This window comes from Jatrophihabitans cynanchi, assembly GCF_027247405.1.
GTDB classification, from domain to species: Bacteria; Actinomycetota; Actinomycetes; order Mycobacteriales; family Jatrophihabitantaceae; genus Jatrophihabitans_B; species Jatrophihabitans_B cynanchi.
Map to the genome: position 1 here is coordinate 3,742,675 of NZ_CP097463.1, position 55,573 is coordinate 3,798,247.

Sequence of the window (55,573 nt, forward strand, 5' to 3'; positions counted from 1 at the left end):
GCGTGTACCGCGCGTAGTGCCGCTTGAGGATCTGGAACACGCAGCGCGGATCCTCGAGCGTCTCGTCGCGCCGCCAGGTGCCGCGCAGGGCGGGCCCGCCGGAGCCGTGCGAGTGCGAGTGGCCGGACGAGGCGACGCTCTCGCCGCCGCCGCTGATGTCCTCGAACTGCTCGTCTCGTTCGCCGGACGCGGCCGCGACCTCGCCGCCCTCGTACTGCCAGCTGTCCGAGTCGTAGACGCGGGACTCGGGATCCAGGCCCGAGAACAGCCCGTCCAGATCCTCGGTGTCGCGGAAGTCCTCGCTCACGATCGTCGCCGCGTTCGTGTAGTTGACGACGTACTCCCGGAAGAACTTGTCGTTGCTCAGTACGTAGTTGATCAGGCCGCCCAGCCAGGCGATGTCGGTGCCGGCGCGGATCGGCACGAAGACGTCGGCCAGGGCGCTGGTGCGCGAGAAGCGCGGGTCGATGTGGATGATCGTGGCGCCGCGGGCCTTGGCCTCCATCACCCACTGGAAGCCCACCGGGTGGGCCTCGGCGAAGTTGGAGCCCTCGATCACGATGCAGTCGGCGTGTTGCAGGTCCTGCAGGTAGGTGGTCGATCCGCCGCGTCCGAACGAGGTGCCCAGCGCGGCGACGGTGGAGCTGTGGCAGACCCGGGCCTGGTTCTCGACCTGGACGACGCCGAGTGCGGTCAGCAGCTTCTTGATCAGGTAGTTCTCCTCGTTGTCCAGCGTCGCGCCGCCCAGGCTGGCGATCCCGAGGGTGCGCCGGGTGCGCTTGCCGTCGGCCTCCCACTCCCACGTCTCGCGCCTGGTGCGCAGGATCCGGTCGGCGACCATGTCCATCGCGGTATCGAGGTCCAACCGCTCCCAGTCGGTGCCGTGCGGGCGGCGGTAGAGAACGTGCTGCTCGCGGGCGTCTCCCGTGGTGAGCTGCAGGCTGGCCGAACCCTTCGGACACAGCCGGCCGCGGCTGATCGGCGAATCCGGGTCGCCCTCGATCTGGATCACCTTCTGGTCCTTGACGTACACGTTCTGCGCACACCCGACGGCGCAGTACGGGCACACCGACTTGACCACCTTGTCGGCGGTGCTGGTGCGCGGGGCGAGGTTGTCGGTGACCTCGGACTTCGCGGCGGTGCGCAGGCCGAGGTGGTCCGGGCCGGTCAGTTGCCGCAGCACCGGCCAGCGCGGCGTCACTGGTCCTTCTCCTTCGCCCGGCGCAGCTGCGCATCGGCCCGGACGCGCGCCTTGATCCAGCTCTCGACCGCAGGGTGCGTGGTGGGGTTCTCGGCGCGCGGGTTCACCAGGTGTTGCGTCGGCTCGGTGTTGTCGCCGTGGCTGCCGTCCGCCGCATGGTGATGGTCCAGGAGATAGCGCAGGCCGGGTGGCAGCGCGCGGTTGGTCACGGCGTTCCTCCTTCAGCGGGTGTGCTCAGGACGACTTCGTCGAGCCGGACATCGCGTGCGACTCGGCGTCGAGCATCGGTTGCAGGTGCGGGTAGTGGTACTCGAACGCCGGGCGCTCGGAGTGGATGCGCGGAATCGAGGTGAAGTTGTGCCGTGGCGGTGGCGAGGTCGTCGCCCACTCCAGCGAGTTTCCGTACCCCCATGGGTCGTCCGCACGGGTCACCTCGCCGTAGCGGTAGGAGTGGTACACGTTCCACAGGAACGGCAGCATCGACGCTCCCAGCACGAACGCGCCGATGGTCGAGACGGTGTTCAGGGTGGTGAAGCCGTCCGTCGGCAGGTAGTCGGCGTAGCGCCGCGGCATGCCCTCGGCGCCCAACCAGTGCTGCACGAGGAACGTCAGGTGAAAGCCCAGGAACGTCAGCCAGAAGTGCACTTTGCCCAGCTTCTCGTCCAGGAACCTGCCGGTGAACTTCGGAAACCAGAAGTACACGCCGGAGAAGACCGCGAACACGATCGTGCCGAACAGCACGTAGTGGAAGTGCGCGACCACGAAGTAGGTGTCCGAGACGTGGAAGTCCAACGGCGGCGACGCCAGGATGACGCCGGACAGGCCGCCGAACAGGAAGGTGACCATGAAGCCGAGCGAGAAGAGCATCGGCGTCTCGAAGGTGACGGCACCGCGCCACATCGAGCCGATCCAGTTGAAGAACTTGATGCCGGTCGGGACCGCGATCAGGTACGACATGACGCTGAAGAAGGGCAGCAGCACCGCGCCGGTGGTGAACATGTGGTGCGCCCACACCGTCATGGAGAGCCCACCGATGCTGAACGTGGCCAGGATCATGCCCTTGTAGCCGAACAGGGGCTTGCGGCTGAACACCGGGATGACCTCGGTGACGATGCCGAAGAACGGCAGCGCGACGATGTAGACCTCGGGGTGGCCGAAGAACCAGAACAGGTGCTGCCACAGCAGCGCGCCGCCGTTGTTCGCCGTGAAGACCTGCGCGTTCAGATGCCGGTCCACCCACAGCACGGCCAGCGCGGCGGTCAGGATCGGGAACGCCAGCAGCACCAGGATGCTGGTCACCAGCATGTTCCAGGTGAAGATCGGCATGCGGAACATGGTCATGCCCGGCGCCCGCAGGCACACGATGGTGGTGATCATGTTGACGGCGGCCAGGATGGTCCCGAGACCGGACAGGATGAGCCCGATGATCCACAGGTCGCCGCCGACGCCCGGTGAGTTCCGCCAGTCGGTGAGCGGCGAGTAGGCGAACCACCCGAACGAGGCCGCGCCGCCGGGCGTGATGAAGCCGGAGATGACGGTCAGGCCGCCGAAGAGGAACAGCCAGTACGAGAAGGCGTTCAGGCGCGGGAACGCGACGTCGGGGGAGCCGATCTGCAGCGGCAGCAGGAAGTTCGCGAACGCGAACGCGATCGGGGTCGCGAACAGCAGCAGCATCACGGTGCCGTGGATCGTGAACAGTTGGTTGTACTGCTCGAGCGACAGGAACTGCATCCCCGGACGGGCCAACTCCGCCCGCATCAACATCGCCATGATCCCGGCCGCCAGGAAGAAGCCGAACGCCGTGACCAGGTACATCCGGGCGATGATCTTGTGGTCGGTGGTCCGCATGATGCTCAGGAACCACTCGGCCTTGCTGCTGCGCTGCACCGCCGGCCGCACGAAGGTCGGCGCGGGCGGTTCGGTGATCTCCGGACGGCGCAGATCGGTCATGGCGTGCGCACTGGCATCGAGGACGGCTCCCTGACGTTCATCGGACCGGTCATGTGGCGTGTACCCGGTTCTCGCGGATCCCAACGCACCCGGCGGTTGCGGCGACCAACGCCGCCGCGGGCAGCGTCAGCCCCCAGGCCTGCCAGTGATGGAACAGGTACGCGGCCAGGCAGGCGGTGCCGAAGTAGCTGACGACGACCGCGGCCTGCAGCCGATGCCGTTGCTCGGCTTCCGGATCGATCTCGGGATCGTTGTCGCTGCGCCGGCGGAGCCGCGCTGAACCTCGTCTACCCACTTCGCGTAATCCCTATCGTGACGCGATATGAGCCAGGAGCCGGCTGAGAATCCTGTCGAGGCGTTTGCCACGGCCGACCAGGGGGAACGAAGCCCAACGAGGCCGACACGAAAGAACCGCCATGACGATGTCCAAGGACGAGCGCAGAGTGCTCGCAGAGTTCGAGGCAGAGTTGAGCACGCCCGAGGGTCGTTGGGCGTCGGGCCGGGCAGCGGCACGGCGAATGGGCCGCGGGACGGCACGGGTGCGCGGGGTGCTGCGGGGCAAGGTCGCTGCGCTTGCCGTCATCGTCGTCGCCGCGGCGGCCTGTGCTCCCACCATCGTGTACGCGCCGGGCCCGGCCGCCTCGAGCATCACCGCCGCTCTCGGGGCGATCGCCGGGTGCCTGGCCACCGTGCTGTGGTGTTCCAGGCGGCGGCCCGCTCGCCCGCCCCGGTGATGCGGGCGGGGAGTTAGCGCAGGACGTTCACCTCGGCGACGAGGGGGCGATGGTCGGACAACGGGAGTTCCGGTGCCTGTGCCGCGATGACGTCGCCCAGCGGGCCACGCAGCAGGATGTGGTCGAGCTGACGGGTCGGCGCGTGACTGGGAAACGTGGGGAACCGCGCGAGCGGACGGTAGCCGGTGAGTCGCCGCGGCACATCTGAGCGTCCGCACGGCGCCGACGAAGCGATCCAGGTCGACCAGGCCGTCGACCGGTGATCGACCGTGCAGGATGTTGAAGTTGGCCAGGCGCACGTCGCTAGCTCCTTCCCACGTACGGTCGGCTGTACTCCCAGGACCTGTGAGGTGACCGTGACCGTTTCCGAGCCGGGGCGGGCTGGGTGTTCCGAGCACCAATGCGGCTTACTGTTCCGTGCCGAGCGGCACGGGGTAGCCGGCGAGCTGGGCTGATCCGACGGGAAGGCTGTCATCGTGGATGCACTGGGCGAGTACCGCCGCAAGCGGGATCCCAAGTCGACCGACGAGCCGATGCCGCGCACGAAGGGCAAGCAGGGCGGCAACAGCTTCGTCGTCCAGGAGCATCACGCCAGCTCGCTGCACTGGGACTTCCGGCTCGAGCGCGACGGCGTGCTGGTGTCCTGGGCCGTGCCGAAGGGGTTGCCGCCTGACCCGAAGGTGAACCACCTCGCGGTGCACGTGGAGGACCATCCGCTGGAGTACGCGACGTTCGAGGGCACGATCGGCGCGGGCCAGTACGGTGCCGGCGCCGTGAGCATCTGGGACCGCGGCAGCTACGACACCGAGAAGTGGACCGACCGCGAGGTCAAGGTCGTGCTGCACGGCGAGCGGGTGCAGGGCCGGTTCGTGCTGTTTCGGACTCGCGGCAAGAATTGGATGATGCACCGGATGGACGCGCCCGCGACGCCTGACTGGCAGGCGCTGCCGACGCAGCTGACGCCGATGCTGGCCACGCCCGGATCGTTGCCGCCCAGCAGCACGGGCTGGGCGTTCGAGATGAAGTGGGACGGGGTGCGCGCCCTGGCCCGTGTGGACGGCGGCCGGATCGCGCTGATCTCCCGCAACGACAAGGACATGACGGTCAGCTACCCGGAGCTGCGCGCGCTCGGCGAGCAGCTGGGCAGCACCCAGGTGCTGCTCGACGGCGAGATCGTCAGCTTCGACGCCGCCGGCCGGCCCAGCTTCGCCCAGCTGCAACGGCGCATGCACGTGGCGTCGGCGTCGGCCGCCGCGCGGCTAGCGCGCACCGATCCGGTCGTGCTGCTGATCTTCGACCTGCTGCACCTGGACGGGCGTTCGCTGCTGGACGTCCCGTACCGCGAGCGGCGCGAGTTGCTGGCTGGCCTGGACCTCAGCGGCGATTCCTGGCAGACGCCGCCGGCCTTCGACGGATCGGGGTCCGCGGCGATGCAGGCGAGCAAGGCCAACGGGCTCGAGGGCGTGGTCGCCAAGCGGCTCGAATCGCGGTACACGCCGGGCAAGCGTTCGCGCGACTGGGTGAAGGTGAAGAACTTCCGCACTCAGGAGGTCGTGATCGGCGGCTGGACGCAGGGCAAGGGCCGCCGCGCGGGCAGCATCGGCGCACTGCTGCTCGGACTGCCGGATCACGGCGGGCTGCGCTACATCGGACAGGTCGGCACCGGGTTCACCGAGCAGATGCTCGACGACCTCGCCGGGCGGTTGCGCCGCATCGAACGCAAGACGTCGCCGTTCGCCCCGGACGTCCCGCGTGCCGATGCCAAGGACGCGACCTGGGTCAGCCCGAAGCTGGTCGGCGAGGTCGCGTACGCCGAGTGGACGGGCACCGAGCGGTTGCGGCACCCGTCCTGGCGCGGCCTGCGCCCGGACAAGGCGCCGGGCGACGTGGTGCGCGAGGACTGACCCGTCACGGGTGCATGACGACCTTGACCATGCCGTCCTGCTTCTGGAACTCCTCGTACGTCCCTGGCGCGGCCCGCGGCGAACCGGTCACGTGCTCCTCGGGATTCGGGCTCCGGCGAAGGCCGCGATCGCGGCCCGGTTGAAGGCCTCGAGGTCGTCCGGCTTGCGACTGGTGACCAGGGTGTAGCCGCCGGCCGGACAGGTGAACGACTCCTCGTCGCGCCATTCACCGCCGGCGTTACGGATGTCGGTCTGCAGGCTGGGCCAGCTGGTGAGCGTCTTGCCCTTGACGACGTCGGCCTCGACGAGCGTCCACGGGCCGTGGCAGATCGCGGCGATCGGCTTGCCCGCCTCGGCGAACGCCTTCACGAACGCGACCGCGTCCTGGTCCATCCGCAGCTTGTCGGGGTTGGCGACGCCGCCGGGGAGCAGCAGCGCGTCGAAGTCCTCGGCCGACGCCTCGCCCACACGCAGATCCGGATCGAAGGTGCCGCCCTTGTCGATGTCGCCGTTGACGGCCCGCACCTCCTCGCTCGCGGGCGCGACCAGGATCGGTTTGGCACCCGCGTCCTCGATCGCCTGCCACGGGCTGGTCAGCTCGACCTCTTCCACGCCGGCGTTGGCGACCAGGAAGGCGATCTGCTTTCCGCTCAGTTCGTTGGCCATCGCGTGTCTCCTCGTTGTGTGCGGCTCAGCTGCCGACCGGGTTGTTGCGCAATGCCCGCGGTTCGTGCGGCCGGCGCACCTGGATGCGTCCGCCGGTGACCCTGACCTGCAGCGTGGGTTGTGGCCGGGTAGCCGGCCCGCGCTGCACCGACCCGTCCGACGCGAACCGGCTGCCGTGCAACGGGCAGGTGATGCAGCCGTCGCGTACCTCGCCCTCGTGCAGCGCGCCGCCGCGGTGCGTGCACCGGTCGGCCATCGCGATGATGCCGCCGGTGCTCACGCCGTTGGTGGTGTCGGTGCTGGCGCCGTTCGTGGTGCGCAGCAGCAGCACCGGGACGCCGCCGACCTCGGCGCAGATCGGCGCGCCCTCGGTGAGGTCGGACTCGTCGGCAGCGTCCGTCCATTCCGAGGGCAGCTGCTGGAACGCGGTGGTGTCGACGCCGACACCGAGCGCGAACGCCAGGTGCCCGCCGAGCCAGCCCGCACCGCTGGTCAACACCAGCCCGGCGAGGGAGAGCAGGACGCCCTTCGCGTGCCGCCCGTGTCGACGCGCAATCCAGCTGGCGCCGTACGCGATCAGCGCGGCATGGTTCAGCGCCGCGTGGACCAGCCCGACGCGGCGCTCGGCGTCGGCGGTGCTCAGCCAGTCGTTCACCCCGGTGACGGCGGCGGGCACTGCCGTGGCGATGCCGAGCGCAACGAGCCGGCGCGCGGCCGTGCGGTCACCACCGGTGAGATCCAGGTACGAGGCAGCGGTCCAGGAGCCGATCGGCAGGGCCACCAGAACCGGGTGCAGCGGGTGACCGAGCGGCACGCCGGAGGCGATGTCCCGTGTCGCGCCGCCGGGTAGCACCCTGTCGGCCAGCTGCCTGATCCGGGCCGCGGGGCCGTCCAGGGCGGCGGCGTTCTCGATCAGGCCGGCGACCTCGTCGGCCAGGCGGGCAGCCCTGGCGGCCGCCGTGCTGTGGACCATGCACGGTGGCTACCCGCTTCGGCTACGGGATAACACGGCACGCATCGGGTAGGCGAGCAGTCGAGAACGTGCCGTCGAGCGAAGTGAGGAGCACATGGCGAGCAGCGGACCGATCGGCTGGGCACGGCAGCAAGCGGACGCCTATCGCGCCGGCGCTGACCGGCCGCTCGGCGGCTACCTGGCGCTGCTCGGCGGCTACGCGAGCGGGCTGGGCGCCACGACGCTCGCCGGCCGGTTGTCCGGGCGCCGGTTGCCCGATCGGGTCGGGCTGCTGGACCTCGGACTGCTCGGCGTGGCGACGCACCGGCTCAGCCGGACGATCGCCAAGGACCCGATCACCAGCCCGGTGCGCGCACCGTTCACCAAGTACGACGGCACGAGTGCCGCGGGCGAGTTGGCCGAACAGGTCCGAGGTCAGGGCCTGCAGCACTCGATCGGTGAGCTGATCGCCTGCCCGATGTGCCTGGCGCAGTGGGTGGCCACCGCGCTGAGCGCGGGTCTGGTGTTCGCGCCGCGGCAGACCCGGCTGGCGATGGCCCGCTCAGCGCCGTCGCGTCGGCGGACTTCCTGCAGTACGTGTACGCCCTGCTGCAGCAGAAGGTCGAGGGTTAGCAGACCATCCGGCGGGGGAAGGCACCCGCCAGGACGATACGAGGGGACGGACGTGACGCACGTGTCGCAGAAGTACGAGCGGCTGCCCGCGCCGGGGCAGCCGGCGGACACCCGCGCCGGCGGCCCCGACGGTGGCGTCGGCCCCGACGCCTCGGTGGGGCAACTGACCGCCCAACTCGGCAGCCAACTCTCGCGATTGGTCCGCGACGAATTGGCCCTTGCCCAGCTGGAGGCGAAGCAGCGCGGCAAGAAGCTCGGGGTGGGCGCCGGGCTGCTGGCGGGCGCCGGGGTGCTCGGCTTCTTCGGTGCGTGCGCCGGCGTCACGGCGGCGATCGTCGCGCTGGCGATGGAACTCCGTCCGTGGGCGGCAGCGATAGCCGTCATGATCGCGCTGTTCCTGCTTGCCGGGCTGCTCGCGTTACCGGCACTGCTGCTGGTCAAGTCCCGCAAGCCGGCTGTGCCCGCCGATACGCTCGAGAGTGTCAAGGACGACGTCTCGGCGATCAGGGCGGCGATACGCAGATGAGCGATGCCGACGCCATCAAGGCGGACATCGAACTGACCCGCGCCGAGCTGGCGCGCACGGTCGACGCGCTGCACACAAAGCTGGACGTGAAGGCGCAGGCCAAGACCCAGCTCGACGCCGCCGTTGCGAAGGCGCACGTGTGGGTCGAGGAGAACCGCACCGCGCTGATTGCCGCCGGCGGTGTGCTGCTGGTCCTGCTCGTCTTCAGGCGGGGTCGCCACTCAGGCCATCAGGCGGCATAAGGGCCGCAGTCGGCTGGCGGAGAGCGCTACGTCCTTGAATCGCTACGTCCTGGAATACCGAGGGAAGCGCGGTCGAAGTCAGGGTCGCAGACCGATGTGCGTTCCGAACGACAACGTCGCGAACTCCGCCTCGCGCCGGCTCCCGGTGTGCCCGAGCGGCTCCTCGAACAGGCCCTGCAGTTGCTCCTGATCCGAGTTGAGGTCCGAGGTGCGTCCTGGGTGGACATGATCTTGCGGCATACCTTGTGGCTACCCGGTGCGCAGTGCGGGGAACCGCTGCGTGTTAGGCGGCCGCGACGCAGGGGAAAGCGTCCGCCGTGGCCGACGACCAGATGATGCAGCGTGCTCGCGAGACTGCAGGCGATCCGATCGGATCGCTCGCGTTGGCGGCCGAGCTCGGCACCAGCCTGCCGACACCCGGGCGCGGCCAGACGTGGCGGCGATGGCAACTGCTCGCCGCCGTCGCTGCCGTCGACCTGACCGTCGCCCGGGTCCTGGAGGCGCACTCCGACGCGCTGGCGATCCTGGCGGAGGCGGGCGAGCAGCCGCCCACCGGAACCTGGGGGGTGTTCGCGGCCGAAGCGCCCGACGTGCGCCTGGAGGCGACACGCTCCGGAACCGAGGTCACGCTGCACGGCACCAAGCCGTGGTGCTCGCTGGCCGGACAGCTGGACCACGCGCTCGTCACCGCGCACGTCGGCGGTGACCGTGGGCTGTTCGCGGTCGACCTGCGGCAGCCGGGCGTGCACGCCGAGCCGCCGGACGGCTGGGTGTCGCGCGGCCTGGCCGGCGTACCCAGCGGGCCGGTCCGCTTCGACGCGGTGCGCGCGAGGCCGGTCGGCGAGCCCGGTTGGTACCTGCGACGGCCCGGTTTCGCGTGGGGCGGAATCGGCGTCGCGGCCTGCTGGCTCGGCGCGACGCGGGCACTGGTCGAGACGCTGCGCACCGGCGTGGGCCGCCGTGACTCGGAGCTGGACGCCTTGCACGTGGGCGCGCTCGACGTCGCGTTGTTCGCCGCGACCACCTGCCTGCGCGAGGCGGCTGACCGGGTCGATGCCGGCACCTGCGCCGGCCGCTCCGCAGAGGTGCTGGCGCTGCGGGTGCGCTCGCTGATCGCCGCCGCTGCCGAGCAGGCGATCACCCGGGTGGGCCATGCGCTCGGTCCGGCTCCGCTGACCTTCGACGAGGAGCATGCCCGGCGGGTCGCCGACCTGCAGGTGTACGTCCGGCAGCATCACGCCGAGCGCGACCTCGCCGCGTTGGGCCGGTTCGTGGTCGCGGCCGGCGACGCGTGAGGTTCGACCACCGGGTCACCGGCACCGACGCCGGCGCCTGGTCGCTCTGGCGCCGCAATCTGGCCGCGACCGACCTGCCCGCGCTGCCGCTGCTCGTGCTCGTCGCGCATCCGGACGACGAAACCCTCGGTGCAGGCGGGCTGATCGCCACCGCCGCGGCGGCCGGCGCCGTCGTCCACGTGCTGATCGCCTCTGACGGCGAAGCCTCGCACCCGCAATCGGCCACGCGCACTGGTGCGCAGCTGGCCGCGATCCGCCGCACCGAGGCCGAGGCGGCGCTACGCCGGCTCGCCCCGTCCGCCGTCGCGACCTTTCTCGCTCTTCCGGACGGGCGGCTGGCAGAGCAAGAGAGCGCGCTGGCCGGCGCGGTCCGCGACCACCTGCTCGGCCCGTGCCTGCTCGTGTCGACCTGGGCGGGTGACGGGCACCCCGACCACGCGGCATGTGCGCGCGCCGCGGCTGCCGCCTGCGCCGGCCGGAGCGATGTCGTGCACTGGCAGTTCCCCATCTGGGCCTGGCACTGGGCCGACCCGGCTGCCGCCCCGGGCCGGGCATTCGCCGAGCAACGCTGCGTGCGCCTCGATCTCGACCCGGCGGCTCGGGCCGCCAAGACTCGCGCCATCGCGTGCTATCCGAGCCAGCACGAACCGCTGTCCGACCTGCCCGGCGACGAGGCGATCCTGCCGCAGGACGTGCTCGCGCACTTCCGGCACGACAACGAGGTCTTCATCGCCCCCGCGCCCGCCACGACCGACAGCTACTTCGACCAGCTGTACGCGAGCAACGTCGATCCGTGGGGGCTGACAACCCGCTTCTACGAGCGGCGCAAGCGCGAACTGCTCCTCGCCGCGCTGCCGCGCGAACGGTTCGCCGCCGCCTTCGAACCCGGCTGCGCCACCGGCCTGCTGACGCTGCCGCTCGCCGAGCGCTGCGACACGCTGCTCGCCTGCGACGTCGCCGACCGGGCGCTGCAGGAGTGCACCGCGCGAGTACGTCACCTGCCACACGTCCAGGTCGAACGCCGCCGCATCCCCGAACAGTGGCCGAGCGGACGATTCGACCTGATCGTGATCAGCGAGGTCGGCTACTACGTGACCGACCCGCGCGAACTGGCCACCGCGGCGCGGCAGGCGTTGACCGGCGACGGCGTGCTGATCGCCTGCCACTGGCGGCACGAGGCAGCAGATCATCCGCACACCGCCGCACAGGTGCACGACGCGCTCGGCGCCACACTGGTCCGCACCGTCCAGCACGTCGAGGAGGACTTCCTGCTCGACGTCTGGTCGCGACGCGGCGACTCGGTCGCCCGCGCAGAAGGGATCGTGTCGTGATCACGACCGAAGGGATCGTGTCGTGATCACGACCGAAGGGATCGTGTCGTGATCACGACGGTGGGCGTAGTCGTCCCCGCGGCCGACGAACAGGACCTGATCGGCGGGTGCCTGCGGGCGCTGGATCGGGCGCGTGAACACCTGGTGCGGCGCCGGCCGCTGGTGAGCACGCGCGTCGTCGTCGTGCTGGACGCCTGCCGGGACGACACCGCCGGCGTGGTCGGCCGCCATCCGGGCACCGAGTCACTCGCGCTCAGCTCACGGTGCGTCGGGGTGGCGCGTGCTGCCGGCGTCGCGCATCTGCTGCGCACCGCCGCGGCGCGCTCGGGCGATGTCTGGCTGGCCAGCACCGACGCCGACTCGCAGGTGCCGGTCGATTGGCTCAGCGGCATGCTCGAGCTTGCCGAGCGCGGCGCGCAGCTCGTGCTCGGCACCGTGTTGCCGGGACCGGAGTTGCAGCCCGCGCAGGCACGCACCTGGCTGTCCCAGCACGTGCTGCGCGAGGACCACCCGCACATCCACGGTGCGAACCTCGGTATCCGTGCGGACGCCTACGGCGCCCTCGGCGGCTGGCCCGCGCTCACGACCGGCGAGGACGTCGCGCTGGTGCGCCGCGCGGTGTCCACCGGGCACCTGCAGATCGTGCGCACCGCGGCGTACCCGGTCCGCACCAGCGCGCGTCCGACCGGGCGCGCGCCGCGTGGCTTCTCCAGCTACCTGCGCGACCTCGAGCGGCAACGGGCCGCCGTCTGAGGGCCGAATCACTCGCGCGCAAACGGGTAGGCAACGGGCATGACTCGTTTCGGATACACGCTGATGTGTGAGCACACCGGTCCCCGCGAACTGGCCCGCGACGCCGTCCACGCCGAGCGGTCTGGCTTCGACTTCGCGGTCATCAGCGACCACTACTTCCCCTGGTTGGACAGCCAGGGGCACTCGCCGAACGCCTGGGTCTCGCTCGGCGCGATCGCGCACGCGACCGACAGCGTCGAGCTGATGAGCTACGTGACCTGCCCGACCATGCGGTATCACCCGGCAGTGGTGGCACAGCAGGCGGCGAGCGTCGGGGTGCTCAGCGACGGACGGTTCACGCTGGGCCTCGGTGCGGGTGAGAACCTGAACGAGCACGTGGTCGGTCGCGCCTGGCCGCCGGTCAATGTCCGGCACGAGATGCTGGACGAGGCCGTGCAGATCATCCGGGCGCTGTTTCGCGGCGACTACGTGAACTTCGCCGGAAAGCACTTCCGGGTCGACTCGGCCAAGCTGTGGGACGTGTCCGAACCGCCACCGCCCATCGGGGTCGCGGTGTCCGGCGCGCAGTCGGCCGAGCTCGCCGGCCGGCTCGCCGACGTGATGATCGCGGTCGAGCCGGACGCCGCACTGGGCAAGCGGTTCGACGCTGCGGGCGGTGCCGGCAAGCGGCGCGTCGGCCAGGTCCCGATCAGCTGGGATCCCTCGCGCGATGCCGCGATCGAGCGGGCACATGACCAGTTCCGCTGGTTCGGCGGCGGATGGAAGGTCAACGCCGAACTGCCCGGCGTCGCGGCGTTCGCGGCGGCCAGCCAGTTCGTCACCAAGGACGACGTCGCCGCCTCGATCTCGTGTGGGCCGGACGTCGCCGCGCACGTCAGGGCGGTGCAGCAGTACGTGGCCGCCGGCTTTACCGACGTCGCCGTCGTGCAGATCGGCGGCGACACCCAGCCGGGGTTCCTCGACTGGGCCGAGCGGGAGTTCCTCCCGGCACTGCAGGACATCTGAGGTGAGTCCGAGCCGAAGACGGACCGGACCGCGAAGGCCCAGGGTGCGCACGCTCGAGCAGATCCTCGCCCTGTACGAGGACGCCGAGCGGTGCGCGAGCGCAGCCGGGTTGCGTTACGTCAGCACCGACGAGCCCGGGATCACCCGGATCCGGTGCGGGCGCGGCTTTCGCTACCGCCGCCCGGACGGCAGTGCGCTGAACGTTGCCGAGCGCCGTGCGATCGAGCAGCTGGCCATCCCGCCGGCATGGCGCCAGGTGTGGATCTGTACCGCCACCGACGGTCACCTGCGCGCGGTGGGGGAGGACGAGCGCGGTCGTCGCCAGTACCTGTATCACGACGACTGGCGCAGCTTCCGGGACGAGTTGAACTTCTACCGGCTGATCGACTTCGGTCGCCGGCTCGGCCCGGTGCGTGCCGCCGTAGCCGCCCAGCTGCGCCGGCGCACCCTGGACCGGGACCAGGTTCTGGCGGCCATGCTGCGGATCATCGACCTGGGCGGCCTGCGCGTCGGCACCCAGGAGTACGCGGACGAGAACGACAGCTACGGACTCAGCACGCTGCTCAACCGGCACGCGAAGGTGACCGGCGGGCGCGTCGAGTTCTGCTTTCCGGCCAAGTCGGGACGCGACGCCACCGTCACGATCCGGGACGCTGCAGTCGCCCGCGTGGTGCGGCAGCTAGCCGGCAGGAGCTCGCGCCCGCTGTTCACCGTGACCGGTACCGCGATCACGGCAGACGAGGTGAACGAGCGGCTCGCCGAACTCGCTGCCGCACGGCTCACTGCCAAGGACTTTCGCACCTGGCACGGCACCCGGATCGCGTTTTCCCTGCTGCGTAAGGAAGATGGTCCGCCCGACCGGGAACGAGCGATCCTGGCTGCGCTCGACGCCGCATCCGCGTTCCTCGGCAACACCAGGGCGGTGGCCCGGGCGCACTACGTCCACCCGCACGTGCTGCGCGCCTACGCCGAGGGTGAGCTGGCCGCCTTGATCGCAGCGCGGCGGCCGATCCGAACCGCGCAGCTCGACGCGGACGAGCGCGCGCTCGTGCCGCTGCTGCAGACCCTGCTGACGAAGCTCAGGGGGCCGGCGGGCTGATCTGCACGCCGTGGGCGCGCGCGATCAGCGTTGCCTCGCTGCTGCCGAACCCGGCATCGCCGGCGCGGCCGGCCAGCGTGCTGCTCACGACCGAGAACAGGTCGGCCCAGGTCTGCCATTCGCACTCGTGGCGCAGCATCGACGTCGCGTCGCCCTCGCCCCCGGCGACATGGTCGAGCAGGTAGCGACGGCTCTGGTCCAGGCGCGACCACAGTACGCGACCGTACTCACGGCAGCGCTGCAACTCGGCCTCACTGCGCCGCAACTGCTCGCGTAGTTGGCCCTCGTCCGCATGCGTCCAGTCCGTTCGGCCGTCCAGCGCGGCATCGAGCAGCTCCGGCATCCGAAACTCCAACGAAAGGCCTCCCCTTCGGTCCTCGTGGGTCCCCGTGTCGGGACGGCTACCCAGCACAGGCTGGGAGTAAACAATGCGCCGGAACGATCGCGTTCGCTGTGAACCCGTGCGGTATATGCCTGCCGGGCTTTCGCGATCCCGGCGCGCATGGTTAGCTATCGGTGGTTGGACAGACAGCCGCCCGCAGTTCGCTCGGGAGTAGTGCGTCGGTCCGGCCGGGCTATCGTGTGGCCGGCTTACCCGCTCCCGTGATGCATGAGGGAGCCGTTCGCCATGACAGACCGTGCCACTACCAGTTCCGCCCGTTCCGGGCGGCTGGACCCCGAACTCCGCCAGCTCGTACGGGAACTGCTCCTGCAGTTGCAGGACCTGCCCCAGGACGACCCGCGCCGCGTGGCCGTGCGTGATCGCCTGGTCGAGCTCAACATCCCGCTGGTGCGTTACCTCGCCCGGCGCTTCCCGGCGTCCAAGGAGCCGCTGGACGACCTTGTCCAGGTCGGCATGATCGGCCTGCTCAAGGCGATCGACCGGTTCGATCCGGAGCGTGGCCTGGAGTTCTCCACCTACGCCGTCCCCACCATCCTCGGTGAAATTAAGCGTTACTTCCGCGACTCGACCTGGGCGATCCACGTTCCCCGCGGTACCCGCGATCTGCACAGCGCAATCGTCTCCGCCCGGGCCGAACTGACGCAGGAGTTGGGCCGCTCGCTCACCCTGGCCGACCTCGCCGAGCGGGTGCACGCCACCGAGCAGGAGGTGTTGGAGGCGCTTGACGCCGGCCAGACCTACACCAGCAGTTCGCTCGATGCGATGTCCGATGTCATCGGTGAGGGACGCGACGCGGCGTTCGGCTTCGAGGACGGCCGGCTGCGGCAGGTCGAGTGGCGGGCGGACCTGCGCCCGGCAATCGCCAACCTGCCCGAGGCCCAGCGCGAGGTCCTGATGCTTCGCTTCGTCTACGACCAGTCGCAGACCCAGATCGCCAAGGCGATGGGCGTTTCCCAGATGCAGGTGTCCCGGCTGCTGTCGCGCTCGATGCGGCACCTGCGCAGTGAACTCGGCACGCCGGCCGCGGCACCGGTCGACGCAGCGCGCGCACCGGTCGACGCACCGCGCGCACCGGTCGCCCGGCGCGGGAGGAGCCGGGCGCTGACGCACGCCTGAACGGCGCCTGCGAGGTCGCTGCGCTCCGTCGCAGGACTGGCTAAGCTCTGCCTGTAGTCGGTCGGCTGAACCACAGTGCGACGGGCTCACGAGTGGGTCCGGAGTCGACTTACGTGAGCAGTGGCGCTGGCAGCGGCGGAAAGGGTGCCCGGGCGGTGCGGGTCGAGGAGCTCTTCGAGGGGTCGGGCACGCGCGAGGTACTTCGCGCCGTCGACTGGTCGCGGACGAGCCTCGGCCCGGTGAGCGACTGGCCCGAGGAACTCGTGCAGGCGATCGGGCTGATGCTCCCGTCGCGCATGCCGATGGCGATCTGGTGGGGGCCCGATCTCGTCCAGATCTACAACGACGCGTTCGCCCGAGTCGTCGGCGACAAGCATCCGGGTGGCCTGGTGCAGCCCGCCGCCGAGTGCTGGGCAGAGGTGTGGGACGACCTGTCGCCGCTCGTCGACAGCGTGATCGACGGCGGTGAGTCGACGTTCGCCGAGAACATGCTGCTGCTGCTGGACCGGCACGGCTACCTCGAGGAGACGTACTGGACGTTCTCGTACAGCCCGATCAGTCAGGACGGCCGGACCCAGGGCATGCTGATCGTGGCCACGGATTCGACCCGCCAGCTGGTCGGTGACCGCCGGTTGGAGACCGTGCGCCAGATCGGCGCGGTCTCTGCAGCGACGAGCGGTGACGTCGAGGGCACCTGCCGGGCGGCCATCGACGTGCTCGCCGGCAACCGGCAGGCAGTGCCGTTCGCGGCGACCTACCTGCTCGAGCCGGAGAGCGACCGGGTGCGCATGATCGCGTCCTACGGCATCGGCGAGGGGACCGAACTGACGCCGGGACAGACCTTCCCGCTGGCCGCGAGCCCGGCCATCGCCACCGCGGTGTCCTCGGGAGCGCGCAGCCTGGTCACCGGACTGCGCGACTCGAGCCCGCCGGGGGCGCTCGCGACCAGCCCGTTGGGGGAGGCGATCCCGGACGCGGCCGTCGTAATCCCGATCAACATCGGCGGCCGGAGCCACGTTGCCGCCGTCGCCGTACTCGGGGTGAACCCGTACCGCGCAGTCGATGACATCTACCTGACGTTCTTCCAACTCGCCGGCCGGCAGTTGCGCGTGGCGCTGACCGATGCCGCGACGGTCGACCTGGAACGGCGCCGCGCGATCGAGCTCGAGGAGATCGACGAGGACAAGACCCGCTTCTACCAGAACGTCAGCCACGAGTTCCGCACGCCGCTCACCCTGATCCTCGGCCCGGTTCGTGCCGCGCTCGAGGACCCCGCGCTGGTCCTGCCCGAGCGGCACCGGCAGGGGCTGGAGTCGGTGGCGCGCGCCGGCATGCGGCTGCGCAAGCTGGTGGAGAGCCTGCTGGAGTTCGCCCGGGTCGAGGCCAGCGAGGCCAAACTGGAGCCCGAGCCCACCGACCTCGCCGAGCTGACCGCCGACCTGGCCAGCATGTTCCGCTCGGTGATCGAGCACGCCGGGCTGAGTTTCGAGGTCGACGTCCGGTCGTTCCACGACGTGGTCGAGGTCGACCGTGAGATGTGGGCGAAGATCGTGCTCAACCTGCTCTCCAACGCGGTCAAGTTCACCCAGCGCGGCTGCATCCGGGTGCAGCTGCGCGCGGAGGGCGACACGATCCGGCTCTCCGTCCAGGACACCGGTATCGGCATCCCGGCCGGCCAGCTGAACAAGGTGTTCGATCGGTTCACCCAGGTCTCCAGCCGGTCCGGGCGCAGCGCCGAAGGCTCAGGCATCGGGCTGGCCCTGGTGGCGTCGCTGGCCACGGCTCACGGCGGGACCGCCGGGGTCGAGAGCGTGGTCGGGGTGGGGTCGACGTTCAGTGTCGTGATTCCGCTGGTGCGCTCGGCCGATCCCGGCCTTGCCCGGGCCGCACGGGCAGGGACCGACCCCGCACTCGAGGCATACAGCGTCGAGGCGTCCGGCTGGCTGCGCGCCTCGACCTCCGCCGAGGCAGTCGACGCAGCGGGGGAGCGGCATCTGCTGCTGGTCGAGGACAACGCCGACATGCGCAGCTACCTCGAGGCGGTGCTCGCCGCGGACGGCTGGACGGTGCAGTCGGTGGGTGACGTCGACGCCGCACTCGCGGCGGACCCGGTACCGGACATCGTGGTCAGCGACGTGATGCTGCCCGGTCGCAGCGGGCTGGACCTGTTACGCATGCTGCGTGCCGACACCAGGCTGCGCCGGATCCCGGTCATCTTGCTGTCGGCCCGCTCCGGGCCCGATGCGGCGACCGAGGGCCTCGAGCTCGGTGCGGACGACTACGTGGTCAAGCCGTTCGACCCGGGGGAGCTGCTCGCCCGGCTGCGGGTGCATCACGAACTGGCCAAGCTGCGCGATTACGAGGTGAGCCGGGCGGAGGGCAAGGCAGCCAACCTGGGCCGGGCGCTGGCCAGCAATCGGCGGATCGGGATCGCGATCGGGGTGTTGATCACCCGCGAGCTGGTCACGGCCGAGGAGGCGTTCGACCGGCTGCGTGAGACGAGCCAGCGGCTGAACCGCAAGCTGTACGACGTTGCCGACGAGGTCGTCCTGACCGGCATGTTGCCGACCGAGTGAGCTCGGTCGGATAATTTGTTCGAACGGACGGTGTTGGTGGTTTGACCCCGCCGACCGGCGGGTAGGTAGCGGTCAGCGTGCGCGCGCTGAACCGACAGCGACGCTCGCGGCAGCTGGTACGGCGGGGAGCGATGCCCGATGTCCAATGCGTTGATCGATCCGACGGCGCGGGCGGGCGGCGACAGCGCCGGCCGCTTCGACGTGGTCACCACCACGTACGACCGGTTCCGGGCCGCGCTTCGCGTGCGAGGTGGGCTGGACGCGACCAGCGCACCGGTTCTGGCCGAGGTCATTGCCGGGCACCTGCGAGCGGGCCGGCGATTCGTGCGGGTGGACGTGCTCGGCGCCCGCGTCTGCGATCCGGGTGCCGCGATGATGCTGCTCGAGGCGCATCGCACCCTGCTGGCCGCGCGCGGCACCTTGATCCTTACCGGGGTCACCCGGGCGCTTCACCGCGCGCTCGAACTGGCGGGCCTGGCCCAGGACCTGTTCATCGTCCCCGCCTGTGCGCACGAGCAGGTCAACAGCCAGCACCGCGACGAGGTCGGTTCGCCCAGCTTCGGCGGCACCCCGTCGGCATAGCGGCGAGGAGCCGCGCGGTCGGCATATCCGTTTGTGCGCTCGGGCGAAGCGGGTAGGCGTCCGGACGGGGGGCCGCGTGGGTCCGGCCCCGGGGAGACGAGGCGGCGATGTCAACAGCCACGGAGAGTCACAACGTCCTGGAACTGCTCGACCGGCGGCAACCGTCGAGCTTCTACTGGTCGCTGACCCTGCTCGCCACGCTCGGCGGGTTCCTGTTCGGCTACGACACGGCGAACATCGGCGCGGCCCTGAACCTGCTGCCGTACAAGCTCGGCGACTTCGCCACCGGCTACCTGGTGGCGGGTGCGTCTCTCGGCGCGGCTGCCGGTGCGATCTGCGCCGGGCCGATCGCCGACCGGTTCGGGCGCAAGTCGCTGCTGATCGTCGACGCCTTCATCTACGCCGTCGGCGCGCTGCTGTCTGCGTTCACGCCGGACGTCGGCGTGTTGCTGTTCGCCCGGACGCTGATCGGGGTGGCGATCGGTGCCGACTCGGCGATCGCGACCGCGTACATCGCCGAGTACGCACCGCGCGAGCGGCGCGGGGCGCTCAGCATGCTGCAGCAGTGGATGATCACCGTCGGAATCCTGATCTCGTACCTGGTGGCGCTGATCGTGCTGAAGGTGATGCCGGGCCATGCGCTGGGCCTGGACTGGCGGCTGATCTTCGGGCTCGGCGCGGTGCCGGCGGTGATCGGGCTGATCCTGCGGTTCGAGATGCCCGAGTCGCCGCGCTGGCTGATGCGCAAGGGCAGGTACGAAGCGACGCAGGCCGCCTTCGGCAAGCTAGGCCTGGACGTGTCGCTGACCGACATCGAGGACACCGCCCGCGCGCTCGAGCGCACCGCGACGCAGCAGGAACACCGCCGGCACGCGGCCTGGACGCCTGGGGTACGGCGCGCGCTCATGGTCGTGTGCGGGTTCTTCATCTTCCAGCAGATCACCGGCATCAACGTGCCGCTGTACTACGGCCCGCACCTGCTCGGAAAGTACTTCCAGAGTGGCAACTCGGTGGTGGCGACGACGACCGCCGGCATCGAGGTCACCGCGATCATGACGGCGGTGAACGTGGCGGCCACCTACTTCGCGTTCCGGTGGATCGACCGGATCGGCCGGCGCCGGCTGGCGATGGGCGGCTTCCTCGGCATGGCGGTCGCTGCCGTGATCGCGGCTGTCGGTATCGGTCTGATGAGCGGGACGCCGCGGCTCGTGGTCGCGATGATCGGGCTGGATGCGTTCATCGCGGCGTTCGCGATCGGTGTCGGCGGCACCGGCTGGCTGATCCAGGGCGAGATGTTCCCGACCGCGGTGCGCGGACAGGCCGCCGCCGTCGGAGCGATGGTGGACTGGCTGGCGAACTACGCGCTGATCGAGGCGTTCCCGGCGTGGCAGCGCTCGATCGGGCTGGGCTGGGTGCTGATCTGCTTCTCCGCGCTGAGCATCCTCGCGATCGCGTTCGTGTTCCGCTACCTTCCCGAGACGAGGGGGTTGTCCGTCGAGGAGATAACCGCCGTGTTCGACGAACAGGCCGCAGGGAGCAGACGTGGCAGCTGAGGTTCCGCGAGACGCCGCCGGCCACCGCTCGGCGGCGCGGGCTCGCGCGGGATACGTGCGCGAGGAATCGGCGGCGGCCAGGCTGGACCGCAACTACGGCGAACTGCTGCAGGAGTTACGCGTCGCACAGACCGGCGTGCAGATCCTGTTCGCCTTCTTGCTGAGCATCGCCTTCCAGCAGCGGTTCGCCCGGATCGAGGACTACCAGCGCTACCTCTACCTCGCCACTCTCGCCTGCGCTGCCTGTGCAGCGATCCTGCTGATCGCCCCGGTGGCGGTGCACCGGGTGATGTTCGGTCAGCACCTGAAGGACGAGGTGGTCGCGCTCACCGCGAGGTCGGCCGCGATCGGACTCGGCTTCCTCGGGCTGGCCATGATGTGCGCCGTCTTTCTCATCACCGATGTCGTGTCCGGAACGGCGATGGCGCTGGCGCTGACCGTGCCGTTGAGCATCGTGATCCTGATCGCCTGGTACCTGATGCCGTCGCTGCGGATGCGTGCCGCAGCCGATGACGAAGAGCACAGCTGAACGTTGCCACGGCGCGCGTTGCGACTCAGGCCTCGCCGAGTCGCACGGATGCCTCCAGCAAGGTGGCGTGCACGAACGCCTGCGGCAGGTTGCCGCGCAGCTGACGCTGGTCGACGTCGAACTCCTCGGCGAGCAGTCCGGGCGGCCCGCACGCCGCCCGGTTGCGTTCGAAGGCGCGGAAGGCGGCCACCAGGTTGCCCTGTTGCCACTCGGCGAGCGAGAGCAGGAAGCCGCACAGCAAGAAGGCGCCCTCGTCGTCGCCGAGCTCGCCGCTCTCCGGCCGGTACCGGTAGACGTACCAGTCGTCTACGAGGTCGTGACGCACCGCGTCGAGCGTGGCGAGGGTGCGCGGGTCGGCCGCGTCGAGCGCGCCGCGCAGCGGGGGCAGCACCAGCGCGGCGTCGACCCGCTTGTCCTTCGGGGTGCGTTGCCATCTGCCGTCGGCGTGCAGGCAGCGATCGGTCGTCCGGGCGAGGATCGCCGCAGCAAGCTCCCGCATCCGATCGGCCTCCGCAGAACCGACGTGCGGTGCGTAGCTCTTGAGGCCGGCAGCGCAGGCGAGCCGCGAGTGCGTCCACCAGTCGTCGTCGAGTTCCCAGATGCCAGCGTCCTTACCCTCCCAGCGTCCGGCGATGACATCCACCGCGACCTTGGCCGCCCGCCGCGCATCGGCGTCCAGTACGTCGCGTGCGGCGGCCGCGGCGAACAAGGACAGCGACTCGCCGAGGGAGTCGAGCTGGAACTGCTGCCGCACCCAGTTGCCCTTGACGTCGGCGCCGCCCGGATAGCCGGGTAGGCCGAGTGATTCCTCCGCGGGCACCTGGCTGCCGTCGACCAGATAGGCCGGCTCGAGCCGGTCGCCGTCGGCCAGCAGCCGTGCCGTGACGAAGCCGGTTGCGGACGTGAGCAGCGGGTGTGAGCCGTCGGCGGCCACGGCCAGTCCCGCGTAGCACTGGTCGCGGATCCAGACGTACCGGTAGTCGTAGTTGCGGTCGGCGTCCACCCGCTCGGGCAGCGACATCGTCGCCGCCGCGACCATGCCATCGGTGGAACTGGTCAACCCCGCCATCACCGCGTACGCGTGCCGGGTGTCGCGCGGGGCCGCACTGGACGCGAAGGACGGCACGCGTTCCGCCCAGGCCGCCGCGGTCTCCCGCCACGCAGCGTCCGGGTCGGGCGGTGGCCCGTCGAAGGGACGTTCGCCCAGTTCCAGGACCAGATCGTGACGCATTCCGGCGCGCACCTCGATCTCGCAGCTGAGCACCGCGTCGTCCACGCGTACCCCGAGCGCACCCGACCAGCGCAGGTACAGCGACCCGACGCGGCCGGTCCACGTCCCGTCGTCGACGCGACGCAGCTCGCGGGCACGCTCGCGACCGAAGGCCGCCCGCGCGTCAAGCAGCACCCGCACCCGCGCATCGCCGTCGGTCGCCTCGACGCGCCGCAACAGGACGAGCGAGTCGAGCCGCGTAGGCATGGCCAGGGCATCGCGGCAGGTCACCACCCGGCCCTGGTCGGTCGCCCACCGGTTGCGCCAGATCAGCGTGCCCGGTTCGTAGCTGCCACCCCACACGCAGCGGGTGGTCGGCGTGACTGCGTACGCCCCCTCGCCCCCGATCAGGGACGCGAAGACCGCGTCGTCGTGCCAGCGCGGCGCGCACAGCCAGACGATCTCGCCGTGTGGCCCGCACAGCGCGCCGCGCTCGCCGTCGGCCACAAGTGCGTACTCGCGCAGCGGGGAGGGCGGGAAGTCGCCGTGCAGTTCGCCCCGGCTCATCGCAGCAGTCGGCGCGTGACCTCGCCGGCCACGGCTGCTGCCCCGACCCCTGCGGCGGCGAGCAGGGTGCGGTGGTGTTCGGACGCCCACAGCTGGGGATCGTGGCTGTGTGCCTGCTCGTCGAACCGTCCGTGCGCACCGTAGTCATCGGTCCGATCGGCGGGCTGCCACAGGTTGGCCGGCTGGGACTCGGGGCGCGGTTCGTCGGTCTGCTGCGAGTCGAACCCGGTCTTGGCCAGGTAGCGGTCCAGCAGCCCCGGTGCGATCGCGTTCGCGATCAGTGTCAGCGCCGTGCTGGTGCCGACCCAGTACTCGCGCCGGCGCGGCCGGTCGGCCGCCCGCACGATCGCGCGCGCGGCGAACTCGGGCTGGTAGATCGGCGGGACCGGCTGCGCGCGCCGCGGCAGCCGCGACAGACCCCAGCTGAACTGCGGGGTGTTGACGGCGGGCAGCTGCACCATGATCACCTTGATGTCGCTGCCCTCGTGCATCAGCTCGCAACGCAGCGACTCGGAAAAGCCCTGGATCGCGTGCTTGGCACCGCAGTAGGCCGACTGCAGCGGAATGCCGCGGTAGGCGAGGGCCGAGCCCACCTCGATGATCACGCCGCGACCGCGCGGTTTCATGTGACGCAACGCGGCCCGCGTCCCGTTCACGAAGCCGAGGTAGGACACCGCGGTCGCGCGGTCGAACTCGGCCGCCGTGATCTGATCGAACGGCGCGAACACCGAGCTGAACGCACAGTTGATCCATATGTCGATGGGGCCCAGTTCGCTCTCCACCCGGTCGGCGGCGGCGTCCACAGCTGAGTTGTCGCTCGTGTCCAGCGGGAGTGACAGGGCGCGCCCGCCGGCCTCTTCGACATCGCGGGCCGCCGCAGTCAGACCCTTCTCGCCCCGGGCCATCAGCGCAACGGAGGCGCCGCGCTCGCCGTAGATCCGCGCGACCGCGCGCCCCACGCCGCCGCTTGCACCGGTGACAACGACCGTCGTCACTCAACCGCTCCGTCGTCCGACGGCGGCCGCGAGCTCGCTCTTGTTCATCGTCGAGCGGCCGTGGATGTTCTTCTTCTTCGCCTCTTGGTACAGCTGCTCCTTGGTGCGTCCCGCAGAGCCCGAGTGCGATCGGAGCCCGCCGCGCCGGGACGAGGAGATGTCCTTGACCGACGTGCGGCTGCTCTGCTTCGCCTCGCCCGCGCGGGCACGTTCCTTGTTGACCGTGCGCGCCGCGATCTCCTCGGCCGTGTTCTCGCTGCGGCCGCGTTCGCGCAGGCCCTCCTTCACGTGCTCGTACTGGCGTTCGCGCTTCTTGGTCCAGGCACGCTGCGGCATCGTCTGCTCCCTTCCTCGCAATGAACCAGCCCGTTCGGGGGACGCCTACCCGGCGCCCGCGATGCCGTAACGGGAGTGTTTCGCAGCGGACCGATCCGGGCAGGCAACAGGCATGGCAGACACAGTTGCTGATGTCCTCCTGAAACGACTTCGCGAGTGGGGCGTGCGCCAGGTGTTCGGCTATCCCGGCGACGGGATCAACGGGCTGCTGGCGGCCTGGGGGCGGGCGAACAACGATCCCCAGTTCGTGCAGGCCCGGCACGAGGAGATGGCCGCGTTCGAAGCGGTCGGCTTCGCCAAGTTCAGCGGCGGCATCGGGGTCTGCGCGGCGACGAGCGGCCCGGGCGCGATCCACCTGCTGAACGGCCTGTACGACGCCAAACTCGACCACGTGCCGGTTGTCGCGATCGTCGGCCAGACCGAGCGAAGCGCCATGGGTGGCTCGTACCAGCAGGAGGTCGACCTGCTGTCGCTGTACAAGGACGTGTGCAGCGACTACGTGCAGATGTGCACGGTTCCCGAGCAACTGCCCAACCTGATCGACCGAGCGATGCGGATCGCGCAGGCCGAGATGGCCCCGACCTGCCTGATCTTCCCGTCGGACGTGCTGGAACTGCCGTACGAGCCACCGGGTCACGCCTTCAAAGAGGTGCCGTCCAGCCTCGGCGTCTACGAGGCGACGGCGGACCCGGACTCGGACGGGCTGCGCGCCGCGGCCGACCTGCTCAACGCCGGCAAGCGCCCGGCGCTCCTGATCGGCCAGGGCGCGCGCGGCTGCGTCGAGGAGCTGACCGAGGTCGCCGATCTGCTCGGTGCCGGCGCGGCGAAGGCCCTGCTGGGCAAGGACGTGCTGCCCGACACGCTGCCCTGGGTGACCGGCTCCATCGGGTTGCTCGGCACCATGGCGAGCGACCACATGATGAAGCAGTGCGACACCCTGCTGACCGTCGGGTCGAACTTCCCGTACACCCAGTTCATGCCCGACCTGGACCAGGCCCGCGCGGTGCAGATCGACCGCTCCGCCAAGTGGATCGGCATGCGCTACCCGTACGAGGTGAACCTCGTCGGCGACGCCAAGAAGACGCTGCGCGCGCTCATCCCGCTGCTAGAGCGCAAGAGCGACCGCGGCTGGCGCGAGGAACTCGAGCGGCACGTGAGCCGCTGGTGGACGATCGCCGAGCGGCGCGCGATGACCGACGCCGAGCCGATCAACCCGATGCGGATCTTCCACGAGCTGTCCACCCGGCTGCCGTCGAACGCGATCGTGGCCGCCGACTCCGGCAGCGCGGCCAACTGGTACGCGCGGCACCTGAAGTTCCACGGCGACGTGCGCGGCTCGCTGTCCGGAAACCTCGCGACGATGGGCCCCGGCGTGCCGTACGTGATCGGCGCGAAGTGGGCGCACCCGGACCGGCCGGCGATCGCGTTCGCGGGCGACGGCGCGATGCAGATGAACGGCCTCGCCGAGCTGATCACGATCACGCGCTACTGGGAGCAGTGGGCCGACCCGCGGCTGATCGTCGCCGTCCTGCACAACAACGACCTGAACCAGGTCACCTGGGAGATGCGGGCGATGGAGGGCGCGCCGAAGTTCACCGAGTCGCAGACGCTGCCCGACGTGGACTATGCCGCGTTCGCGCGCAGTATCGGGCTCAAGGCGATCAACGTCGACACCCCGGCCCAGCTCGGCCCGGCCTGGGAGAGTGCGCTCGCCGCCGACCGGCCGACCGTGCTCGACGTGCTGTGCGACGCGAACGTCCCGCCGATCCCGCCGCACGCGACGCTCGAGCAGGCCAAGGACACCGCCGCGGCGCTGCTGCACGGCGACGAGGACGCCTGGGGGATCGTCAAGGAGGGCGTCAAGCAGAAGGTGCAGCAGTACCTGCCGGGCGAGAAGGGTGAGAGCAACTGAGATGGGCCTGCTCCACGACGTCCGGACCGGACGCTTCGAACGCACTCTGTCCGCGCTCACCGCGGCCGGCGCGGCGATCACTGCCGGTGAGATCTACATGGAGCACGACGCGGCGAGCTTCGGCAACAAGATGATGTGGTGGCCGGTCGTCGTGATCCCCACGGCGATCCCGGCCGGCATCGCGGCGGTGTCCTCGCGCCGCGCGGCCAAGACCGTGCTGCCGTTCGTGTCGGCGGCGATCGTCGCCAACGGTGTGCAGGGCACTTACCTGCACCTGCGCGGCGTCAAGCAGCGGCCGGGCGGCTGGACCCGGTACAACCTCGAGGGCGGTCCACCGGTGTTCGCGCCGCTGCTCGCCTCGCTGGTCGGCGGGATGGGTTTGCTGGCGGCGGTGTTGCGCCGCGAGGACGAGCCGAACCCCAGCCAGGTCCGATGAGCGCGCGCTTTCCCGGCTTCGACGTACTCAGCCAGAGCAAGCACTGGGACCACACGACCGCCGGGGTGGTACTGGAGCGGCTCGCCCCGCTCACCCAGTTGGCGTTCTTCACCGCGATCGAGGCCGCCACTGCCCGTCCGCTGCTCGACCTGCTGCTGGGCCAGCACGACGAGCCGGTCGTGCCGGTGCTGGAACTGATCGACACGCGACTGGCACGCGGCGAGACCGACGGCTGGCACTACGACGACATGCCCGAGGACGCCGACGTGTGGCGTCAGACGCTGGCCTGGCTGAACGCAGATGCGGAGGCCGCGCACCACCTGCCGTTCGCACGGGCCGGTGTGGACGTGCAGCGCGAACTCATCCAGGTGGTGCAGGACCTCGCGCAGGACGGCAAGAAGTGGCACGACTACCCGGCCGGTCACGTGTGGAGCCTGTGGACGCGGTACGGCTGCACCGCCTTCTACTCACACCCGGTGGCGTGGAACGAGATCGGCTTCGGCGGCCCGGCGTACCCGCGCGGCTATCTGAATCTGGGCGTCGACCGGCTGGAGCACTGGGAGGTTCGTGACGCCGGGGCGGAGCGCGGATGAGCACGCGCTACAGCTACGCGAAGGTGCGCCGGCGCAACGAGTCGGCGTGGCTGCTGCCCAACGACGGCACCCGCACCAACCACGCGCTGCGCCGTGACATGCGCACCTACGCCGACGGCGACGAGGTCGACCTGGTGATCGTCGGCGCAGGCGCCGGCGGCAGCGTGCTCACCCAGCGACTTGCCCGCGCCGGCTGGCGGATCGTGTGCCTGGACGCCGGCCCGTTCTGGGATCCGGACAAGGACTGGAGCAGCGACGAGCGCGGCGCCCATGTCCTGTACTGGACCGAGCCGCGGCTGATCGGCGGCAGCGACCCGGTGCCGCTCGGCTCGAACAACTCCGGGCGCGGCGTGGGCGGCTCGATGGTGCACTACGCCGGCTACGTGCCGCGGCTGCACCCGTCCGACTTCGCGACCTACACCAACAACGGTGTCGGCGCGGACTGGCCGATCAGCTATGGCGAACTGCGCACCAGCTACGAGGACATCGAGGCCGAACTGCCCGTCGCCGGGCAGGACTGGCCCTGGGGCGACCCGCACAGCTACGACCACCACGCGCACCCGGTCGGCGGGAACGGTGAGGTGTTCCTGCGCGGCGCGAAGGCGCTCGGGGTGCAGGCGCGCGTGGGCCCGGTGGCGATTCCCAACGGCCGCTTCGGCAACCGCTCGCACTGCATCTACCGGGGCTTCTGCCTGCAGGGCTGCAAGGTCAACGCGAAGGCCAGCCCGCTGATCACGCACGTTCCCGACGCGCTCGCACACGGTGCCGAGATCCGCGCCAACTGCCACGTCAGCCGGATTCACGTCGACCCGCGCACCAACCGGGCCACCGGCGTCACGTACCTGCGCGACGGTGTGGAACACCTGCAGCGCGCCAAGGCGGTCGTCGTCGCCGGCTACTCCATCGAGACGCCGCGGCTGATGCTGCTCAGCGCCACCGACGCGCATCCGGACGGGCTGGGCAACGACCACGACCAGCTCGGCCGCTACCTCATGGTGCAGGGCGCGCCGCAGACCGCGGGGCGCTTCGCCGAGGAGATCCGGATGTTCAAGGCGCCCCCGCCCGAAGTCACCAGCGAGCAGTTCTACGAGGACGATCCGGGCAAGCCGTACCGCCGCGGCTTCTCCATCCAGAACGTCAGCCCGCTGCCGATCACCTGGGCCGAGCACGTGTCCGCCCAGGGACACTGGGGCAAGGACCTGCGCGAGCTGATGAGCGACTACGTGCACTGGGCCACCCTCGGCGCGCTGTGTGAGTTCCTTCCGCTGCCGCAGAACCGGGTCACGCTCGCCGAGGAGAAGGACCGGCACGGGCTACCCGTCGCGCACTTCTCCTACAGCCAGTGCGACAACGACAAGCTGCTGCTGAAGGCCGCGCAGGGCGTCATGGAGGACCTGCTCAAGGCCGCCGGAGCCGAGCAGGTCATGACCATCACCCGCAACGCACACCTGGTCGGCGGCGCGCGGATGGCACGCACCGCCGAGAGCGGCGTCGTCGACAGCGAGCACCGGGTGTTCGGCGTCGACCGGCTGTACGTCGCCGATGGCAGCGTGCTGCCCACGCAGGGCTCGGCCAACCCGGCATTGACGATCATGGCGTTGGCAGCACGGCTGGCCGACAAGATGATCGCGCACGGCAGGGCGGCGTGAGCGCGATGAGGATCGGCGAGATCAGCGCCTCGGTGTACCGGTTCCCGACGCCCGAGCCGGAGGCCGACGGGACGCTGCAGTGGGACGCCACCACTGCCGTGGTCGTCCAGGCGCGCGCGGGAGACGTGACCGGGCTCGGCTGGACCTACAGCACCGCGGCCGCCGTCGACGTGATCGCCGACCACCTGGCCGGCGCGGTCACCGGACTGGACACCACCGACGTCCCGCGCTGCTTCGAGGCGATGCGGCGCGCCTGTCGCAACCTGGGCAGCAAGGGCCTGGTGATGCAGGCGATCAGCGCCGTCGACATCGCGCTCTGGGACCTTGCCGCACGCACCCTGGACGTGCCGGTCACCGCGCTGCTCGGCCGCGCTCGCGACCGAGTACCGGTCTACGGCTCGGGCGGCTTCACCACCATGTCCGACGGCGAGTTGCGGGACCAGGTCGAGGCCTGGGCCGCGGCCGGCTGCGTGGCGATGAAGATCAAGATCGGCGAGTCGTGGGGCGACCGCCCGGACCGCGATCTCGCCCGGGTGCGCACGCTGCGCGAGTGCGCCGGACCGGACGTCGCCCTGATGGTCGACGCCAACGGCGGGTACCGGCGGGCGCAGGCGCGGCGGGTCGGCGCCGAACTCGACGAGCTCGGCGTGGTCTGGTTCGAGGAGCCGGTGAGCAGTGACGACCTGCAGGGGCTGGCGTCCGTCCGCGACGCGGTGCGCTGCGACGTCGCCGCGGGCGAGTACGCCGCCGACGTGTACGACGCGTCCGGGCTGTGCCCCGTCGTCGACTGCCTGCAACTGGACGCGACCCGCTGCGGCGGCTACACCGGCTTCCTGCGCGGGGCCGCGATCGCCGCCGCGCACAACCTGGACGTCTCCGGTCACTGCGCGCCGGCACTGCACGCGCCGGTCGCCGCAGCCGTGGTGAACCTGCGCCACGTGGAGTGGTTCGCCGACCACGCTCGCCTGGAACCCCTGCTCGTCGACGGCGTGCCGGCCGTCGAGGGCGGCGCCATGATCCCGAACACCTCCCAGGGGCACGGTCTCGTGCTCCGTCCCGACGCCCGACAGTGGCGGACCCGATAGGAAAGGTGAGTTCCCACGATGGCAACCGCACGAAAGCTCGCTCCGCGCTCGCTCGCGTACACCGTGCCGGGCCTGTCCGACAAGGACGCCAAGACCGTGATCGCGCTGTTGCAGGACCGGCTCAACGCGTTGAACGACCTCGCCCTCACGCTCAAGCACGTGCACTGGAACGTGGTCGGCCCCAACTTCATCGCGGTGCACACGATGCTCGACCCGCAGGTCGACGCGGTCCGGCTGATGGTCGACGAGACCGCTGAGCGCATCGCCACCCTCGGCGCGTCGCCGTCCGGCACGCCCGGGGCACTGGTCGCGCAGCGCAGCTGGGACGACTACGGCATCGGCCGTGCCGACGCGATCGATCACATGGGCGCGCTGAACGTGGTCTACGCCGGTGTCATCGAGGCCCACCGCGACGCGATCGAGAAGACCGAGGAGCCCGACCCGGTCACGCAGGACATGCTCATCGGACAGGCCGCGCAGCTCGAGCAGTTCCACTGGTTCGTCAGGGCACACCTGGAGAACGCGGCGGGCAGGCTCACGACCGGTCGGGCACGCACCGAGAAGGCGGCGGCCCGCCGTGCCCGGCGATGACCGTGCCGGCGTCCTGTTCGACGTAGACGGCACCCTCGTCGACACCCCGTACCTGCACGCGGTGTGCTGGGCGGAGGCGCTGCGGCAGTCCGGCCACCCGGTGCCGATGGCGACGGTGCACCGCGCCATCGGCATGGGATCGGACGAGCTGCTCGATCACCTGCTGGGCGAGGACCGCGACCGGTCGGCCGACGACGAGTTGGACACCGCGCACCTGACGCTCTACAAGCAGTTCTGGGGCCGGCTGCTGCCGCTGCCGGGCGCTGCCGACGTGCTGCGCAGCTGCTCCGGGCGCGGGCTCGACACCGTCCTCGCGTCGTCCGCCTCCGACGAGGAGCTGTCCGCGCTGCGCTCGGCGCTCGATGCCGACGACGCGATCACCGCCGCGACCAGCTCGTCCGACGCGGGCTCGGGCAAGCCCGCCCCGGACATCCTGCAGGCGGCGCTGGACCAGTCCGGCCTGGCGCCGGAGCGGGTCGCCTTCGTCGGCGACGCGGTCTGGGACGGGCAGGCCGCCGCCCGCGCAGGGGTCGTGTTCGTGGGCGTGACGTGCGGCGGCACCAGCGAGGCCGAGCTGCGCGAGAACGGCGCGGTCGAGGTGTGGCGCGACCCGGCCGACCTGCTCGCGCACCTCGACCACAGCGTGCTCGGCCGGCTGGGCGCGCGATGATCACCCGGCTGCTCGCGCTGTTCGTCTGGGCCTACGGCGTATGGCTGCTGTTGACCTGGACCGTGACGTTCGAGCAGTTGGTCTTCGGCGGCCTGCTCGCCGCCGTCGTGGCGTGCGCGCTTGCGCCGCTCGGTGAGGTCGCCCGGCCGTGGCGGCTGCTCGACCCGCGGATCCTGTTCGCCGTGCTGCGCCTGCTGGTTGTCTCGCTCGGCCGCATCGTCCGCGCCAATGTCGAGCTGGCCCGGCGGATCTGGACGCCGAGCCTGCCGCTCGCCTCGGGCATGATCATCGTGCCCACCTCGATGCGGACCGACGGCGGGGTGGGCGGCACCGGGCTGATCACCTCGCTGATCGTCGACAACCAGCTTGCCGACCTGGACCGGCGCAGGAACGAGCTGCAGTTCCACGCGGTCACGGTCCCGGACGGTGACGCCGCGGCCAAGGGCGCGGCGATCACCGAGCCGACCGAGCGGTTGCTCGCACCCATCCTGCGGAGGGGCCGGTGAAGGACGTCTACATCGCGGTGTGCATCGCCGAGGTTGCGATCATCGGGCTGCTCCTCGTCCGGCTGGCTCGTGGCCCGTCGGTCTCGGACCGCATCGTCGCGCTGAACACGATCTCCATCCAGTGCGCCCTCGCGGTGCTGTTCTTCGCCGCGTTCGCCGACCGCTCGTTCTATCTGGACGTGGGGCTGTGGATGGTGTCCTTCAGCTACCTCGGGGCTCTCGTCTGGGCCCGCTACCTGGAGCGAGGCCTGCTATGAGGCAGACAGCAGTCATCGTGCTGTGCGCGATCGGGGTGTTCTTCTCCTTCACCGGCGCGCTCGGGATCTTGCGAATGCCGGACGTGTACACCCGCATCCAGTGCTCGACCAAGACCGTCACGATGGGCGCGCTCCCCGTGCTGATCGCCCTCGCGGTCGCCGAGGGGCCGCTGACGGCGTTCGGCGGGCGGGCCCTGTTCGTCGGGGTGCTGCTGCTCGTGATCAGCCCGGCCACGAGTCATGCGTTGGCTCGCGCCGCTTACAAGACCGACGTCCCGATGTGGAGCGGCGCGGTGGCCGACGAGCCCCGCGAGGACGACAAGTGACGACCTTCTGGGTGCTGGACCTGCTGTGCCTGGCGGCGTTGCTGGCCAGTGCCGTGCTCGTCGTCAAGCTGCGCAACCTCAACGGGTGCGTGATGGCGCTGTCCGCGCTCGGCACCGTCCTCGCCCTGCTGTTCGTCGTGCTCGGCGCGCCCGACCTCGCGAACGCCGAGATCATCGTCGGCGCGATCGCCCTGCCGGTGCTGTACCTCATCGCCATCGGCAAGATCCGTGCCGACGTCCGCGACCGTGGCGAACTCGGTGAGCAAGAGGCGAGGCAGGACTCCGCGTGAGTTCTCCGAGCGCGATCGAGCACGCGCGCCAGGAGCCGCACGCCGGTGAGGAGAAGCATCGGTGGTGGCTCGGCCTGGCGTTCACACTCGCCGTCGGTGCCGTGTTCGTGATCGGCTTCACCGACCTGCCCCGCGAGGGCGCTGCGCTGCCTGCGGTGGCGCGCCACGCGATGCAGATCGCGCTGCCGGTGTGGGGGCAGAACGAGGTGGTCAGCGAGATCGTCTACGGCTCGCGTGGTTTCGACACGTTCGGGGAGACCTTCCTGCTGTTGGCAGCGGTGGTCGCGGTGACCACCCTGGCGCGACCACGCGAGCCGCGTGCCCAGTACGTCGGCGAGGCGAGCGCCGGGCGCGACGCCGAGTCGCGGTACGGCGGTGGCGACGGCGGCTCCGGATCGCAGTCGCAGGCGCGGCGCGCCGAGCGGGAGGAGTCCGAGGACACTCGCGAGGCTCCGGCGGACGCCGATCAGGAGCCACTCGGTACGCGTGCTCCCGAACGGGCCGTGGCGATGACCCTGGTCGTGCGGCTCGGCGCCCGGATCGCCGCGCTGATCCTCGCCGTCGCCTCGATCTACCTTGCCGCATGGGGCTATACGCCGGGCGGCGGCTTCCCGGCCGGGGCGGCGATCGCCGGGGTGCTGATCTTGCTGTACGCCGCGTTCGGGCACCGGGCCCTCAGCGGTGCGGTGCGGCCGGGCGTGCTCGAACCGATCGAGCTGCTCGGTGCGTCCGCGATCATCGCGATCGGGCTGTTCGGCCTGCTGTTCAAGGGATCGCTCTTCGCGAACTTCCTGACGCTGGCGCAGCCCGGCACGATTCGCGCGGGTGGCACGAACCAGTTGTACTCCGGCAGCGAGCTGATCGAGGTGGCAACCGGGCTGATCATCGCCGTCTTCAGCCTGCTCGGCATGCGGCACGACTGGGCCGCCGACGATGCTGACGGTGACGAGGGCGACGCGGCCAGGGACGACGCGAGCGGTGCGCGATGATCGTCGTCAACTATCTCGCCGCCGCCGCCATCTTCTGCCTCGGCCTGTACACCGTGCTCACCCGCCGCGACCTGGTCAAGATCGTCATGGGGCTCTCACTGATGGAGGCGTCCACCTACCTGCTGATCGCCTCGCTCGCGTACCGCAAGAAGGCAACCGCACCGGTGCTCACCAGCCCACCGAGCGGCACGAGCCAGCAGGACCTGGTGCGCGGTACCGTCTCCGACCCGGTGCTGCAGAACTTCTGCCTCACCGCGATCATCATCGGGGTCGCGGTCAGTGCGGTCTTCCTCACCGTCGTCGTGCGCGTCACGCAGCACTACCGCACCGTCGACGCCGACGAGCTGACGGCGTTGCACGGGTGAGCGCCGCCGAACTGCTGCCGCTGCCGGTCGTGATCCCGATCTGCGGCGCGGTGCTGAGCCCGCTGGTGGTGAAGCTGGACCGCCGCCTCGGCCTGGTCGTCGGGATCGTCGCCATGCTGGGCACGCTGGCGACCCTGCTGCCGATCGCGAGCCAGGTGTACGGCGGTGGCGGTCGCGTCGTGGTGCACTACTTCAGCGGCGAGCGGCCGTTCGGCGGCCACGAGCTCGGAATCGCGTTCGGTGCCGATCCGTTCGGGATGTCGTTCGCGCTACTGACCGCGGGCCTGGGCGTGCTGCTGATGATCGCGCTGCTGTCCGAGCTCGCCGACCTGGGCAAGCGTGAACTCGGTGGACTGTCGTGTCTTGCGCTGCTGCTGCTCGCGGCACTGATCGGTGCCGCATTGACCGCCGACACCATCAACCTGTTCGTCTGGTTCGAGGTCGCTGCGCTGGCCAGCTACGGCCTCACCGGCTTCTTTCTCGAGCAGCCGCCGGCGTTGGAGGCGACGTTCAAGGCGGTGGTGTTGACCAGCATCGGCGGCTTCGTGGTGTTCGCAGGTTCGGCGATGCTGTACAGCACGGACGGGGCGCTCAACTTCGGTCAACTGCACGCCGCGCTGCCGCACGCACCCGGCCGCGCCGAGCTGGTGGCACTCGCGTTCCTCGTCGCGGGCTACGCCACCAAGGCCGGGCTGGCGCCGTTCCACGGCTGGCTGCCCGACGCGCATGCGCAAGGCCCGGCCGCGGTCCCGGCGCTGTTCTCCGCGCTGATGGTCGACCTCGGGGTGATCGCACTCGTGCGGATCGTGCTGCAGGTCTACGGGCCGGTCAGCGCCCACCGAGCGCTGGGCCTGCTGACCGCGCTCGGCGTGGTGTCCGCGCTGCTCGGCGCGCTGATGGCGCTGTGCCAGGACGACCTGAAACGGTTGCTCGCCTGGGACACGATCTCCCAGGTCGGCATCCTGCTCGTCGGCTTCGCCTCCGCGACCGACGAGGGTGTCGGCGGCGCCGTCTTCCACCTGGTCAACCACGGCCTGTTCAAGGCACTGCTGTTCCTGTGCGCCGGCGTCGTCGTGCACGTCACCGGACTCACCAAGCTGTCCGAGCTCGGTGGCCTCGCCCGACGGAAACCAGTGATCACCGGCTGCTTCGCGGTCGGTGCCCTGGCGATCGCGGGCGTCCCCGGCCTGAACGCCTACGCCTCGCTCGGGCTCATCCACGACGGCTTGCAGCACACCCCGGTGATCCTCGCGGGCGCGGTCGCCGCCCAGGCGATCACCGTCGCCGTGTTCGCGCGCGCCCTGTGGCTGGGCTTCCTGCGGCCCCGGGCGCGTGCCTACGAGCGCCTGGAGCGGACGCCCCGGGCATTGGGTGGGGTGCTCGTCGTACTGGCTGTCGGCACCGTCGGCATCGGCACCGTCCCGTATCAGTTGGTACGTAGCGTGGCCGCCCCGGCCGCGTCCATCGTGCTCGACCCTGCTCGTTACGCGAGTGCGCTGCTGCACGGCGGCGGGTCACTCGTGACGACGCCGATCCCGTTCGACTACGCCAAGCCCGAAGACCTGTTACTGGCACTGCTGGAACTGGTGGTCGGCCTGGTGCTGGCGGCACTGTGGGTGCGTTTCGGCGAGCCCAGGCCGGTGACCTGGCTACGCCGGCTGCACACCGGTTCGGTCAACGACTACGCCACCTTCGTCGCGGGCGGTCTGGTGCTCGGCGCGGGTGTGCTGCTGATCTGAGCGTCCCGGTGCCGGCGCGCGCGGCGGACGCCGGGCAGGGAACGGTACGGCCGTCCACCGGCCGATGAGCCGAACGGGTGACTGGAGGCTGCCCGTACGGTGAGCGATGTGACGCGACGTATCGGTGTGTTCTTCCTCGGTGGCACGATCAGCATGGCCGGCCACGGCGGCGGCGCCGTCGTCCGGCTGGCCGGTGACGAACTGCTCGCCGGTGTGCCACAGCTTGCCGCGCTGGACGTCACGATCGAGGCCAGGCAGTTCCGCAGCCTGCCGAGCGCCGCGCTGTCCTTCGACGACATCGTCGAGCTCGTCGCGGCGGCGCGCGAACTCGATGCCGACGGCGTGGTGGTGGTACAGGGCACCGACACCATCGAGGAGACCGCCTACCTGATCGACCTGCTGTGGGATGCGGACGCCCCGATCGTCGTCACCGGCGCGATGCGCAACCCGACGCTCGCCGGTCCGGACGGGCCGGCCAATCTGCTTGCCGCGGTCGTGGTCGCGGGCGGCGTGTCGTTCCGCCGGCTCGGTGCGCTCGTCGTCTTCAACGACCAGGTGCACGCGGCACGCTTCGTGCGCAAGACGCACACCACCAGCACGGCGACGTTCGTCTCGCACAACGCCGGCCCGCTCGGGCACCTCGTCGAGGACGCGGCGGTCGCGCTCACCGCGATCGGCAGGCGGCCGACCTACCGGATCACGACGCCGGTCACCGCGCGGGTGCCGGTGCTGGCCGTCGGGCTCGACGACGACGGCATGCTGATCACCGGGGTCGCCGGGCGCTGCGACGGGCTGGTGGTCGCCGGGTTCGGTGCCGGGCACGTTCCGCCGCCGATGGCCGAGGCGTTGGGTGAGCTCGCGCAGCGCGTCCCGGTGGTGCTCGCCTCGCGCGCCGGTGCGGGCGCCGTGCTGACTCGCACGTACGGGTTCGTCGGTTCGGAGAGCGACCTGCTCGCCCGCGGTCTGATCGGCAGCGGCTGGCTGGACCAGTACAAGGCGCGCGTGCTGCTGCGCGTGCTGCTCGCCTCCGGTCACGACCGGGCGGCGATTGCCGCGGCGTTCCCGGCGGCGTGCTGAGCGACACGTGCGGAGCTACAGCGCGCCGTCCACCTCGCGCGCGGCGCGTTCGCCCGAGCGCACCGCACCATCCATGTAGCCGGTCCAGTACTCGGCGCTCTCGGTGCCGGCCCAGTGCACCCGTCCCGACGGCGCGCGCAGCGCCGGCCCGAACTCGGTGAGCGTGCCCGGGCCGAGGATCGCGGTCGGGCCGCCGCGGCTCCACTGCTCGGCCGGCCAGTCCATGTCGAAGTAGCCGGACGGGTGCAAGAACGCGTCGTCGCCGAACAGGCGCGCGTACTGGGCGAGCACGCCGGCTCGCCGCTCGGCCGGCGCCTTCGCGCTCCAGGTGCGGTACTGGTCGCCGCCCACGAACCCGGCGAGCACGCCCGGCGTCCCGGACGGCGGCGAGTTGTCGAAGGAGTAGCCGACCGGGCCGCCGACGGTGAGGAACTGGCCGGTCAACCCGGCGCCCCGCCAGAACGCGGTGGGGTACACGGCCTCGACCTTCATCAGCGCGCCCATCGCGGCGCGCTGCATCAACTGGTCGCGCGCGGTGGGGAGCAGCGGCGCGAAATCGATGCGCGCGGCAAGTGCCGGCGGCACCGCCACGATCGCGGCGCGTGCGGTGACGCTCAGCGCGTCCGAACGCACCACGACATCCGTGCCGGTCTGGTCGATGCTGCGCACCGGGGCGTTGAGCCGAACCCGGTCGCCGAGCGCCGCGGCGACGCGTTGCGCGACGAGCTGCGAGCCTCCCACGAACCTGCTCTGCTGCGCGCCACCGCGCACGTTGATCAGCCGCTCGAACGTCCCGCGGTTGCTCGCGTTTCCTGCGGCGGCGACGTAGGCGAGCACGAACAGCATCGACACGTCGCGCGGCTCGGCGCCGACCAGGGCTTGGGTGAACGGCGCGAGCAGGCCGACGATGCCCTCGCCGTTGACCGAGTTCGCGCGGGCCCAGGTCTCGAGCGTCTGCGCGTCGTAGTGTGCGGCATTCGGCGCGGTCCACGGGGCGTCGACCGGAACCTTCGCCGCCAGCAGGTCGATCTGCTGGCTCAGCTTGACGATGTCGGCGAGCAGCAGCGGGTCCGTCGGCGCGGTGCCGAGCACGCCGGTGTCGCTGTAGCGCAGGTGGATCAGGCCGTTGCGGTAGACGTTCTTGCCGGTGTCGTAGGCGTCGAAGGTGCCCACGCCGACCGCGTCGGCAAGCGCGGCGATCCGGTCCTGCGTCGGCCCGATGAACTCCCCACCTGCCTCGGCAACGTGCCCGCCGCCGATCGGGTGGTTCAGCACCCGGCCACCCACCCGGTCGCGCGCCTCGAGCACGAGCACCGAACGGCCGCGCGCGGTGAGCTCGCGCGCTGCGGTGAGCCCGGCAAGCCCGGCACCCACGACGACGACCTCGGCGCTGGCGGTGGCGGCCCCGGCAGCGCGTGCGCCGAGCGTGCTCGCGGCGGTGGCGGCGGCACCGGTCGCGAGCGCCCCGGCCAGGAAGGTGCGACGCGGCAGCGTCCGTCCCATGGCGATCACCCCAGCGCGTCGATCACCATGCGCAGCGCGGCGGGCGGGGCCTGCAGCAGCAGCGTCGTGATCAGCGTCTCGTCCCAGACGGCAAGCTCGTCGCGGATCTTCTCCGGCGGGCCGATCAGCGCGATGTCCTCGACGAGCGTGGTGGGCACCGCGGCGATCGCGTCCTTCTTCTTGCCGTCCAGGTAGAGCTCCTGGATCTTCGCGACCTCACCGGGGTAGCCGAGCCGCGCGAACAGTTCGGCGTGGAAGTTCATCGTCTTGGCGCCCATGCCCCCGATGTACAGCGCGAGCGAGGGCCGGACCAGGTCGGCTGCGGTCTCCACGTCAGGTCCCGGCACCACCGGGACGAACGCGGGGATCTCGAACTCCGCGAGCGTGTGCCGCGCCCCCGGTCGCGCGAAGCCCTCGGCCAGCGCCGTCCGGTAGAACCCGTCCGTCTTGGGTGAGAAGAACATCGGCAGCCAGCCGTCGGCGATCTCCGCCGCCAGCGCGACGTTCTTCGGTCCTTCGGCGCCGAGCATGATCGGGATGTCGGTACGCAGCGGGTGCACGGTCGACTTGAGCGCCTTGCCGAGCCCGGTGCCGCCCGGGTAGGGGAGCGGGTAGAACTCGCCGGAGTTCGTGACCGGGACGTCGCGACGCACGATCGCGCGGACCAGTTCGAGGTACTCGCGGGTGCGCGCGAGCGGCTTCGGGTACGGCTGGCCGTACCAGCCCTCGACGACCTGCGGTCCGGACGCGCCGAGGCCGAGTACGAAGCGCCCTCCGCTGAGGTGATCGAGCGTCATCGCGGCCATCGCGGTGGCGGCCGGCGTCCGGGCCGAGATCTGCAGCAGGTTGGTGCCCAGCCGCACGCGCTGGGTCGACGCGCCCCACCAGGCCAGCGGGGTCAGGCAGTCCGAGCCGTACGCCTCCGCCGTCCAGATCGAGTCGAAGCCGAGCGACTCGCACATCGCGATCGCCTCAGCGACTCCGTCCGGTGGCCCGGCGGACCAGTAGCCGGTGTGGTACCCGAGTTTCATGTCCACTATGCCCGGACCCTTCTGTTCGTCGGCTTATCGGCGACACTATTGCGGTCGGCGTGTTGTTGCATCCGGAACGCGGGCGCCCGTAGCCTTTTTCACGGTTGGCCGATGCGTTGGGGGGTCCGTCGGTCGGCAAGGGGGAGGATGGTCCGATGCTCGGCACCGGGTCGCAGATGGACACCGCACCACCGCCGGGCGGGATCGCCTGGCTGGACATCTCCGCGGAGACGTCCGACTCGTGGCCGGTCCGCGCCCGCACGGGCCCGCTGGGGTTGCAGATCGCCCCGTTGAACCGAGGCCGTACCGCGTATTACTTCAAGGGCGCGCGGCTGCGTGGCACCCGGTGCATGTGGTCGGCGTCCACCGTCAACGGCGCGTTGCTGACCCGCCCGTCCCGGGCGCCGCTGCCGCAGGGCGAGACGTCGGTGCACCTGCTGGTGCGGGCCGAGTCGTCCGGTTCGGTATTCGACCCGGCGAGCACGCTGAACCGGGGCGTGCTCAAGGTGATCGACCCGGCGCAGGCCATCGAGGAGCAGTTCCACGCCAACTCGATCCTCTGCACGCTGAACGTGCACCAGCCGACCGTCGGTGTCGAGCCCGCGAGCGTCGCCGCGATGATCGGGCAGACGTTTCCGCTCAGCGCGTTCCAGGCGACGCTGCTGCGTTCGGGAATCACGTTGCTGGTGGCCGGGACGGACGAGCTGGGCAGCGCGTCGAGCCTCGTCGGAGTCGACCGGTATCTCGGCGCGCTGGCCGGGCTGCTGCTGCGCACCGCGGTCAACCGGCCCGCGGAGGGCACCGCCGTCGCCTCGGTGCGCACCCGCACCGAGGCGATCATCTACGAGCAGGCGACGAACCCGGAGCTGACGCCCGCCGCGGTCGCCGCGCAGCTGAGCGTGTCGCTGCGCCAGCTGTACCGCGCGTTCAGTGGCGGCGAGAGCCCTGCGGCGCTGATCCGCCGGCGGCGGCTGGAGCGGGCCGCCGAACTGCTCGCGGCGCGGCGGCCGATCGCGAACGTGGAGTCGGTCGCGCTCGAGTGCGGGTTCGCCTCGGCGGAGTACTTCTCCCGGGCGTTCCGGCGCGAGTTCGGGCTCAGTCCGCGCGCGTACCGCTCGGCACACCGCGAGCTGCCGTCCGCCCGCTGATCGGCCGCCTCGTGGCGAGGATCCCGTACTCACCCCACCGCGGTGTGGTGAATGCCGGATTCTTCGCTTCGCCGGGCCCCGATAGTCTCGTCCGGACCGGCGTACCGCGTCGGCGGTCACCTCGGGGCGGTAGCTCAGCCGGTTAGAGCAGGGGACTCATAATCCCTGGGTCGTGGGTTCGAGTCCCACCCGCCCCACCACAGCAGCAAATACGAGGGTGTAGCGCGAGCCGAGCCATCGACGCGGTGCTTCGCCGTGCTCACCGTTGTGCGCGCCGACCGGCCGAGCCGACAACGTGACCGTCCTGCACCGCGATCCGCCGGGTCAGGTACGGGTAGCCGTGACCCGCGGTGATCGGATGCGTGCCCATCACCACGCACCACCCGCGTCGCGCGGCTACGTCCCACCGGCGAGCACCTCATCGAGTGGCCGGACGCTCAGCCGGCTCGACTCGGCGCGGTTAAGTTCGCCGAGATCGCAGCGGCCCTGCAACCGGGACAACGTCGAGCCGAGAAGCGAGTTGCTGCGGCTTCGCGCGGGTGACCGATGGTGTAACACCTGCCTCCATGGTGATACACTGCGGATTGTGCCCACTACTCGACCGCGACATTTGATCACCGAGTCTGACGACCTGGCACGGGCGCTCGACGATGCGGCGCGGCGCTGGCCCGAGGACCGGCACAGTCGCGCCAAGCTGCTGGTACACCTCGCCGAAGAAGGGCACCGTGCGCTGATCGCCGGCTCGCAGCGGAAGCGGAGCCGACGCCTGGCCGCGATCCAGTCGACGAGCGGCGCGCTGAGCGGCACCTACGGACCGGATTACCTCAAGCAGCTGCGCGAGGACTGGCCCGAGTGATCGTGCTCGATGCCAGCGTGCTGATAGCGCACCTGGAGGGGGCCGACGCCCACCACGATCGCGCCACCGCACTGCTCGCCGATGCCGTCGATCAGGCCTGGGGCATCAGTCCACTGACCCTGGCCCAAGTACTTGTCGGGCCGGCTCGCGCCGGCCGACTCGCGCCGGCGCAATCAGCGCTCCGAACGCTCGACGTCGTGACAGTCCCGCTCTCGGACGACGCACCGGTGCAGCTGGCGACTCTCCGGGCGACAACGGGGCTGCGCCTTCCGGACTGTTGCGTCCTGCTCGCGGCCGAAACCACGGCCGGCGACGTTGCCACCTTGGACGAGCGGCTGGCGATGTCCGCGTCCGAGCTCGGCTACGCCGTGCGATCCTGACCGACGGCGCTCACGCCACCCGTCCACAGTCCTCCAGGTCCCATCTGCACGCTACGACCTCGCGCCTCGGCCGGGGCATCACCCGTAGCCGTGCCTGCCTTGTCGAGTCGAAGGCTGCCATCGTCCCTCCGTGTTCCTGTGGCGGCGGTGTGGTCGCGCGGCTAGGTTTCAGGCACTGGCAAGATCCACAAGGAGGGCGAGATCCATGAAGTGTCGTGCTGTCGCGGTCGGAGCCATCCTCGCGAGCGGCCTCGGGCTGGTGGCGTGTTCGTCATCGGGTGGCGATCCGAGTCCGTCGTCGCCTGTCGCGAACCCGCCAACGTCGGTTGCGAGCCGGCAAAGCGTGGTCCCGACCGTACGAAGCACAACTTCGGTCCACCCGCGCGACCTGAAGTCACAACTGCTTTCTGTCGCAGAGGTTCCGGTTGGCTGGGCCGTCGACAACTCCTCCGACAAGAGCGACGACAGCGACGCCCCGCCCTGCTTCAAGCACGTGAAATCGACACTTCACACCTCGGACAGGGCCGAGGTGCGCTTCGTCAAGGGCACCGATCTGCCGACGCTGCAACAGTCGCTCGGCTACTTCGGCAGCAGCGCCGCCGGCACGTATCAGGCTGGTGCCGCCGTTATCAACAGCTGCAAGGACATATCGTTCACGAACGGCGGACACAGGATCTCCGGCTCGATCGGCGCGCTATCGTTCCCCAAGCTGGGACAGCAGTCGTCGGCCTGGCAGTTCGTTCTCTCGACGGAGGGCGTCACGTTCGGCATTGATGTAGTACTGGTGCAGAAGGGCTCGGAGCTGACAGAGCTGATCTACGCCGACATTGGCACTCCCGACATCGACGAGGCAACGTTGCTCGCACGCAAGGCTGTCGCCAAGATGCCCGCGACGTAGGCGGTTGGCCGGCGCGCAGCGCGACCGGCGTACCGCGGGCCCGGGTGAGCGGTTCGACCAGGTGTCCGCTGAGGACGCCGAGTTACTTGACCGTCTTTCGAAGTGACGCGGTACGTGCAGTTCGTCGATCTGCTGCACCAGGCGGAGCGCGCTCAGTTCGTGATCCGCGATGCCGGACTGCTTGCCGCAGCAGTTGCGCGGCCGCACGCAGCCGCTTCGGTGCCGATGCCTATCCGACGGTGTGGCTGAAGGCTGCTGCGCGGTGCCAGTCGAGCGCCATCAATCAGAGCCTTGTTGACGGGAACACGCCCCTGGCGTGGTCGGCGACGCCGAACTGCGGGAGAGCCAGGAGATCCAGACCTATCTGGGTGTCGGGGCGAGTGTCCCGACCGCACCGGCGCGAGCGGACTAGCCGCCTGATCCGTGGGTCCTGGGTTCGCGTCCCACCCGCCCCACGGCACGGTGATCGCTCGGCCGCACGCGCGTCGGACGGTGCGCCTCGACGAGTTCGTGCAAGCCGGCCCTGATCTCGGCGAGCAGCCGGCCGGGGTCGGCGATCAGCGTGTCGTCGGTCAGCAGGCCCACCGTCAGCCCGCCGTCGTAACTGATGATCGCCACGCCGAGCCCCAGGTTGCCCGATTCCGGTGGCCAGCCGATGGTGCCGCGCACCCTGCGACCGGCGAGCAATACCGGGTGCGGCGGGCCGGCGACGTTGGTGATGACCGCGGTCGCCTTGGTGGCGAACACGTCGACGAACGCGTGCTGCACCGCATACGTCGTGTGCCCGGTCAGCTCGAGGATCTGGAACGCCACCAGCCCCTCGGCCGAGCTCTTGAGCCTGCTCGTACTGGCGATCACCCGTTCCAGCCGCGCCGACGGGTCGTCGATCGACAGCGGCAGGTCGAGGAACACGAGCCCGAAGCGGTTGCCCAGCTCGGCCGGCAGCGGCTCGTCGAGCGGGCGCAGGTTCACCGGCAGGATCGCGCGGATATCCGCGACCTTGCCGTCAGTGCGCGCCAGGTAGCTGCGCAGCCCGCCGCACACCGCGGTGAGCACCAGGTCGTTGACAGTCGCGCCGGACGCGTGCGCAGCGTCCCGGACGCGCGAGAGCGAGAGCGGTTCGGTCCACCGGACCGACTTCTCGGTGCCGAGCCGCCCGCGCAGCGCCGTGTGCGCGTCCGGGCTCAAGGCGAGCAGCCGGGCCAGGGCGCGCGCTTCGGCGCCGGCCTGCGCGAGTTCCCCGAGCAGGTGCCCGGGATGCGTGCTGTCGTAGGCGACCTCGCCGATCAGCGTGCCGAGCAACGGCAGCCACCGGCCGTCCCGGGGTTTCTCGGCGAAGTTCACGCCGGCGAGCGCGGCCTCGCTCGGATCGTCGGTCAGTGACATGAGCACGCGTGAGAGCGCCACACCGTCGGCAATGCAGTGGTGGATGCGCGAGACGAGCGCACAGCCGTTGCCGCCATAGCCGTCGACGAAGTGCATCTCCCACAACGGGCGATCGTGCCGAAGCCGCCGGCCGGCCACCATGCTGACGAACTGCTGGAGCTCGCGGCGGCCACCGGGTTCGGGCAGCCGCGCGGTGTGCAGGTGCGCTTCGAGGTCGAACGCCTCCACGTCCTCCCACCACACCGACGTGGTGCGGTCGACGACGCGCTGGGTGAACCTCGGGTACCGGGCGAGCAGGCGGTCCCTGAGCACCTGCCGGACGGCGTTCCAATCGAGCTGCTCGTCGAACCACATCACCGACGTCACGATCAGTCGGTTGGTCCTGCGGTCCATGTGCAGCCAGGACGCATCCGGCCCGCTCATCGGGTGCAGGCTCATCAGTGCGCTTCCGTAACCTCGCGGGCGGCCTTGAGGAGGTCACCCAGCCCGGCGTCGAGAGCGCGCACGAACGCGTCCGCGTCCGGCACGGAGTTCCGGTCGCACGTCACGCCGAACATCAGCCGGCCGGCGTACGAGGTGACGGCCACGCCGATCCGGATGCGATCGGCGATGGGCACGTACGGGAACAGCGCGACCATGCGCCGGCCCAGCAGTCGCTGTTCGAGCGGCGGCCCGGGCACGTTGGTGGTGACGGTCGTCAGCACGCGGTGCGGTACGCGCAGCACGGCCTTGACCAGGATGCTGACCAGCAGGGCCGGCATGTGCGTGGCGAGCGAGAGCGTGGCCTGACCGGCTTCGGACTCGTGGGAGTGCTTCACCTCGCGGGTCCGGACGACGACCGCGCCGTACGCCGCGGCCGGGTCGTGGAAGTCGACGGGTAACTCGACCACCAGCGCCGACACCGCGTTCTCCACGCCCGTCTTGGGCGCGACCGCGACAGGCACCAGGCAGCGAACCGCGTGCGGCGCCGCCACTTCGTCGCGGCCGATGAGCAGTTCGCGGAACCCGCGGGTCACCATGGCGAGCACCACGTCGTTCCGGGTTCCGCCGAGGGCGGCGCGCACCGCGTCGACGTCGGCGAGGTCGGCCGAGGTGGTGCGGTAGCGCCGCGCCACCCCGAGTTCACCGGTGACCGACGACGCGGTGAACGGGCGGACGGCGCGCAGGTAACCCATCCCACCGCGGATGACGCCGGCAGCGCGCTGCACGGTGCGCCGCGGTTCCAGCACGGCAACCGTGATGGCGTGCACGAACTCGCGGACCTCGCCCACAGCTGACGTCCGCTCGGCCGGGTGACGCACCGGAAGATCCACGTCGTCCAGGAAGGCGGCGAACACCTCCATCCCGCCCATGCCGTCGACCATGCTGTGGTGCATCTTGAGCACGAGGGCCCACTGGCCGCCGGCAAGACCCTGGACGACCCACACCTCCCACAGCGGACGGGCCTGGTCGAGGCGGTAGCTCATGATCTGACCGACGGCACTGTTGAGCTGTTCCGGCGTGCCCGGGTTCGGGATCGTCGCCCAGTGCAGGTGATACGTCAGGTCGAAGTCCCGGTCGTCCGACCACCGCGGCCTGGTGAGGCCGAACGGCGTGCCGCGCATCCTCTGCCTCAGGCGCGGCAGCGAGCCGAGGCGTTCGAGATAGCGGTCGCGCAGTTCGTCGGCGGACGGGACGGGGCCGTCGAAGACCGCGATACCGCCGATGTGCAGCGCCACGTGCTCGTCCTCGAGATCCCAGAACTCGGCATCCAACAGGCCCATGCGTTCCATCGCGGCGCTCCTCCGCCTCCAGGATCGTGCGCGGGACCGGGGCGGCGAAGCTGTCTTTCGCCCCAGGTCGACCGGGTCGAAGGTCGCAGTCGCCGGCCCGCCGCGGGTCACGCGCGTGCGGCCCGATGACCGTGCGGTCCGATGGCTCAGTCGCGCCGGGAGAGGTACGCGTCGAGCTCGGCACGGGTGGGCGGATCGGCGCCCGGGCGCTGACAGGTGATCGCCGAAACCGCGACCGCGACGCGCAACACCTGCTCGAGGCGCCCGTCCCGCGTCTCGACGGCGCGCGCCAGGTCGGCGGGTGCGGCCAGTCCGGTCTCGGCCAGCGCCGAGAGCAGCGCGCCGGCGAACGAATCGCCCGCCCCGACCGTGTCGGCGACCGTGATCCGCGGCGCCGGCCGCCGGGCGAGCTCACCGCCCGGCCCGAACGCGACAGCGCCGTCGGCCCCGCGCGTCACCACCACCAGCGTGGCGCCGAGCGCGCACCAGCGCGCTGCGACGGCGTCGACCGGTTCGCCCGGGTGGAGCGTCGCGAGGTCCTCGTCGCTGGCCTTGACGACGTGCGCGAGCGCGATGCACCGCTCGATCTCGGCGGTCGTGGCAGCGCGGTCGGCGAGCAGCGCGGGGCGCACGTTCGGGTCGTAGCTGACCAGCGTCGTCCCGCTCGCACGCGCCGAACGCAGGACGCCCTGGACGAATCCGGCCGCGGGGGGCAGCCAGCTCGCGATCGAGCCGGCGTGCACCACGTCGGCCGCGGGCAGCGGGCCGAGCGCGTCGAACGCCAGCCCGGCGGTGCCGTCGAAGTAGAAGCTGTAGTGCGCCTGGCCGCCGTGGTCCAGCGCGGCGACCGCGAGCGAGCTCGGCAAGGCCAGGGTGCGCCAGTGGTCCGGGCGCACACCGGAGCCGAGCAACTTCGCGCTGAGCAACTCGCCGAATCCGTCCGTACCGCGCTGTCCGGCGAAGACGACCCGGTCGCCGAGGCGGCCGAGCGTGATCGCCACGTTGAAGGCGCTGCCGCCGGGGTGCGCGGCGAAGCGGGCGTCCTCGCGGGACTGGACGAGGTCGACGAGTGCCTCGCCGATGACGGTGAATCGCACGGCATCATCTTGCTGCACGTCACGCGGCGTACGGCAGGAAGTGCCGCAAGATCGCCGGAGTGAGGATCAGTGCGGCGTGATCACCCAGGCAGCCGCAACACCTACCTGCACCTCGGCCCCGACCGGCAGCCCGTAGCCCTTGGTCGTGATCACGATGTCCAGCACCTTCACCAGCGCCTGGTTCGCCGACCGCGCCTCGGACCGGATCGTCACCTTGCCCAGGCGGGCAACGCGGATCACCGTGTTCGGCGAGACATCGGCCGGGACGGAGCGGCCGGCGATCACCAGGTTCACCAGGGACGTCGAGGTGCTGGCGCGGGTCGAGCCGTCCGGCAGCTCCTTGACGCTCGCGGAGCCGGTGAGCGCGTCGGCCCGGATCAGCCCGTTGAACAGGTTGATCCCGGCCAGCTTCGTCGACATCGTCGAGTAACTCGCCGTGCCGGCGGACTTGACCCCGTTCGCAGTCGAGGTGATCGCACTGACGGTCGCCACCGGTGCCAGGTCGACGGCGGCGGTCCGGTTGTACCGGTTCATGCCGTGCGTGCCGTTCATCGGCTGCGAGATCTGCGCGGTCGGGCCGGACTTGGCGTCGAGCAGCCTGCCCGCCGACGCGTACACGCTGCTGCCGTAGGCATAGCCGCCGATGTTCGCCCCGGTCACCGGCGCGGTCGGCGCGATCGCTCCGTAGGTCGGGTTCAGGTAGATCTCGGTGCCGATCGGGTTGGTGCCGCGGGCCTTGAGCAGGCTGACGTACAGCCCGACCCCGGTGGTCATGATCGTGCCGTCCTTCGCCGCGCTGTACGCCCCGTTGAGCGTCACCTGCGCGACGCCGGGGATCCGGACGCCGAAGTTCTGCGGGATGTTCGCGGGCAGCGTGGTACCGGCGATCTTGAGGCCCACGAACGTGGTGCGGATCGTGCTGCTCGCCTTGCCGTTGACCACCTTCGCGACGTCGACGGTGTCGACCGCCCGGGCCGTGATCGCACCGCCGAGCAGGTTGACGTTCGCCGTCCGCGCGTGGGTGGTGAGTTGGACGCCGCGCGGGACGGCCGCGGACGACGCGTCGGTCGAGATCGCGCCGACGGTGAGCAACCTGGTGACCGACGCAGTCGCCAGGGTGTTCCTCGAGCGCACCCCGGTGTTCGTGGTGTCCACGCTGGACTGGGACGTCAGGTCCGACGTCACGGTGTGACCGAGCCCGCGCACCATGCTGCCGCCCGCCCAACCGACGAGGTGGGCGTGGCTGGGCGTGGCGCCGAAGACGCCGCCCGGCGCGACGGCGACGGCGGCGATCAGGCCCGCCGCGGTGGTCAGGGGGACGACTGCCGACTTGATTCGCATAGCTCACCTGGGCCGATCGAAGGGTCACGGATCGGTCGAAGCCTCCCCGTGGACCCCAACGTGATCAGCTTGCTGAGTGTGCGGGCGTCCGGCAAATCGAAACGAATACTGCTTCACGCTGATCTTGCGCGACCGTTCGGCGCGGGGGCGATGAGCACGCTCAGGATCCGCCCCACCATGTCCGCGTCGGCCGGCTCACCGGTGATCGCGGGCAGGTAGAGGTACGACTCGCAGATCCGCACCGCCGCGTACGCCAGCTCCTCGACCGGCAGCGGCGACGCGGCGCGGCCGGCCGCGATGTCGGCCGCGACGAGATCGCGCACCAGTGCGAACAGCCGCGGCTGGTACCCGCCGGACTTGAGCGTGAGCAGCCGCATCGCGAACTCGCTCTCGCCGTGCAGGAACCGGCGCACCCCGGGGTTGTCGATCGTGGCCTGGCTCCAGCGCCGCAGCACCTCCGGGACGCGCGGCAGTGGCGAATCGTCCAGGTCGGCCCACATGCCCATGATCGTCCGCTCCGTCATCGACCAGAGCACGTCGACCAGCAACTGTTCACGTGAGCCGACCCAGCGGTAGAGCGTGACCCGGTTGATGCCGAGCTGGCCGGCCAGCGCCTGCATGTCCAGGCGCTGGCCGTCGAGCAGGGTGCGCCGCGCGAGCCGGAACGCGTCTCGCGGCGTCGGCCGCGTTCGCGCGACCACCGGCGTCGGTCAGCCCGGCAGCCCGCTGGCCGGAGCCTCCGCGGGAGCCGTCGTGTACTCGGTCAGCGGCGCGTCCTTGTCATCGGTCGTGTAGACCGGCCCGGTGAGCTTGGCGACGCCGCCATGGATGACGGCGATCTGGGTGCCGCCGTAGCCGGAGTGGTCGGTCTTGGAGAAGCGGAACGGGACTAGGCCCGGCCCGGTGAGCCCGCCCTTCTCGACCGCGGCGAGCAGCGAACCGCGGGTCAGGTCCTTGCCCGCCTCCTGCAGCACCTGCACGGTCGTGTAGGCCATCGCCATGCCGTACTCGACGTTGCCGTCGAACGGGACGTTGCTGTTGTACTTCTCGTTGACCATCTGGAACAGCTTGATCCAGCTGTTGGACGAGTCGCTCGGGATCGGCATGTAGAGGTCGGTCACCGCCCCTTCGAGCAGCGGCGTGGTCGCGTCCTTGAGGAAGCCCTGCAGCGTGACGATGTCCGAGCCGACGTTCGAGATGACCCACTGCGGCTGGTACTTCAGCTTGGCCGCGGTGCCCAGTGCTAGCGCGGTGAAGCCGGGAACGGTGAAGGACACCACGACCTGGCAGCCGGCCGCCTTCAGCGCGCCGATCTGCGGTGCGACGTTGGTGTTGGTCGGCGTGTAGGTCTGCTTCGACTTCAGCGAGCCCTGGCCGAGCGTGAGCTCGACGCCCTGCGCGCCGTCGGTGCCGAAGTCATCACCCTGGCCGAAACTGCAGACCGTCTTGCCCGCGAAGTTCTTCTTGATGTAGTCACCGAGGACCTTGCCCTCGACGGTGTAGTCGGTCTGCCAGCCGAACGTCATCGGGTACTTGCTCGGCTGGTTCCAGCTGCGGCTGCCGGAGGACACGAACAGGTCGGGCACCTTGTTCTGGTTGACGAAGTCGAGCACCGCGGTGTGCGTGGGAGTGCCGAGGGCGCCGACGAGCGCGAACACCTTGTCCTGCAGCACCAGCTTGCGCGTCTTGGTGGCGGTGTTGGCCGGGTTGTAGCCGTCGTCCTCGACGTTGAGCGTGATCTTGCGCCCGTTCACGCCGCCCTTGTCGTTGACGAAGGCGAAGTAGGCCTTCATCGCGGCGCTGATCTTCGAGTAGCCCGGTGCCGCGGGCCCGGTCAGCGGTTGCGTGGTGCCGAGCAGGATCGAGTCCGAGGTCACCCCGGGCGCGCTCTTGTCCCCGGTGGCGTTGTTGCCGCCGTTCTTCTTGCTGCTACCGCAGGCCGTCACCGTGAGCGCGGCGGCCACCGCGATCGCGAGGACGGCACGCCTGCGCCGCCGGATCGGGATTGTCATGACAGACCTCCAGTTGGTTGGGTGGTGCTGCGAGTTGGTTGGCTGGTGCCGCGACGGGGGCGAAGCGCGAGGAGCCGCCGGAGCAGGCCCTGGATGCCGCCGGGCAACGCGAGGATGACCACGATCAGCAGCAGCCCGTAGACGGCGCTGGGCAGGTTGTCGTGCAGCTTGGCGGTGGACGCCGCGGACAGCCCCAGGTCGTCGACCCGGTCGCTGATGAACGTGCCCAGGTACACGACCAGCAGGCAGCCCCACACCGCGCCGGCGAGGCTGCCCAGGCCGCCGATGACGACGGCCGACAGCAGGGTCAGTGACAGCACCAGGTCGAACGAACCCGGCGAGGCGGTCTGCAGCCAGACCGCGAACACGCCGCCGCCGAGACCGGCAGCGGCCGCGCTGACGGCGAACGCGAGGATCTGTACCCGGGGCACGGACAGCCCACACAGCGCCGAGGCGATCTCCTCGTCGCGCACCGCCCGCATGTGCCGGCCGACGGCGGACCGGTTCAGGTTGGCCAGCAGGAACAGCACGATCAACGCGGCGAACAGGCTGATCCACGCCTGCCAGTGCTGCAGGGTGAAGCCGGTGCCGAGCCCGGAGGGCGGTCCGTCGAACGGCACGAACAAGCCCTGGTCGCCCTTGAAGAAGCCGCTGTAATGCGACGTGATCCCGGGCAGCGCGACGCCGAGCGCGAGGGTGGCGCCGGCCAGGTACGGGCCGCGCAACCGGGCGGCCGCGATCCCGAACAGCGCACCGGCGGCAGCGGTCACGAGCATGCCGACGAGCAGCGAGACAGGCAGCACCCACGGTCCGCTCACGCCGTGGTCGGAGAAGCGCGTCTGCAGCAGCGCGACCGTGTAGCCGCCGATCGCCATCAGCGCGGCATGCCCCAGTGACACCTGCCCGTTGCCGCCGGTGAGGAACGTCAGGCCGGCTGCCGCGCAGACGTACGCGCCGAGCTGGGCGAGCTCGTAGTTGTGGTAGTCGCTGAACGTCGCGGTCATCGCGATCACCAGCACGACACCGATCACCAGCAACAGCAGGTGCCGGAGCAGCGTCGAGTCGCGCAGCGTGCGCATCACACCCGCCTCGCCTCGGTGCCGCTGAACAGCCCGCTGGGCCTGGCGAGCAGCACGACGAGCAGCAGCGCGAGCGCCGCGATCTGGGTGAGATCGCTACCGAGGTAACCGCTGGCGTACGACAGCGCGAGCCCGGTGCCGATGCCGCCGACCACCGCGCCGACCGGGCTGTCCAGGCCGCCGACCACGGCCGCGGTGAAGCCGAGCACGAACACCCCGTCCATCGCCTGCGGGTACAGCCCGAGTCCGGACGGGATCACCAGCATGCCGGCGAGGGCGCCGACGAGACCGGCGAGGGCCCAGCCGAGGGTGAGCATCCGGGACACCCGAACGCCGAGCAGCCGGGCGATCTCGGGCGCGAACGCCGAGGCGCGCATCCGCAATCCGGACGGCGTCCAGGTCAGCAGCGCGGCGAGCACGAGCATCAGGCCGAGCACGGACACGACGGTGAAGATGTCCTGATCGGAGAACAGCGCGGTGCTGCCGAGCGAGTACGTCTGCGTGTCGAAGGAGGCGGGGAAGTCCCGGTAGCCGATGCCGTAGATCATCCCGACGACGGCCTCGATCACGATCAGCAGGCCCACGCCGACGACGATCGTGTTCAGCGGCGGCATCGACTCGGCCGTGCGGAACGCGCTGAGCTGCACGATCGCGCCGAGGACGATCCCGGCCGCCAGCGCCGCGGCGAAGCCGAGCCAGTACGAGCCGGTCGCCTGGGACACGGAGATCGCGACGTAGGCCGTCGCCATCGCCATCGCGCCCTGCGCGAAGTTGAGCACCCGCGTCGTTCGCCAGATCAGCACGAGTGCGAGGGCGACCGCGGCGTAGACCGCGCCGAAGGACAACCCGTTGAAGGTCAGGAACACGAATCTGCTCATCGTCAGAACCCCAGATAGCTGTGCCGGAGGGACTCGTCGGCCTTCAGCTCCGCGGCCGGTCCGCGTGCCACGACCCGGCCGAGCGCGAGCACCAGCGCCTCGTCGGCGATCGCGAGCGCGCTGTGCACGTTCTGCTCGACCAGCAGCACGGTGAGCCCGGTGCTGTCGCGCAGGGCGCGTAGCAGCGCCATGATGCGCGCGGTCACCAGCGGCGCGAGGCCGAGCGACGGCTCGTCCAGCAGCAGCAGCGCCGGCCGGGCGACGAGAGCGCGGCCCAGCGCGAGCATCTGCCGCTCGCCGCCGGAGAGTTGGTGGCCGTGGTAGCGGCGCCGCTCGCGCAGCGGCTCGAACAGCTCGAGCACCTCGGCGATCGCCGAGGACGTCTCCCGCGCGGCGTCCGCACCACGACGCCAGAGTCCGCCGAGGCGCAGGTTCTCCTCCACGGTCAGTTCGGCGATCACGCCGCGACCCTCCGGCACGTGCGCGATCCCCATCGTGACCAGGCGTTCGACGGGCACCCGGGCCAGGTCCTGGTCGCGGTAGCGCACCGTGCCGCCGGTGGGCCGCATCAGTCCGGACAGGGTGCGCAGCAACGTCGTCTTGCCTGCGCCGTTCGCGCCGAGCACCGCTGTGATCGTGCCCGGCTCCAGCGCGAGATCGAGTTGGTGCAGCACCGGGACCCGTCCGTACCCGGCGCTGAGGTTCTCCGCCTCGAGCAGGGCGGCGGTCATTGGTCGGCCCTGCTGAGCGTGACGTCCTCGCCCGCGGGTGGCACGTCGGCGCCGAGGTAGGCGGTGGCGACCGCCGGGTCGGCCTGGACCTCGGCCGGGGTCCCGGTCGCGATCCGCTTGCCGAAATCGAGTACGACGACGCGGTCGCACACGTCCATGACCAGGTCCATGTGGTGCTCGACGAGCAGCACCGAGCAGGGCGTGTCCGAACCCGGCAGCGAACGGATCAGCCTGGCGAGCGGCTCGAGGTCCTCGGCGCCGAGCCCGCCGGCCGGTTCGTCCAGCAGCAGCAGCCGGGGGCGGCTGACCAGGGCACGGGCCAGCGCGATCCGCTTCTGCACCGGGTAGGGCAGGGTCGGGGGCAGCCGGTCGGCGAACTCGGCGACCTCGAGGCGGCCGAGCCAGTCGAGGGCGTCCGCCCGCAGCCGCCGTTCGTCCCGGTCGCTGCCCGGCAGGCCGAACAGCGCGCCGGCGAACCCGGCCCGACGCGAACGCGCGCCGCCGACCATCACGTTCTCCAGCGCGGTGAGCCGCGGGAACAGCCCGACGGCCTGCAGGGTGCGGGCCAGGCCGGCGTCGACCAGGCGGTCCGGACGGGGGTGGAAGGGCTGGTCGTCCCACTCCAGCGAGCCGGCGGTCGGGGCGACGAAGCCGCTGATGACGTTGAACAGGGTGGTCTTGCCGGCGCCGTTCGGGCCGATCACCCCGACGACGGAGCCGGGCAGCACGTCGAAGGACACGTCCTCGAGCGCCTGCAGGCCCCCGAAACGCACGCTCACCGCGCGTACGGCCAGTCCTGGCATGCGCACCGCCCTGTGCTTCCCGGTGGTGAATGGCTTCTCGGTGGTGAATGCAACAGATCGTCAAGGTGTTGCATGACCGTAGGACAGGTCCCGGGAGCGGGCAAGGGCGTCCGGCACGAACGATGCCGGAATGTTGCCTACCCGGCGGTGGATCGGCGCGGTTCGCGCCGATTGGCTCACCTTCGCCCACCTGCCGGCCTGCCCTGCCCGGAAACTGTCAGAGCCGGCCGCATACTCGCAAAGGACGGGACCGACCAGGAAGGGAACGGGCACCGATGCGGTTGTTGCACACCTCGGACTGGCACCTGGGCCGTACCCTGCACGGCGCGCCGCTGATCGAGCATCAACGCGGCTTCCTGTCCTGGCTGCAGGACGTGGCGGTGCGCGAGCAGGTGGCCGCGGTGCTGGTGGCCGGCGACGTGTACGACCGGGCCGTGCCACCGACCGACGCGGTGCGATTGCTCGACGACGCGCTGGCCGGGTTCGCGGCATCCGGTGTCCCTGTCCTGCTGACCAGCGGCAATCACGACTCGGCGATCCGGCTCGGATTCGGGCGCGCGCTCAACCGGGCGGCGGGCATCCACCTGCGCACCGACCTGAGCGGGCTCACCGATCCGCTGGTACTGCGCGACGACGCCGGCGAGCTCGCGGTCTACGGCATCCCGTACCTGCTGCCGGACGCGGTGATGGACGACCTCGGCACCGAGCGCACGCACGCCGCCGTGCTGGCCGCGGCGGTCGACCGGATCCGCGCCGACGCTCGCGCGCGCGAGATCTCGCGGGTGGTGGCGGTGGCGCACGCGTTCGTCACCGGGGGCACCGAGTCCGGCTCCGAACGCGACATCCGGGTCGGCGGCCTCGCCGACGCACCGGCCGCGGTCTTCGCCGGCCTCAGCTACACCGCGCTGGGGCACCTGCACGGCCCGCAGCAGGTGGCCGACCGGGTCCGCTACTCCGGTTCGCCGCTCGCCTTCTCCTTCGGCGAGCGGCAGCACGTCAAGTCGGTCACGCTGGTGGACATCGACGCCGCCGGCGCCGTGACGACCGAACTGCTCGCGACTCCGGTGCCGCGGCCGCTGCGCGAGGTGCGCGGCCGGCTGGCCGATCTGCTCGCCGACCCCGACCCGTCCCTCGCCGGCGCCTGGGTCAAGGCGGTGCTCACCGACCCGCAGCGTCCGCTGGCGCCGATGGAACGGCTGCGCGAGCGCTGGCCCCACACCCTGGTGCTCGACTTCGCGCCCGAGGGCATGCAGGTGGACACGGCCACCGACCTGCAACGGCTGTCCGAGGCGAGCGATCCGGTCGAGGTGTGCGCGCACTTCATGGAGTGGGTCGACGCCACCCGTCCGGACCGCGCCCAGCAGGACGAACTGCGCCGCACCGTCGAGGCCGTGCGCGCCCTGGAGGCCTCAGCATGAGGCTGCACGAGCTTCGGCTGCGGGCGTTCGGGCCGTTCGCCGACGAGCAGGTCGTCGACTTCGACCAGCTCGGTGCGTCCGGACTGTTCCTCCTCGACGGCCCGACCGGCGCCGGCAAGACCAGCGTGCTGGACGCGATCACGTTCGCGCTGTACGGGCCGGGGGAGCGGGGCGGCGACGGCCGGCTGCACTCGGACTTCGCGGCGGCCGGCGTCGAGCCGCGGGTGCAGCTGGAGTTCTCGATGCGCGGCAGCCGGCACCGGGTCACCCGGACGCCGGAGTACGCGCGGCCCAAGCACCGCGGCACCGGATTGACCAGGCAGGCGGCCACGGTCCACCTGGAGCGCCGCGAGGCGGGGCGCTGGGTGAGCCGTTCGAGCAACAAGGCCGAGGTCGCCGACCTGCTCGCCGACGAACTGCGCCTGACGCGCGACCAGTTCACCCAGGTGGTGCTGCTGCCGCAAGGGGAGTTCGCGCGCTTCCTGCGCGCCGACGACGACGAGCGGCGCACGGTGCTGACCAAGCTGTTCGGCACGCACCTCTACGACCAGATCACCGATGAGCTGGACCGGCGGCGGGCGGTCGCGGTCAAGGACC

Annotated in this window: 59 protein-coding genes, 1 tRNA gene and 1 pseudogene (2 of these 61 running past the window's edge); 37 read left to right on the top strand and 24 right to left on the bottom strand. The window is 70.8% G+C overall.

Translation table 11 applies throughout. The features are described 5' to 3' along the window. The 4 genes in view from fdh to M6B22_RS18210 are tightly spaced (at most 49 nt apart) and all read right to left on the bottom strand, a layout consistent with a single transcriptional unit that may run on beyond the window. Positions 1 to 1,201, bottom strand: partial view of a formate dehydrogenase gene (fdh, locus tag M6B22_RS18195; RefSeq protein WP_407935545.1) — the 5' end (the start) only. It extends 2,048 nt beyond the left edge of the window; only the first 1,201 of its 3,249 coding nucleotides appear in the window; it begins with the start codon at positions 1,199 to 1,201; its stop codon lies beyond the left edge, outside the window. Beyond that, positions 1,198 to 1,410 (bottom strand): hypothetical protein, encoded by a 213-nt coding sequence (locus tag M6B22_RS18200; RefSeq protein WP_269442991.1) that lies wholly within the window; start codon positions 1,408 to 1,410, stop codon positions 1,198 to 1,200. The genes fdh and M6B22_RS18200 overlap by 4 nt, the downstream gene beginning before the upstream one ends. A gap of 25 nt (positions 1,411 to 1,435) precedes the next feature. Beyond that, positions 1,436 to 3,151, bottom strand: a complete 1,716-nt coding sequence (ctaD, locus tag M6B22_RS18205) for an aa3-type cytochrome oxidase subunit I (RefSeq protein WP_269442992.1) — start codon at positions 3,149 to 3,151, stop codon at positions 1,436 to 1,438. 49 nt (positions 3,152 to 3,200) lie between these two features. Then, on the bottom strand, positions 3,201 to 3,446 hold the full coding sequence (locus tag M6B22_RS18210; RefSeq protein ID WP_269442993.1) for a hypothetical protein: 246 nt from the start codon (positions 3,444 to 3,446) through the stop codon (positions 3,201 to 3,203). A gap of 121 nt (positions 3,447 to 3,567) precedes the next feature. Here M6B22_RS18210 and M6B22_RS18215 point away from each other — a divergent pair, with 121 nt between their 5' ends. Continuing rightward, positions 3,568 to 3,885: a DUF3040 domain-containing protein gene (locus M6B22_RS18215; protein ID WP_269442994.1), complete on the top strand. Its 318-nt coding sequence runs from the start codon at positions 3,568 to 3,570 to the stop codon at positions 3,883 to 3,885. A 13-nt stretch (positions 3,886 to 3,898) separates the two neighbouring features. Here M6B22_RS18215 and M6B22_RS18220 read toward each other — a convergent pair whose 3' ends face one another. Further along, positions 3,899 to 4,087 (bottom strand): hypothetical protein, encoded by a 189-nt coding sequence (locus tag M6B22_RS18220; protein WP_269442995.1) that lies wholly within the window; start codon positions 4,085 to 4,087, stop codon positions 3,899 to 3,901. 274 nt (positions 4,088 to 4,361) lie between these two features. On the opposite strand from M6B22_RS18220, the gene ligD reads away from it, so the two are divergent. Then, entirely contained in the window at positions 4,362 to 5,789 is a 1,428-nt protein-coding gene (gene ligD / locus M6B22_RS18225; RefSeq protein ID WP_269442996.1) for a non-homologous end-joining DNA ligase, read from the top strand. 87 nt (positions 5,790 to 5,876) lie between these two features. Here ligD and M6B22_RS18230 read toward each other — a convergent pair whose 3' ends face one another. After that, on the bottom strand, positions 5,877 to 6,455 hold the full coding sequence (locus M6B22_RS18230) for a type 1 glutamine amidotransferase domain-containing protein (protein ID WP_269442997.1): 579 nt from the start codon (positions 6,453 to 6,455) through the stop codon (positions 5,877 to 5,879). Positions 6,456 to 6,480: 25 nt separating this feature from the next. Further along, positions 6,481 to 7,428 carry a Rieske 2Fe-2S domain-containing protein gene (locus tag M6B22_RS18235; RefSeq protein ID WP_269442998.1) on the bottom strand — a complete coding sequence of 316 codons (948 nt, stop codon included), beginning with the start codon at positions 7,426 to 7,428 and terminating at the stop codon, positions 6,481 to 6,483. Between the two features lie 94 nt (positions 7,429 to 7,522). Between M6B22_RS18235 and M6B22_RS22275 the strand changes: the two are divergent. The 3 genes and pseudogenes from M6B22_RS22275 (at position 7,523) to M6B22_RS18245 (ending at position 8,808) form a co-directional block, all read left to right on the top strand. Beyond that, positions 7,523 to 8,040: pseudogene (locus tag M6B22_RS22275) on the top strand (DUF1360 domain-containing protein). Beyond that, a complete protein-coding gene (locus M6B22_RS22280) occupies positions 7,961 to 8,566 on the top strand; it encodes a phage holin family protein (protein ID WP_407935546.1) in 606 nt (201 codons plus the stop codon). The pseudogene M6B22_RS22275 and the gene M6B22_RS22280 overlap by 80 nt, the downstream one beginning before the upstream one ends. Then, complete coding sequence (locus tag M6B22_RS18245; RefSeq protein WP_269443000.1) at positions 8,563 to 8,808, top strand: DUF3618 domain-containing protein; 246 nt, start codon at positions 8,563 to 8,565, stop codon at positions 8,806 to 8,808. Before M6B22_RS22280 ends, M6B22_RS18245 begins: the two co-directional genes overlap by 4 nt. A gap of 78 nt (positions 8,809 to 8,886) precedes the next feature. On the opposite strand, the gene M6B22_RS18250 is transcribed toward M6B22_RS18245, so the two are convergent. Then, positions 8,887 to 9,048 (bottom strand): hypothetical protein, encoded by a 162-nt coding sequence (locus tag M6B22_RS18250; protein WP_269443001.1) that lies wholly within the window; start codon positions 9,046 to 9,048, stop codon positions 8,887 to 8,889. Positions 9,049 to 9,125: 77 nt separating this feature from the next. Between M6B22_RS18250 and M6B22_RS18255 the strand changes: the two genes are divergently transcribed. From M6B22_RS18255 to M6B22_RS18275, 5 genes are read left to right on the top strand one after another with little or no spacing between them, the layout of a single operon-like run. After that, positions 9,126 to 10,103 carry an acyl-CoA dehydrogenase family protein gene (locus tag M6B22_RS18255; RefSeq protein WP_269443002.1) on the top strand — a complete coding sequence of 326 codons (978 nt, stop codon included), beginning with the start codon at positions 9,126 to 9,128 and terminating at the stop codon, positions 10,101 to 10,103. Then, positions 10,100 to 11,434, top strand: a complete 1,335-nt coding sequence (locus M6B22_RS18260) for a bifunctional PIG-L family deacetylase/class I SAM-dependent methyltransferase (protein ID WP_269443003.1) — start codon at positions 10,100 to 10,102, stop codon at positions 11,432 to 11,434. The genes M6B22_RS18255 and M6B22_RS18260 overlap by 4 nt, the downstream gene beginning before the upstream one ends. 48 nt (positions 11,435 to 11,482) lie before the next feature. Next, positions 11,483 to 12,187, top strand: a complete 705-nt coding sequence (locus M6B22_RS18265; RefSeq protein ID WP_269443004.1) for a glycosyltransferase — start codon at positions 11,483 to 11,485, stop codon at positions 12,185 to 12,187. A 39-nt stretch (positions 12,188 to 12,226) separates the two neighbouring features. Beyond that, on the top strand, positions 12,227 to 13,192 hold the full coding sequence (locus tag M6B22_RS18270) for an LLM class F420-dependent oxidoreductase (protein ID WP_269443005.1): 966 nt from the start codon (positions 12,227 to 12,229) through the stop codon (positions 13,190 to 13,192). A 43-nt stretch (positions 13,193 to 13,235) separates the two neighbouring features. Further along, positions 13,236 to 14,291 (top strand): DNA topoisomerase IB, encoded by a 1,056-nt coding sequence (locus M6B22_RS18275; protein WP_269443006.1) that lies wholly within the window; start codon positions 13,236 to 13,238, stop codon positions 14,289 to 14,291. Here the strand turns inward: M6B22_RS18275 and M6B22_RS18280 are convergent. After that, complete coding sequence (locus M6B22_RS18280; protein WP_269443007.1) at positions 14,272 to 14,634, bottom strand: hypothetical protein; 363 nt, start codon at positions 14,632 to 14,634, stop codon at positions 14,272 to 14,274. The genes M6B22_RS18275 and M6B22_RS18280 overlap by 20 nt on opposite strands. Positions 14,635 to 14,919: 285 nt before the next feature. Between M6B22_RS18280 and M6B22_RS18285 the strand changes: the two genes are divergently transcribed. From M6B22_RS18285 to M6B22_RS18305, 5 genes are all read left to right on the top strand, one after another. Beyond that, positions 14,920 to 15,810: a SigB/SigF/SigG family RNA polymerase sigma factor gene (locus tag M6B22_RS18285; protein WP_269443008.1), complete on the top strand. Its 891-nt coding sequence runs from the start codon at positions 14,920 to 14,922 to the stop codon at positions 15,808 to 15,810. A gap of 113 nt (positions 15,811 to 15,923) precedes the next feature. Further along, positions 15,924 to 18,386, top strand: coding sequence for an ATP-binding protein (locus M6B22_RS18290; RefSeq protein ID WP_269443009.1), 2,463 nt, complete (start codon positions 15,924 to 15,926; stop codon positions 18,384 to 18,386). Between the two features lie 138 nt (positions 18,387 to 18,524). Further along, positions 18,525 to 18,968, top strand: coding sequence for an STAS domain-containing protein (locus tag M6B22_RS18295; protein WP_269443010.1), 444 nt, complete (start codon positions 18,525 to 18,527; stop codon positions 18,966 to 18,968). Between the two features lie 107 nt (positions 18,969 to 19,075). After that, positions 19,076 to 20,521: a sugar porter family MFS transporter gene (locus M6B22_RS18300; RefSeq protein WP_269443011.1), complete on the top strand. Its 1,446-nt coding sequence runs from the start codon at positions 19,076 to 19,078 to the stop codon at positions 20,519 to 20,521. Then, positions 20,511 to 21,050 carry a DUF6328 family protein gene (locus M6B22_RS18305; protein WP_269443012.1) on the top strand — a complete coding sequence of 180 codons (540 nt, stop codon included), beginning with the start codon at positions 20,511 to 20,513 and terminating at the stop codon, positions 21,048 to 21,050. The genes M6B22_RS18300 and M6B22_RS18305 overlap by 11 nt, the downstream gene beginning before the upstream one ends. 25 nt (positions 21,051 to 21,075) lie before the next feature. Here the strand turns inward: M6B22_RS18305 and M6B22_RS18310 are convergent, their stop codons facing one another. From M6B22_RS18310 to M6B22_RS18320, 3 genes are read right to left on the bottom strand one after another with little or no spacing between them, the layout of a single operon-like run. Continuing rightward, a complete protein-coding gene (locus M6B22_RS18310; protein ID WP_269443013.1) occupies positions 21,076 to 22,827 on the bottom strand; it encodes a glycoside hydrolase family 15 protein in 1,752 nt (583 codons plus the stop codon). Then, positions 22,824 to 23,822, bottom strand: a complete 999-nt coding sequence (locus M6B22_RS18315) for an SDR family oxidoreductase (protein ID WP_269443014.1) — start codon at positions 23,820 to 23,822, stop codon at positions 22,824 to 22,826. The genes M6B22_RS18310 and M6B22_RS18315 overlap by 4 nt, the downstream gene beginning before the upstream one ends. Next, on the bottom strand, positions 23,823 to 24,158 hold the full coding sequence (locus tag M6B22_RS18320; protein ID WP_269443015.1) for a hypothetical protein: 336 nt from the start codon (positions 24,156 to 24,158) through the stop codon (positions 23,823 to 23,825). A 112-nt stretch (positions 24,159 to 24,270) separates the two neighbouring features. On the opposite strand from M6B22_RS18320, the gene M6B22_RS18325 reads away from it, so the two are divergent. From M6B22_RS18325 to M6B22_RS18395, 15 genes are all read left to right on the top strand, one after another. Next, positions 24,271 to 26,070 carry a thiamine pyrophosphate-requiring protein gene (locus tag M6B22_RS18325; protein WP_269443016.1) on the top strand — a complete coding sequence of 600 codons (1,800 nt, stop codon included), beginning with the start codon at positions 24,271 to 24,273 and terminating at the stop codon, positions 26,068 to 26,070. A gap of 1 nt (position 26,071) precedes the next feature. Further along, complete coding sequence (locus M6B22_RS18330; protein WP_269443017.1) at positions 26,072 to 26,506, top strand: hypothetical protein; 435 nt, start codon at positions 26,072 to 26,074, stop codon at positions 26,504 to 26,506. After that, entirely contained in the window at positions 26,503 to 27,099 is a 597-nt protein-coding gene (locus tag M6B22_RS18335; protein ID WP_269443018.1) for a gluconate 2-dehydrogenase subunit 3 family protein, read from the top strand. Before M6B22_RS18330 ends, M6B22_RS18335 begins: the two co-directional genes overlap by 4 nt. After that, complete coding sequence (locus M6B22_RS18340; RefSeq protein ID WP_269443019.1) at positions 27,096 to 28,748, top strand: GMC family oxidoreductase; 1,653 nt, start codon at positions 27,096 to 27,098, stop codon at positions 28,746 to 28,748. The genes M6B22_RS18335 and M6B22_RS18340 overlap by 4 nt, the downstream gene beginning before the upstream one ends. Before the next feature lie 5 nt (positions 28,749 to 28,753). Next, entirely contained in the window at positions 28,754 to 29,833 is a 1,080-nt protein-coding gene (locus M6B22_RS18345; RefSeq protein WP_269445842.1) for an enolase C-terminal domain-like protein, read from the top strand. A gap of 18 nt (positions 29,834 to 29,851) precedes the next feature. Next, complete coding sequence (locus M6B22_RS18350; RefSeq protein WP_269443020.1) at positions 29,852 to 30,424, top strand: Dps family protein; 573 nt, start codon at positions 29,852 to 29,854, stop codon at positions 30,422 to 30,424. Next, a complete protein-coding gene (locus M6B22_RS18355; protein ID WP_269443021.1) occupies positions 30,411 to 31,094 on the top strand; it encodes an HAD family hydrolase in 684 nt (227 codons plus the stop codon). The genes M6B22_RS18350 and M6B22_RS18355 overlap by 14 nt, the downstream gene beginning before the upstream one ends. Continuing rightward, entirely contained in the window at positions 31,091 to 31,600 is a 510-nt protein-coding gene (locus tag M6B22_RS18360; RefSeq protein WP_269443022.1) for a Na+/H+ antiporter subunit E, read from the top strand. Before M6B22_RS18355 ends, M6B22_RS18360 begins: the two co-directional genes overlap by 4 nt. Then, entirely contained in the window at positions 31,597 to 31,857 is a 261-nt protein-coding gene (locus tag M6B22_RS18365) for a monovalent cation/H+ antiporter complex subunit F (protein WP_269443023.1), read from the top strand. The genes M6B22_RS18360 and M6B22_RS18365 overlap by 4 nt, the downstream gene beginning before the upstream one ends. Next, positions 31,854 to 32,183, top strand: coding sequence for a monovalent cation/H(+) antiporter subunit G (mnhG, locus tag M6B22_RS18370; RefSeq protein ID WP_269443024.1), 330 nt, complete (start codon positions 31,854 to 31,856; stop codon positions 32,181 to 32,183). Before M6B22_RS18365 ends, mnhG begins: the two co-directional genes overlap by 4 nt. Next, the gene (locus M6B22_RS18375) at positions 32,180 to 32,473 is read left to right on the top strand and encodes a Na(+)/H(+) antiporter subunit B (RefSeq protein WP_269443025.1); all 294 of its coding nucleotides are present in this window, start codon (positions 32,180 to 32,182) and stop codon (positions 32,471 to 32,473) included. The genes mnhG and M6B22_RS18375 overlap by 4 nt, the downstream gene beginning before the upstream one ends. Further along, complete coding sequence (locus tag M6B22_RS18380) at positions 32,470 to 33,462, top strand: MnhB domain-containing protein (protein WP_269443026.1); 993 nt, start codon at positions 32,470 to 32,472, stop codon at positions 33,460 to 33,462. The genes M6B22_RS18375 and M6B22_RS18380 overlap by 4 nt, the downstream gene beginning before the upstream one ends. Beyond that, positions 33,459 to 33,827 (top strand): sodium:proton antiporter, encoded by a 369-nt coding sequence (locus M6B22_RS18385; protein ID WP_269443027.1) that lies wholly within the window; start codon positions 33,459 to 33,461, stop codon positions 33,825 to 33,827. The genes M6B22_RS18380 and M6B22_RS18385 overlap by 4 nt, the downstream gene beginning before the upstream one ends. Further along, positions 33,824 to 35,566 carry a complex I subunit 5 family protein gene (locus M6B22_RS18390; protein WP_269443028.1) on the top strand — a complete coding sequence of 581 codons (1,743 nt, stop codon included), beginning with the start codon at positions 33,824 to 33,826 and terminating at the stop codon, positions 35,564 to 35,566. Before M6B22_RS18385 ends, M6B22_RS18390 begins: the two co-directional genes overlap by 4 nt. A gap of 99 nt (positions 35,567 to 35,665) precedes the next feature. Beyond that, the gene (locus M6B22_RS18395) at positions 35,666 to 36,643 is read left to right on the top strand and encodes an asparaginase (protein ID WP_407935547.1); all 978 of its coding nucleotides are present in this window, start codon (positions 35,666 to 35,668) and stop codon (positions 36,641 to 36,643) included. Between the two features lie 15 nt (positions 36,644 to 36,658). Here M6B22_RS18395 and M6B22_RS18400 read toward each other — a convergent pair whose 3' ends face one another. Further along, on the bottom strand, positions 36,659 to 38,146 hold the full coding sequence (locus M6B22_RS18400) for a flavin monoamine oxidase family protein (RefSeq protein ID WP_269443030.1): 1,488 nt from the start codon (positions 38,144 to 38,146) through the stop codon (positions 36,659 to 36,661). A 5-nt stretch (positions 38,147 to 38,151) separates the two neighbouring features. Continuing rightward, positions 38,152 to 39,177, bottom strand: coding sequence for an LLM class F420-dependent oxidoreductase (locus tag M6B22_RS18405; RefSeq protein WP_269445843.1), 1,026 nt, complete (start codon positions 39,175 to 39,177; stop codon positions 38,152 to 38,154). A gap of 155 nt (positions 39,178 to 39,332) precedes the next feature. Between M6B22_RS18405 and M6B22_RS18410 the strand changes: the two genes are divergently transcribed. From M6B22_RS18410 to M6B22_RS18430, 5 genes are all read left to right on the top strand, one after another. Beyond that, positions 39,333 to 40,325, top strand: coding sequence for a helix-turn-helix domain-containing protein (locus tag M6B22_RS18410; protein ID WP_269443031.1), 993 nt, complete (start codon positions 39,333 to 39,335; stop codon positions 40,323 to 40,325). Between the two features lie 123 nt (positions 40,326 to 40,448). After that, positions 40,449 to 40,525: transfer RNA gene (locus tag M6B22_RS18415), tRNA-Ile, on the top strand. A gap of 386 nt (positions 40,526 to 40,911) precedes the next feature. After that, on the top strand, positions 40,912 to 41,181 hold the full coding sequence (locus M6B22_RS18420; RefSeq protein WP_269443032.1) for a hypothetical protein: 270 nt from the start codon (positions 40,912 to 40,914) through the stop codon (positions 41,179 to 41,181). Next, positions 41,178 to 41,561: a type II toxin-antitoxin system VapC family toxin gene (locus M6B22_RS18425; RefSeq protein WP_269443033.1), complete on the top strand. Its 384-nt coding sequence runs from the start codon at positions 41,178 to 41,180 to the stop codon at positions 41,559 to 41,561. The genes M6B22_RS18420 and M6B22_RS18425 overlap by 4 nt, the downstream gene beginning before the upstream one ends. A gap of 205 nt (positions 41,562 to 41,766) precedes the next feature. After that, positions 41,767 to 42,459, top strand: a complete 693-nt coding sequence (locus M6B22_RS18430) for a hypothetical protein (RefSeq protein WP_269443034.1) — start codon at positions 41,767 to 41,769, stop codon at positions 42,457 to 42,459. Positions 42,460 to 42,867: 408 nt separating this feature from the next. On the opposite strand, the gene M6B22_RS18435 is transcribed toward M6B22_RS18430, so the two are convergent. The 10 genes from M6B22_RS18435 to M6B22_RS18480 all read right to left on the bottom strand — a co-directional run bounded on the left by M6B22_RS18435 (position 42,868) and on the right by M6B22_RS18480 (position 53,558). Further along, complete coding sequence (locus M6B22_RS18435; protein WP_269443035.1) at positions 42,868 to 44,283, bottom strand: wax ester/triacylglycerol synthase family O-acyltransferase; 1,416 nt, start codon at positions 44,281 to 44,283, stop codon at positions 42,868 to 42,870. Next, positions 44,283 to 45,617, bottom strand: a complete 1,335-nt coding sequence (locus tag M6B22_RS18440) for a wax ester/triacylglycerol synthase family O-acyltransferase (protein ID WP_269443036.1) — start codon at positions 45,615 to 45,617, stop codon at positions 44,283 to 44,285. Before M6B22_RS18440 ends, M6B22_RS18435 begins: the two co-directional genes overlap by 1 nt. 146 nt (positions 45,618 to 45,763) lie before the next feature. Further along, complete coding sequence (locus M6B22_RS18445; RefSeq protein ID WP_269443037.1) at positions 45,764 to 46,714, bottom strand: carbohydrate kinase family protein; 951 nt, start codon at positions 46,712 to 46,714, stop codon at positions 45,764 to 45,766. A gap of 66 nt (positions 46,715 to 46,780) precedes the next feature. Then, complete coding sequence (locus M6B22_RS18450; RefSeq protein WP_269443038.1) at positions 46,781 to 48,055, bottom strand: choice-of-anchor P family protein; 1,275 nt, start codon at positions 48,053 to 48,055, stop codon at positions 46,781 to 46,783. A 113-nt stretch (positions 48,056 to 48,168) separates the two neighbouring features. Beyond that, positions 48,169 to 48,756, bottom strand: a complete 588-nt coding sequence (locus tag M6B22_RS18455; protein ID WP_269443039.1) for a QsdR family transcriptional regulator — start codon at positions 48,754 to 48,756, stop codon at positions 48,169 to 48,171. A 9-nt stretch (positions 48,757 to 48,765) separates the two neighbouring features. Beyond that, positions 48,766 to 50,067: an ABC transporter substrate-binding protein gene (locus M6B22_RS18460; protein WP_269443040.1), complete on the bottom strand. Its 1,302-nt coding sequence runs from the start codon at positions 50,065 to 50,067 to the stop codon at positions 48,766 to 48,768. Next, a complete protein-coding gene (locus M6B22_RS18465; RefSeq protein ID WP_269443041.1) occupies positions 50,064 to 51,146 on the bottom strand; it encodes a branched-chain amino acid ABC transporter permease in 1,083 nt (360 codons plus the stop codon). Before M6B22_RS18465 ends, M6B22_RS18460 begins: the two co-directional genes overlap by 4 nt. Continuing rightward, a complete protein-coding gene (locus M6B22_RS18470; RefSeq protein WP_269443042.1) occupies positions 51,146 to 52,024 on the bottom strand; it encodes a branched-chain amino acid ABC transporter permease in 879 nt (292 codons plus the stop codon). The genes M6B22_RS18465 and M6B22_RS18470 overlap by 1 nt, the downstream gene beginning before the upstream one ends. A gap of 2 nt (positions 52,025 to 52,026) precedes the next feature. Then, entirely contained in the window at positions 52,027 to 52,755 is a 729-nt protein-coding gene (locus tag M6B22_RS18475; protein ID WP_269443043.1) for an ABC transporter ATP-binding protein, read from the bottom strand. Then, entirely contained in the window at positions 52,752 to 53,558 is an 807-nt protein-coding gene (locus M6B22_RS18480; RefSeq protein ID WP_269443044.1) for an ABC transporter ATP-binding protein, read from the bottom strand. The genes M6B22_RS18475 and M6B22_RS18480 overlap by 4 nt, the downstream gene beginning before the upstream one ends. Positions 53,559 to 53,833: 275 nt before the next feature. On the opposite strand from M6B22_RS18480, the gene M6B22_RS18485 reads away from it, so the two are divergent. Then, entirely contained in the window at positions 53,834 to 54,976 is a 1,143-nt protein-coding gene (locus tag M6B22_RS18485; protein WP_269443045.1) for an exonuclease SbcCD subunit D, read from the top strand. Continuing rightward, a protein-coding gene (locus M6B22_RS18490) for an AAA family ATPase (protein WP_269443046.1) crosses the window boundary here: on the top strand, positions 54,973 to 55,573 show its 5' end (the start). 2,372 nt of this gene lie beyond the right edge of the window; 601 of the gene's 2,973 nt are visible here — the first part of the coding sequence; its start codon is at positions 54,973 to 54,975; its stop codon lies beyond the right edge, outside the window. The genes M6B22_RS18485 and M6B22_RS18490 overlap by 4 nt, the downstream gene beginning before the upstream one ends.

Coding starts and splice junctions, on each gene's coding strand:
- ctaD (WP_269442992.1), bottom strand. CDS start 3,151: ATGACCGATCTGCGCCGTCCGGAGATCACCGAACCGCCCGCGCCGACC.
- M6B22_RS18215 (WP_269442994.1), top strand. CDS start 3,568: ATGACGATGTCCAAGGACGAGCGCAGAGTGCTCGCAGAGTTCGAGGCA.
- M6B22_RS18230 (WP_269442997.1), bottom strand. CDS start 6,455: ATGGCCAACGAACTGAGCGGAAAGCAGATCGCCTTCCTGGTCGCCAAC.
- M6B22_RS18235 (WP_269442998.1), bottom strand. CDS start 7,428: ATGGTCCACAGCACGGCGGCCGCCAGGGCTGCCCGCCTGGCCGACGAG.
- M6B22_RS22280 (WP_407935546.1), top strand. CDS start 7,961: ATGGCCCGCTCAGCGCCGTCGCGTCGGCGGACTTCCTGCAGTACGTGT.
- M6B22_RS18245 (WP_269443000.1), top strand. CDS start 8,563: ATGAGCGATGCCGACGCCATCAAGGCGGACATCGAACTGACCCGCGCC.
- M6B22_RS18250 (WP_269443001.1), bottom strand. CDS start 9,048: ATGCCGCAAGATCATGTCCACCCAGGACGCACCTCGGACCTCAACTCG.
- M6B22_RS18270 (WP_269443005.1), top strand. CDS start 12,227: ATGACTCGTTTCGGATACACGCTGATGTGTGAGCACACCGGTCCCCGC.
- M6B22_RS18280 (WP_269443007.1), bottom strand. CDS start 14,634: ATGCCGGAGCTGCTCGATGCCGCGCTGGACGGCCGAACGGACTGGACG.
- M6B22_RS18285 (WP_269443008.1), top strand. CDS start 14,920: ATGACAGACCGTGCCACTACCAGTTCCGCCCGTTCCGGGCGGCTGGAC.
- M6B22_RS18295 (WP_269443010.1), top strand. CDS start 18,525: ATGTCCAATGCGTTGATCGATCCGACGGCGCGGGCGGGCGGCGACAGC.
- M6B22_RS18300 (WP_269443011.1), top strand. CDS start 19,076: ATGTCAACAGCCACGGAGAGTCACAACGTCCTGGAACTGCTCGACCGG.
- M6B22_RS18310 (WP_269443013.1), bottom strand. CDS start 22,827: ATGAGCCGGGGCGAACTGCACGGCGACTTCCCGCCCTCCCCGCTGCGC.
- M6B22_RS18320 (WP_269443015.1), bottom strand. CDS start 24,158: ATGCCGCAGCGTGCCTGGACCAAGAAGCGCGAACGCCAGTACGAGCAC.
- M6B22_RS18325 (WP_269443016.1), top strand. CDS start 24,271: ATGGCAGACACAGTTGCTGATGTCCTCCTGAAACGACTTCGCGAGTGG.
- M6B22_RS18330 (WP_269443017.1), top strand. CDS start 26,072: ATGGGCCTGCTCCACGACGTCCGGACCGGACGCTTCGAACGCACTCTG.
- M6B22_RS18335 (WP_269443018.1), top strand. CDS start 26,503: ATGAGCGCGCGCTTTCCCGGCTTCGACGTACTCAGCCAGAGCAAGCAC.
- M6B22_RS18340 (WP_269443019.1), top strand. CDS start 27,096: ATGAGCACGCGCTACAGCTACGCGAAGGTGCGCCGGCGCAACGAGTCG.
- M6B22_RS18345 (WP_269445842.1), top strand. CDS start 28,754: ATGAGGATCGGCGAGATCAGCGCCTCGGTGTACCGGTTCCCGACGCCC.
- M6B22_RS18350 (WP_269443020.1), top strand. CDS start 29,852: ATGGCAACCGCACGAAAGCTCGCTCCGCGCTCGCTCGCGTACACCGTG.
- M6B22_RS18360 (WP_269443022.1), top strand. CDS start 31,091: ATGATCACCCGGCTGCTCGCGCTGTTCGTCTGGGCCTACGGCGTATGG.
- mnhG (WP_269443024.1), top strand. CDS start 31,854: ATGAGGCAGACAGCAGTCATCGTGCTGTGCGCGATCGGGGTGTTCTTC.
- M6B22_RS18385 (WP_269443027.1), top strand. CDS start 33,459: ATGATCGTCGTCAACTATCTCGCCGCCGCCGCCATCTTCTGCCTCGGC.
- M6B22_RS18400 (WP_269443030.1), bottom strand. CDS start 38,146: ATGGGACGGACGCTGCCGCGTCGCACCTTCCTGGCCGGGGCGCTCGCG.
- M6B22_RS18405 (WP_269445843.1), bottom strand. CDS start 39,177: ATGAAACTCGGGTACCACACCGGCTACTGGTCCGCCGGGCCACCGGAC.
- M6B22_RS18410 (WP_269443031.1), top strand. CDS start 39,333: ATGCTCGGCACCGGGTCGCAGATGGACACCGCACCACCGCCGGGCGGG.
- M6B22_RS18430 (WP_269443034.1), top strand. CDS start 41,767: ATGAAGTGTCGTGCTGTCGCGGTCGGAGCCATCCTCGCGAGCGGCCTC.
- M6B22_RS18435 (WP_269443035.1), bottom strand. CDS start 44,283: ATGAGCCTGCACCCGATGAGCGGGCCGGATGCGTCCTGGCTGCACATG.
- M6B22_RS18440 (WP_269443036.1), bottom strand. CDS start 45,617: ATGGAACGCATGGGCCTGTTGGATGCCGAGTTCTGGGATCTCGAGGAC.
- M6B22_RS18450 (WP_269443038.1), bottom strand. CDS start 48,055: ATGCGAATCAAGTCGGCAGTCGTCCCCCTGACCACCGCGGCGGGCCTG.
- M6B22_RS18460 (WP_269443040.1), bottom strand. CDS start 50,067: ATGACAATCCCGATCCGGCGGCGCAGGCGTGCCGTCCTCGCGATCGCG.
- M6B22_RS18465 (WP_269443041.1), bottom strand. CDS start 51,146: ATGCGCACGCTGCGCGACTCGACGCTGCTCCGGCACCTGCTGTTGCTG.
- M6B22_RS18470 (WP_269443042.1), bottom strand. CDS start 52,024: ATGAGCAGATTCGTGTTCCTGACCTTCAACGGGTTGTCCTTCGGCGCG.
- M6B22_RS18475 (WP_269443043.1), bottom strand. CDS start 52,755: ATGACCGCCGCCCTGCTCGAGGCGGAGAACCTCAGCGCCGGGTACGGA.
- M6B22_RS18480 (WP_269443044.1), bottom strand. CDS start 53,558: ATGCCAGGACTGGCCGTACGCGCGGTGAGCGTGCGTTTCGGGGGCCTG.
- M6B22_RS18485 (WP_269443045.1), top strand. CDS start 53,834: ATGCGGTTGTTGCACACCTCGGACTGGCACCTGGGCCGTACCCTGCAC.